This is a genomic window from Allobosea rubneri (assembly GCF_032464875.1).
In the GTDB taxonomy this organism is placed as follows: domain Bacteria; phylum Pseudomonadota; class Alphaproteobacteria; order Rhizobiales; family Beijerinckiaceae; genus Allobosea; species Allobosea rubneri.
In genome coordinates this window covers 1-56489 of the sequence record NZ_JAWDID010000022.1, presented here as the reverse complement: position 1 = coordinate 56489, position 56489 = coordinate 1, and the positions used below count along the sequence as shown (strand labels likewise).

Genomic DNA, 56489 nt, shown 5'->3' with positions numbered 1-56489 from the left:
TTGTCCTCGAGCGTCGTCGCCGAGGTGATCGTCGAATGCGTGCCGTAGGCGGCGATGAAGTTGATCAGCGACGCCGGATTCTTCATCGACAGGGCGAAGTCGAACCAGCTCTCATAGGGCTTGACCCGGCTGTCCTGGCTGTCCTCGTAGAACTGCCGGCGCGCTTCGTTGAGCGACGGCACGCCCGTCTCTCGGGCGCGGGCGATGTTGATGGTGCCGAGATCGAGCGGCAGGCCGACGAGGTTGTTGCGCAACGCATCGGTGAGGTGCTCGTCGATCTCGTTGCCAGTCTGGCGCATCATGCCGCGCAGGATCGCGGCGGAGGCGTCTTCAGCGCTGGTGCCCGCCGCATTGAACGCGATCGGATTGAGGAAGGCCTCGATCAGCCCGATCTCCGAGGCGACGGGGACACCGCCCGGACCGGCCTTGAGGATGTCGACCGTGTCGGTCAGCATCGAATGGCCAAAGCGGTAGACCACATGGGCGAACTCGGCGACGATGGCGCCATCGACGGTGGTCGTGTTCGAGAACAGGAACGGGTCGACGTCCGGTGCGACCGCCCGGCCGAATTCCTCGAAGACGAGATGCTGGTAGACCATCTCGGTCGAGAAGCGGGCGGCCTGAAACACGCGCTCGCCATCCCAGGCGAAGCCGGCATAGAAGGCGTCGATCGCCTGTTCATTCGGCGTCGGGGCATTCTCCAGCGCCAGCAACTGGGCCCTGGCGGTGTTGAACTGCTCCTGGGTCAGGTCGGTCACCAGCCACTCGTTGAGGAACGCGACGCTGGCGTTCTCCGCTGTGAACAGCTCGTGCTTGATCTGCTCCACGCGCAGATTGTGTTCGGCGTGGAAGATCTGGTGCACCGAAGTCAGGCCGATGTTCTCGTTGCCGCGCCCGTCGCCGACGATGAAATGCGCATCGAGCAGTTCGTCGTCGTAGGTCGTGGCGATACCGTACATGTTGGGGGTGATGACGTTGCCGGCGATATTGTCGGCGTCGGGCAGCACCTCGACGGCCGGCGTATCCGGATTGCGGTCATGGTCGACGGGGCCTGACGGCACCGCGCTGTGGGCGATGTCGTTGAGGAAGGCCCGTCCGGCTGAAAATGCCTGCGAAGCCGCGACCGGAGCGCCGAGGACGCCTTCGACGGGACCGGACGCCGTCACGAGTTGCGGCAGGCCGTTCGCGCCGCGGACGAACTCGCCATAGAGGTCGGTCAGCACCGCGGGAACCCGCAGCACGTCCATGTCGGTCAGCTGGATGCCCAGCATCTCGGCTGCCTGGGTCTTGACGTCAGCCCAGGTCGCAGGGCCACCGCTGGCGCCCTCGAGCATGCGGCCGGTCGCGACGGGCTTGCCATCGACCAGTGCGTATTCACGCAGAAAGACCTGATGCGACGGGTTCGAGGTGTAGACCTGGTTCAGGTCGATCCAGGGCGTCGTCTCGTTGTTGTGGTCGCGCGTGTCGTCCGCGGTCCCGAGCTGACCATCAGCGCCGGCCCCCATGACGGGCGTCGCGCGGGTCAGCACCATAAAGTTGGTGGCGCTGCCCGGCACGTAGAGCGGATCGTCGGGCTGGAGCGGGATGTAGACCGTGCCGGCGCCGCCCTTGCTGACGAGGTCGAGGCCATGGTCGAAGAACTGGCCGAACAGCGTGAAGAAGCCATTGAACGGAGCCGTGTCGCCGAGATCGGGCGCGACGTTCGGAATCAGGACCGAGTCGCCCTCCATGGTCACGCCGAGCGTCGCCTCGAGAGCCGCGTAGGCGTCGTCCTTGGCGTCGGTGGCGGTGTCGAGCACGGCTTCGGCGGCCTGGATCACGGCCTGCATCGCGGCAACCGTCGCGGCGGCGGGTGGCGGACCGTAGTAGAGGTTCGCCAGCGCCTGCTTCGCCGTCGCCACGCCCTTCTCGGCCGCCGCATAGGTCTCGTAGGCCGACACCGCCCCGTCATAGACCGCCTTGTTCGCTGCGATCGCGAGGAAGGCGTAAGGGTCCTCATGACCGAGATTCATCAGCGCGGAGATGATCGTCGCCGGATTGGCAAGGGTCTGGTCGGAGATCAGGTTCGAGATCAGGCGCGGCTGGGAATCGTAGACGTTTCCGGAGGTCTGCTCGTAGCTGGTCTGTGTGGCTCCCGCGGGCGATCCCGGACCATGGAGGCCGGCAGGGGCTGTCTCAGCGTCATGGAAGACCGGGTCGAGCAACCGCGGCATGATCTGGTCGGATGAGCCAACCCATTCGCGCCCGGGGGTGAGGTTGTTCCACGAGCCATCGACCGTCCGCAGGCCATAGGGAACGAGCGGGTTGTCGACGAGATCTGTGAGCGAGGCCCCATCGGTATGAGCTTCGGAGATCTTGATCTGCTTCAGGATGAATTGCAGGTCATGCGTGTTGAGTTTCATCACACCCTCGCTCACGAAGACAAATCGAATATGGAATAAGTTCACCGACGTCGGCACGACGGCGGCAGATTAATCCTTCGTTAGCGAGATAGTGCGGTAACTAAACAGAGCTGGTGAGAGAAATAGGTCCGATCAATTTCGAGACCAAATCTGGTGGCAAGAAAACGACTTAAGAACACTGCCAAATCTGAACCGTGGTCCAGTGGCGTTTCTGGTCTTTGGACCAGTTTGGCGCGAAGCGCTCCGGGCGTGGCCGCAAGACGGAGGATGAGGTGAGACCAGGTTTTCGCGGTGGTCTGGGCCGCGGCCGAGCTACTCCGGAAAAGCGTCCACTCGGCAGCTTGTCCGCCCAGTTCCTGGTCGCAGGCGGTCTGCTGCTCTTGGTAGCGATGCTGTTTGCCGGCTACGTGATCAGCACTCTCGTCGCGCGCAGCACGATCAATCACAAAGCGGCCGCCACGGCGCTTTTCATGCAGAGCCTGGTTGCCCCCTTTACCGATGAACTCGCGAGTGCCGGTCACCTGTCGCCGGCATCATCCGCCAGGCTCGATGCCCTTCTGTCGAGTGAGCAGTTGAAGGATCGCTTCCCCTATTTCGAGATCTGGAAGCCCGACGGAACCGTCGCCTATTCGAACTCGACCCAGATCATCGGGCAGCGCTTTCCGCGATCCGCCGGACTTTCGCGCGCGCTGAAGGGCGAGGTCGTCGCCGACTATGCGGATCTGCGCGCCGGCGAGCACCGCGTCCGGGACATCGACACGCCCTTTCTCGAAATCTACAGCCCAATACGCTCCGGCGTCGAAGGGCATATTCTGGGTGTCGCTGAAATCCATGAGTTCACCCAGCCGCTGCAGCAGGACCTCGCCAATGTGCGCTGGGGCAGCTGGCTGGTCGTGGCAGGAAGCACACTTGCGATCATGCTCGGCCTTTACGGCATCGTCCGTCGCGGAAGCCGCACCATTGAAGCGCAGCACACCGCCCTGGAAGCGCGTATCGCCGAGGCGGAGCGCCTGGCGATGTTGAACCAGAGCCTGCGAGAGCGCCTGCAGCGCGCCTCCGCCCGTGTCGCGGAGCTCAACGAGCAGTTCATCCGCACCGTCGGCGCCGAATTGCACGACGGCCCGGCCCAGCTCGTCGGCTTCTCGAAGCTCAAGCTGGACGAGATCTCGGCCGCTTCCAATTCCGCGACGCGTGGCCGCCTGGTCCAGCACTTGGGCACAGTGCTCTCGCAAGCCCTGCACGAGATCAGGACGATCGCAAAGGGGCTCCTCTTGCCCGATCTTGCAGGCCTGCCCTTGCAGGACGTCGTTACGCGCGCAGTGAGCGCCCATGAGGCGCGGACCAACGTGCAGGTGGCGCTGGCAATCGACGCCGTCGACATCGAGGTGTCGGATGCAGTGAGAGCTTGCGTGTTCCGCTTCGTTCAGGAAGGCTTGAACAACGCCTTCCGACACGCCGCCGGTGCCAGCCAGTACGTCAGCAGTACGCTTAGCGGAACGCTGCTCTCGGTCGCGGTCGCGAATGATGCCGCCGCCGTCCAGCACGATGCCGTGGAGCGGGACCGAGACCGCCTCGGCTTGCAGGGGCTGCGGCATCGCATCGAGAGCCTCGGCGGAGCCTTCGCCGCTGAGTTCCGGCAATCGGGGGAGACGCGGATTTCGATGAGCCTGGAACTGGTCGGAGGACTGCTTGAGCACTGACAGACGATCGATCGTCGTCGTCGATGATCACTCGCTCTTTCGAAGCGGCGTGGTTCAGGCCTTTCGCGAGGTCGACGATTTCAGCGTCGTCGGCGAAGGGGCGTGTGCCGCCGACGCGATCGATCTGGTCGAGCGCCTCGCGCCCGATATCGCACTGGCGGATGTCTCGATGCCCGGAGGCGGTCTCGACGCAGCTCAGACAATCTGTAAGCGCTGGCCAAGAGTGAAGGTCATCATGCTGACGGTTTCCGAAGATCAGGAAACCATCTTGAAAGCGCTCGATGCCGGCTCGGTCGGATATGTTCTCAAGGGCGTGTCTGCGTCGGATTTGGTCAACATCGTGCGCTCGATCGCAGATGGCGAGCGCTACGTCCCCCCCAGCATGGCGGTCCAGCTTCTGACGGCAATGCGCAAGCCTCAGGCGGTCGATCCGGTGCAGGCCAGGCTTGCCCTGCTGTCTCGCGCCGAGGCGCGCGTCCTGCGCCTCCTCGCTCACGGCCTGAGCAACCGGGAAATCGCGCAGGCGACCGGCGTCCAGGTCAAGACAGTGAAGTTCCATGTCTCGAACATCCTCTCGAAAGGAGGGTTCAAGAACCGCACCGAAGCCGCCGTCGTGGCCCAGAAGTACGTTCCGGCAGACGATTGACCGTCATCGAGCGACGCGCCGGGACCTCATCAGAGCAGACAGATCGCAAGCTGAAGAAAAAACTATCCGACAAATATAAGCTTTGAACTCTAAATTCTTGAAATCGATCATTGCCCCGAATGAGCAAACACGGGACATTCATCGCGAGTGCAGTTTCTTAGCCAACGCCAGGCGCTCGATTAACATTAAATTTACCACCTTGTTTACATTGCCTCTAAACCACGCAATAGCTCTCCTGGCTCACTACGCAACAAGAGCAGAGCGGAGACACGAGGTGATCTCGGTCGGCATCGTCGATGAACATCCGCTTATGGCGGAGGGGATCAAGTCCGTTCTTCGACGGAGAACGGGTTCTGCCGTCACGGTAACGGGAGCAAGCGTCGAAGAAATCTTGGCGTCTCCGTCGAATTGGCAAGTCGATGTGTTAATCATCGGCCTCAATACGCCAGATGCAGATTTCCAGGCGATGACGAAACTCCGCAAGGAGCGGCCTGACACGAAGATCATTGCCTTCGTTTCCCTTGCGGACGCGGACCATGCAATGCGCACTCTCGATTCCGGCGCGGATGCGTACTTGCTGAAAAGCGGCCGTGCCGACGAACTCTTCGAGGCGATTGAAGCGGTGCGGCGGGGTGAAATCTACGTCACGCCATCCTTCGCGACCAAGGTCATCGGGGCGCTGCAGAGCAAGGCACTGGAGAAGCGCACGGCCGAGAGTACGCGGTTGAGCATCAGGGAAGAGCAGATCGTACACCTGCTCCTTTGCGGCAAGCGCAACAGAGAAATCGCTCGGACGCTGGCGCTGAGCGAGAAGACGGTCAAGGGCTACATGACCGGCCTCATGACCAAACTCCGCGCGCGCAACAGGCTGGAAGTGGTCATTGCAGCGCAAAGGCTGAACAGCGCGCCGCGCCGGCACGAGCTAAACGACGGTACCAGAGCTTGAGAGGCAAGGAACGTTTGCGTCGACCAGCTCTGGCACATTGAAGCGCCGCAATAAGCTGAGCTACGAAGCTCGGCCGCTAGTCTGGACGCACTGCGCCATGAGCAGACGTTGCCATCTTGGCTGAAAGGGGACGCGGCGGTCAGTATCCCCAGTGTACAGGCGGAATGCCTGCGACCGGCAACCTGACGACGCCGATCGCGTCGCCCAGCAGGCAGCCGAGATAGGCCGTGCGCAGGTCGGGACCGCCGAAGGCGATGCTGGAGAGGTTGCGCAGCTTGGTCGACGGATTGGTATCCATGTGCGGGCGGCCGAGCGCGTTGGCCGCATAAGCCTTCTCGACCCAGTCGACATGGGCGGCATCGGACTCGCTCAACATGATTTCGCAGCGACCGTTCTCCGGGTCCAGCCGCATCAACTGGTTAGAGATGACGCCGGCGATCCAGATCCGCCCCTCCTCGTCGAAAGCCAGCCCGTCCGGAAACTGGCCCTCGCCAAACTCGTAGATCACTTCCTTGGGCCCGAGGCTCGCATCGTCGCGCAACGCAAATCGGCTGAGCCGTCTGCCATAGGTCTCGTTGACATAGAGCCAGCGCCGGTCCGGCGAGACCTGGCATTCATTGGTGAAGCCTAGCCCATCGGCGACGATGCGCCCGCCCTTCTCGTCCATGACGGCGATGAAGCCGCTGCGTGCCTCGCGGCGATAGTCGAGCGAGCGTGGCACCAGGGTCGTCGAAACCGTCAGCCAGAGCCGCCCGAGATGGTCCCGCACCAGATAATTCGACGGCGCGATCGGCACGCCGTCGATCTGCGTCCAGAAGGCCGAGACCTGGCCGTCCCGCGTCAGGCGCCAGATCCCGCCCGTCTCGCTGCCGAGATTGGCGAGCAGGAATGAGCCGTCGGGCTCGAGCGCGATGCCGTTCGGACGTAGCCCCTCCGGCAGGTCGGCCGTCGTGCCTGCATAGAGCGTCTGCGAACCGTCCGGCTTGAGATGGGCGACGCCGCCGCGCCAGTCGGCGGTGTAGAGATCTCCTTTCGCCGTGGCGAGGACGCATTCCGGCCGGCTGAGTCCGGAACCGAGCAGGGAAACATCGGCGAGGGAGAGTTTCATCCGCGCATGAACCAGACCAGAGCCATCGGAATCGCCTCGACATAGGTCACGAGGAAGAGGACGCAGAGCGCGAGCAAGAACATCGGGATCAGCTCGCGCGAGATCGCGACCATGCCGACGCGCGCGATCTTTGCGGCGACGAAGAGCGTACCGCCGACCGGCGGCGTGTAGAGCCCGATCACTAGGTTGAACACCATGATCAGGCCGAGATGCACCGGATCGATGCCGAACGCCTTGGCGGTCGGGATGAACAGCGGGGCCGTCAGCATCAGCGAAGGCAGCGGCTCGAGGAAGATACCGACCAGGATCAGGGCGAGGTTCAGGAGGAACAGGAAGACGTACTTGTTCTCGGCGATGTCGAGGATCGCCTGCGCCAGATTGGCGGGGATCTGCTCGACTGTAATCAGCCAGGAGAGCGCCCCGGTCGCGCCGACGACGAGCATGACCACGGCGCTGGTGCGGAAGCTCTGCAGCAGCATTCCGGGCACCTGCGCCGGCTTGACCTCGCGATAGACGAACAGAGCCAGGATCAACCCATAGAACACTGCGACGGAGGCCGCCTCGGTCGGCGTGAACACGCCGGAGAGGATGCCGCCGAGGATGACGACCGGCATGCCCGAGGCGGGCAGGATGGCGACGAAGCTCCTCCAGATGTCGGCGCGGCTCGGCATCGCACCGCCGAGATCGCAGCCGAGCGTGCGCCCCTTCCAGACACAGAGCAGGATCAGCACGAAGGCGAGCGTGAAGGCCGGGAAAACGCCGGAGACCAGCAGCTCGCGGATCGAGACATTGCCGACGAAGCCGTAGACCAGCAGCGGGATCGACAGCGGCATCAGCACGCCGATCGTTCCCGCGACGGCGATCAAGGCGGCGGCGAAGGCGCGCGGATAGCCGCGCTCGGCCATGCGCGGCACCATAATCGAGCCGATCGCCGCCGAGTCGGCGACGGCCGAGCCCGAGACCGAGCCGAACATGGTACAGGCGGAGACCGTCACGACCCCGAGTCCACCGGGCATAAAGGCCAGGAGCGAGCGCGCGAAGTCGATCAGCCGCCGCCCTACGCCGCCATGAGTGATGAGCTCGCCGGTGAAGATGAAGAGCGGGATCGCCGCGAGATGCAGCGGCTCGACGCTGGAGATGTAGGACAGGAAGATCGCCTCGAGCGGGTATCCCTGACCGAAAATCCCGATCGTCGCGACTGTCGTGAGCAGCAGCGCCCAGACCAGCGGCATGCCGAGCAGGGCGAGCGCGAAGAAGACCGCGCAGATGACTGCGAGCACCATGGCGTCAATCCTGAAAGGCTTCTTGCGGGATCGGCTTGCCGCGGGCGAGCAGGATCGTCTCGTAGATGACGAAGACGAGCGCCAGCGCCGAACCGACCGGCATGGCGAGGTATTGCAGTCCCATCGGGACATGCATCACGGTCAGCTCCTGGCCCATTGTGCGCTCGGTGATGCTGAGGCCGTAGCCGATGAGCAGGCAAAGCAGCCCGATGACGCCGAGGCGCGTCGCGATCTCGACGACCTGCTGCAGCCTCGGCGGCATCTTCTCTGTGAACTCGGTGATGCGCATATGGGCGCCGCGTCGGGCCGCGGACGCCCCGCCGAGGAAGGTCGCCCAGAGCAGCACGAACTCGCCGAACTCGGTGTTCCAGGCGAGATCGCTGTTCAACGCGACGCGCGCGGCGACATTCGCGAACATCACGACGAGCAGCATCGCGGCCAGCAACGTCACGGCGAGATCGACCAGGTCGCCGAGCCAGCGCAGCGGCGCCGGCTCGGGAAGGTCGGGACGATAGAGGAAACGCATGCCGGCCTCCGCCCCGCAGCCCGGGTCAGCTCATGCTCTTGCGGATCTCGGCGGCCTCGCCGAGCATCTGGTCGACCGCCGCCGCGCCGAACTCCTTGCGTGCCCGCTCATAGGCGCCCTCGCTCGCCTTGCGCCAGAGGGCGAGATCGGGCTTGGCGATGGTTGCGCCCTTGGCGGTCATCTCGGCCAGCAGCCTGTCGTCATTGGCGCGCACTTCGCGGCGGTTCCAGTCGCCCGCTTCCTTCGCGGCCTTCAGCACGCCCTCCTGATCGGCCGGGCTCAGCCCCTTGAAGGTCCGCTCGGCCATGGCGAGCCAGCGCGGCGAGTAGACATGCTGCGACAGGGTGACGTGCTTCGCCACCTCGTAGAAGCGCTGCGAGAAGATCGTGTCGATCGGGTTCTCCTGGCCCGACACGGTATTCTGCTGGATCGCGAGATAGACCTCGGTCACTGGCATGACGACCGGCGAGAAGCCGATCGATTCCATGATCCAGCGGATCATCTCGACGGGCGCGATGCGCAGCTTCCTGCCCTTGGCATCGGCCGGACTGTTGAGGGGGAAATTGGTGGTGAAGCTGCGGAAACCGGCCTCCCAGTTGCCGATGATCCGCATGCCCTTGGCCGGCAGCAGATCGGCCTGCTGCTTGATGAATTTCGAGGTGTCGTAGAGCTTCCAGCCCTGCTCGTAGTTCTCGGCGAGATAGGGCAGCGCGATCAGCGAGAGGTCCTTCACATGCGGCGTGAAGGTCACAACGCCGGTCAGGGCGAAGTCGAGGCCGCCGAGCTGGAGCTGGTCTAGGGATTTGGCGTCGTTCGCGAGCTGGCCGGAATGAAAGACCTGCACCTTGCAGCGGCCGGAGGTGTATTTCTCGACTGCCTCCGCGAAGCGCGTCGCGGCGTCATGTGCCGCACCGACCGAGGTGTCGGTGTGGCTGAAGCGCAAGATGCGTGCGCTCTGCGCTCTGGCGATGAAGGGAAATCCGGAGACCGCGCCGCCGGCCAGCACGGCCGAGGCTTTCAGGAGATTGCGCCTGTTCTGCATGATGTCCTCCCTGGATTGATCTTTCCTGCCCAGCCGGGTGGCTCCGATCGCCGCCTTCTCGTGGTTCAGATCGTGATGAAGCGTCCTTCCTCAGCGGAGCGGTAGACCGCCTCCTCGATCGCGAGATTGCGCAGATAGGCGCGGCCCCCATTGACCAGCGGAGCGCCCGAGATCAGGTGCTCGACGACATGGCGGGTCTGGCCGTAGACGCAGTCGCCGCCATAGCCGCGGTCCTGCCAGCTGTAGGGGTGCTCGCGCTCCTCGCCGCGCAGCTTGCGCAGGAACAGCCGCCCATAGCCGTCGAGGCGCAGCACGCCGCCATCGCCCTCGACGAGCAGCACACCATTGGTCATCCGGGTATCGTCCGAGGGATGGTCGACATGGCGATTGCCGTCGAACAGCCCGGCCGCCCCATTGGCGAAGTCGAAGACGACGAGCCCGGCATCCTCGCCCTTGATCACCGGATTGATCCGCCGCAAGCGGGCAAAGACGCCGGTGACCTCCCCGATGAGGTAGCGGAACACGTCGATCAGATGGATGCCGGTCTCGTGGATCAGGAACCGCGGCATCGTCTGGAAATAAGGCTGGCGCGAGAGATAAGCCTTGGGCCCCTGGCCGTCGCCGGGCCGCAGGCGAAACGTGATGTTAAGCGGCCGGCCGATTGCGCCGTCCTGGATCAGCCGATGCGTTTCGACGAACCACGGCATGAAGCGGAAGTTCTCGTGCACCGCCAGCATCACGCCGGCCTGCTCGGCGATGTCGACGATGGTCTCAGCCTCGTCATAGGTCGGGGCCAGCGGCTTCTGGCAGATCATCCTGACACCGCGGCTCGCCGCAGCCTCGACCAGGGCACGATGCGTCCCGGGCGGCGTGACGATGTCGATCAGGTCGGGACGCAATGCGTCCAGCATCGTCTCGGCATCGTCGAAGGCCCGCGCGCCAACGAACAGGGCCGCCGCCGCATCGCGCTTCCCGACATCGCGATCCGCGACGCCGACGACTTGGACATCCTCCATCCGGCCCCACGCATCCTGGTGGAACCGGCTGAAATAGCCGCAGCCCGCGATGGCGACCCTCAGTGTCATTGCGGATCGGCAGCCCCGGTGCTGATCAGCTCGGCGATGGCGCTGCCGATATCACGCGTGCCATGGCGGCCGCCGATATCGTAGGTCCGCAGGTTCATCTTGCCGAAAGCGTGGTCGACGCTGAGTTCGATCGCGCGAGCGGCATCGCGGGCTGCGCTGCTGCCATGGCGATCACCGAGCCAGTCCAGCATCATCGCCGTGGAGAGGATCATCGCGGTCGGGTTCGCGATACCCTTGCCGGCGATGTCGGGCGCAGTGCCGTGGCTCGGCTGGAACATGCCGTGCGCCTCGCCGATATCGGCGGAGGGAGCAAAGCCCATGCCGCCGATCAGGCCGGCGCCGAGATCGGAAAGGATGTCGCCGAACAGGTTCTCTGTCGGCAGAACGTCGAAATCCCAGGGCCTGCGGACCAGATCGAGCGCCATCGCGTCGATGTAATGGTGCCGCGCCTCGATGTCCTCGTGCCTGGCCGCCGTTTCGTAGAAGACCTTGCGCATGAAGGCGAAGGACCGGAAGACATTCGCCTTGTCGACCAGCGTCACGCGCCCGGGCGTGCCGCGCGCCTCGCGGCGCCGCCGTGCCAGCCCGCAGCAGAAATCGGTCAGCTGCTCGGTGACCTTGCGGGTGATGACCTGGGTGTCCCGGGCCTCCTTGTCGTCGATGATCTCGCCCTTGCCGCGCGAGGCGAACATGCCCTCGGTCGACTCGCGCACGATGACGAAATCGATGTCCTTCCAGCGCGCATCGGACAGGACCGGAGGCGTGCCGGGAATGGCGCGGATCGGCCGGACGCCGGCATAGAGATCGAAGGCCACGCGCAGGTCGAGCTGCGGGGCGATCTCGGTGCCGTCGGGGAAGCGGATATCGGGCCAGCCCATGGCGCCGAAGAGGATCGCGTCGGCCCTGCCGGCGCGCTCCATGCCGTCCTTCGGCAGGATGGCACCCGTTTCCTTGTAGTGATGCGCGCCGCCCGGAATGTGCTCCTGCCGAAAGGACAGGTCGAAGCGCTTCTCGACCGCGCCGAGAACGGCACCTGCGGCCTCCATGACTTCGATACCGATGCCCTCGCCGGGCATCATTGCAAGATGGAAGGAGTTGGACGTCATAGCCTTTGAATTCCGTGTCTTTCGATGATGGTGGTGAGTTCGTTGCCGCCGCGCTTGCGATGCGCGTGGTAGATCGAGCGGGCACGCTCGACATCCCCGGCCAGGATGGCCTCGACCACGGCGCGGTGCTCCTCCGTCGAGCGCACGGGCAGCGGCCGCAGCGACAGCGTGAACATCCGGGCGCGATGGGCCTGGTCCCAGACCTGCATGATCATCGCCGCCAGGCGCTTGTTGCCGCAGAGCCGCGCGAGATTGAGATGGAACGCCTCGTCCGCTGCAGCCCAGGCCTGCAGATCGGGCTCGCCGGCCAGCGCCGCCTCCATCGCGTCGCAAGAGGCGATCAGACTCTCGAGCTCGGCCCGGTCGGGTCGGCGCGCCGCCAGCAGCTCGACCGCCGTCGGCTCCAGCGACATCAGGACCTCGTAGATCTCCCGCATGTCGTCGGGAGACAGCGCCGAGATGCGCACGCCGTGGCGCGGCACGATCTCGAGCAGCCCCTCCTGCTGCAGCCGCACGAAGGCTTCGCGGACAGGAGTACGCGAGGCGTCGAGTTCGGCTGCCACCTCGCTCTCGAGGATTTGGGCACCCGGGGGATAGCGATTGTCGAGGATGTGCTGCTTTAGCCGCGCATAGACGGTGTCGGTCGAGCGCGGCGCCCGGCTAGCCATCGTCGCGAGAGGCTGGTTCGGATCCATCGCATCCAATAACGTATACGTTAATCGATGCACATAGGCTTAGGGCAGATTTCGCGCCTTGGCAAGACGGGTCAGCGCTGGAAAATGCGGCGGCCCGCGGCGCAAGGCGCGAGCCACCGTCGCGGCGTCAGGCCGCCTGGAGCGCGATGCCGTATTTCGCGCCGAGCTCGTTGAGTTCGTCGAAGACCGCGGCATTGAGCGGAATGCCGTCGCGGCGGCGCTCGACCAGAGCGAGGTGCTCGCGCTCCCCCGGCAAATGGATGCGCTCGACGCCGGGCGCCTTCCTCGTCCCCTGAATGTCGGCGATCACCTTCGACATCCGCGTGTAATAGCGATCGAGATCCTCGAAGGCCGAGATCGGCAGCACCCCGAACAGGTGCCCGACATTCTGCGGCGTCGTCGTCTGCTCGTACATGTGGGTCACCTCGGAACCGAAATAGGCACCCGACAGCATGGTGCTGAGCAGGCCGATACCGAGCGTCAGCGCATAGCCTTTCGGTCCGCCGACCGGCAGGACGAAGCCTTTGAGTGCCTCGACGGGATCGGTCGTCGGCGCGCCGTCCGGGCCGCTTGCCCAGTCGGCCGGGATCGGAGTGCCGTCCTTGGCGGCGACGATGATCTTGCCGCGCGCAGCAACGCTGCAGGCCATGTCGAGCACGACGGGGAAGCCATCCCGCGTCGGGAAGGCGAAGGCGAACGGGTTGTTGCCGAGAATGGCCTCGGCCCCGCCCCAGGGCGTCATGTGATTGATGCCGCCAATGGTGAAGCTCAGCCCGATCATGTCGGCCTTCGCCGCCATCTCGGCGTAATGCGAGGCGGCGCCATAGTGGTTGCTGTTGCAGACGGAGACGAAGGCGCAATCTCCGTCGCCGGCCTTCTCGATCGCGATCTCCATGGCGCGGACCCCGACGATCTGGCCCATGCCGTTATCGCCGTCGAGCACGGCCGTCGTCCGCGTCTGGCGGATGATCTTCGGCTGCGGGCGCGGATTGGAGCCGCCATCCTCGATGCGCTGAATGTAGATGGGCAGGCGGACCACCCCGTGCGAGGCGACGTTGCGCAAGTCCGCCTCGACGAGATTGTCGACGATCAGGATGGCCTCGTCCTCCGGCACGCCGACCTTCGTGAACATCGCCCGGCAGAAGTCTTTCAGCCCCGTTTCGGTGACGATGACGGTCTTCTCGCTATCCATGGCTTTCCTGTCCCAGCTTCCGGCATCTCCTGCGGACGCCTTGGCCAGCGGTTTGACACATCTGGTATGACAGGTCTACACGTAGACCAGTAGACAAGCTGCGACCACCTTGAGCGAGCGCGCGGCAGGCGAGGAAGATCGAGGAGAAGGGCGTGACATTGTCAGCCATTGCGCAACCGCGGCCGGTGCATGGCCTTTCCGGCGCTGCAGGCGGCCAGGCTCCGCCTCGGGAGGCGGCCCCGATCTTGCCCAGGCTGCTCGAAGTCGAGGGGCTGACGCTGCAGTACAAGACGCCGAACCATTTGGTGACGGCGACCTATCGCGTCGATTGCGCGGTACATGAGCAGGACCGCTATGTGATCCTGGGGCCGTCCGGCTGCGGCAAATCCACCATGCTGAAGGCGGTCGGCGGCTTCATGACGCCCGAGGAAGGGCACATTCGGCTGCGCGGCCGCGAGGTATCCGGGCCGGGGCCCGACCGGATGATGGTCTTCCAGGAATTCGAGCAGCTGATGCCGTGGAAGACGGTGCTCGAGAATGTGCTGTTTCCGATGCGCATCTCGGGCCGCTTCAAGGGCAAGGACGCGATGGATCGCGCCCTGTCGATCATCGACAAGGTGAAGCTCACCAAGTTCCGCGACGTCTATCCGCACATGCTGTCCGGCGGCATGAAGATGCGCGTCGCGATCGCCCGCGCCATGGCGATGGAACCGGACATCCTCCTGATGGACGAGCCCTTCGCCGCGCTCGATGCGCTGACGCGCCGCAAGATGCAGGACGAATTGCTGCAGCTCTGGGAGCAGGTGCGCTTCACCCTGATGTTCGTCACCCACTCGATCGAGGAGGCGATCATCGTAGGCTCGCGCATCCTGGTGCTGTCGCCGCATCCCGGCCGCGTCAGAGCCGAGCTCGACGCCTCCCAGCTCGGCTTCGACACCGTGGGGACGCCTGCCTTCGGCGCATTGTCGGACAAAATCCACAACCTGCTCTTCGAGCATGAACTCGGCCCGCAGCGGCAGGAAGAGGACGCCCAGGCATGAGCATGGCGACGTTGGGACGCAATGAGGGGACGGCGCTGGCGCGCCGCCCCGAATTCGAGATCGAGCCGATCGACGCGAGCGGCATCGGCGAGGTGGCACGGCCGCTTTCCGCCATGGAACGCATCGTCAACAACGATGCCCTGCGCAAGGTGGCGATCCTGATCGCGCTCGCCATAGTCTGGGAACTCTACGCCCGCTGGCTCAACAATCCCCTTCTCTTCCCTTCCTTCGCGGAAACGGTCGCAACCTTCGTCGGCGATCTCTCAAGCGGCACGCTGATCGACCGTGTCGCGACCTCGATGCGCTCGCTCATCTACGGGTACGGCACGGGCCTCGCGCTGGCGGCGGTCCTGACGACGGTGGCCGTCTCGACCCGTTTCGGCACGGACATCCTCAACACGCTGACCGCGATGTTCAATCCGCTGCCGGCGATCGCCCTGCTGCCGCTCGCGCTGATCTGGTTCGGCCTCGGCATCGGCTCGCTGATCTTCGTCATCGTCCATTCGGTGCTTTGGGCGGTCTCGCTCAACACGCTGACCGGTTTCCGCGCCGTGCCGGAAGTGCTGCGCATGAGCGGGCGCAATTACGGCCTGAAGGGCCTGCGCTACGTGATCCACATCCTGATCCCGGCCGGCTTCCCAGCGATTCTGGCCGGCCTCAAGATCGGCTGGGCGTTCGCATGGCGCACCTTGATCGCAGCCGAGCTCGTCTTCGGCGTGTCGTCCCGCTCCGGCGGGCTGGGCTGGTACATCTTCGAGGCGCGTTCGGAACTCGATACCGCCCGGGTCTTTTCCGGCCTGCTCGCCGTCATCCTGATCGGCCTCTTCGTCGAGTCCGTGATTTTCCGCGCGATCGAGAAGCGCACGGTGCAGCGCTGGGGCATGCAGCATTGATCAGCCCCGACAAGGGCAACTGCTATCACTATGGGAGAAGCGCTGTGAAACGCATTATCGGTTTGGCCGCCGCGGCCGGCCTGGCACTGCTGGCGACGAGCCAGGCGCATGCGGAGGTCAAGGAGATCAAGGCGGCTCAGCAATACGGGCTGAGCAGCCTGCCGCTGATGATCATGGAGGACGGCAAGCTCGTAGAGAAGCAGGCCAAGGCGCTCGGCCTGCCCGAGCTTGTCGTGACCTGGGTGAAGCTCGGCAATCCCGGCGCAATCACCGAAGGGCTCGTCTCGGGCGGGCTGGATTTCGGCAGCGGCGGCGTGCCCTCGCTGCTGACGCTCTGGTCGCGCACTCAGGGCACGGCGATGGAGGTCAAGGGCGCCGGTGCCATCGTCAACATGCCGATGGAGCTGCTGACCACCAGTCCCAAGGTCAAGTCGATCCGCGACTTCACTGAGCAGGACCGCATCGCCGTTACGACCGTGCGCGTCTCCAACCAGGCACTGCTGCTGCAAATGGCGGCCGCCAAGGAGTTCGGCTCCGAGAACTACGCCAAGCTCGACCCGCTGACGGTCTCGCTGCCACATCCGGAAGCGACCTCGACCCTCCTCTCGGGCTCCGGCGTGATCTCGGCGCATTTCTCCGCCCTGCCCTTCCAGCACCAGCAGAAGCGCGACCAGCGGGTCCACAAGGTGCTCAGCAGCTATGACGTGCTCGGCGGCCCCGCGACCAACACCGCCATCTACTCCACGAAGCGCTTCCGCGACGCCAATCCCAAGGCCTATCAGGCCTTCGTCGCTGGCCTGCAGGAAGCAATCGAGCAGATCAACAAGGACAAGCGCGCCGCCGCGGCCACCTACCAGCGCATGACCGGCACCAAGGAGAGCGTCGACGACATTTACGCGATGATCGCAGCGCCGGAAGTCGAGATGACCTTCACACCGCACCAGACGATGAAGATGGCCGGCTTCATGGCCGAGACCGGCCGCTTGAAGAAGGCTCCCAAGGATTGGAAAGAGCTCTTCTTCGACAACGTCCACGCCTTGCCAGGAAGCTGATTCCGGGCAAGTCGGGCCGGCAGAACCCCGGTGAAGGATTCCACCATGATCTCTGGCGCAAGCATTCCGGACCAACGGCCGATCCGGCGGCGCAAGCTCTACGAGGAAGTCGTCGACCGACTGGAGGCCGCCATCAATGACGGCCACTACGCACCCGGCGATCAGCTTCCCGCCGAGCGCGAGCTGATGGAGGCCTATGGCGTGGGTCGCACCGCCATTCGCGAGGCGCTGTTCGCGCTGCAGCGCATGGGGTTGATCGTGATCAGCAGCGGCGAGCGCGCGCGCGTTTCGCAGCCCAGCGCCGGAACGATGATCGACGAGCTCTCGGGCGTGGCGCGCCATCTGCTGGCGCGCCCCGGCGGTGCCCATCACTTCCAGCAGGCCCGTACCATGTTCGAGGTCGGCGTCGCCCGGCTGGCGGCCGAGACGGCGACTCCCGAGGATGTCGCGAAACTGGAGGCGGCGCTCGCCGCCAACAAGGCGGCGCTCGAACAGGGCCGCGGCTTCGAGCGCACCGACGTCGCCTTCCACTTCGTGCTGGCCGAGATCACCCGCAATCCGATCTTCACCGCATTGCATACGGGCCTGACCGAGTGGCTGACCGAGCAGCGCACCACATCGCTCAAGGCACGAGGCGCTGCGCAGGCCGCCTTCACCGCGCATGAACGGATCTGCCGGGCCGTTGCGGCGCGCGATCCGCAGGCGGCGGGTGACGCGATGTACGCCCATCTCGCCGAAGTCGGCGACTTCTACTGGAAAGCTTCCGACGTCTGAGCGTCGCAGCCAAACATCAGGACAATTCATGGCGCAGTTCACCATCCTCGTTCGCTTCCGCATCGCCGATGGGCAGCTGGCGACCTTCCTGCCGCTGATGATCGAAAATGCGCAGGCCTCGCGACGCGAAGAGCCGGGATGCGAGCGCTTCGACGTGCTGCAGCCGGAGGACGAGAAGGATTGCATCCTGCTCTACGAGATCTACCGCGACCGTGCGGCTTTCGACGCGCATTGCGTGAGCCCGCATTTCAAGCGCTTCGATGCAGCGACGAAGAGCATGGTCGCCGAGAAGCAGGTGACGGTCCTCGAGCTCCTGGCGGAGCCTTGAGCGCCCCCTGAACAATCATCCGAGAAGGCGGCTCGAACCGCCCCGCAGCAATCTGGGACGAAATGCGCCCGGCGGCCATCGGTCGTCGTGGTGACGACAGGGAGAAGAAAGAATGAAGCAATTGCTTATGGCCGCGACGGCGGCGCTCGCGCTGTTCGGCACGGCAACCTCGGCATTGGCCGAAGCCAAGACGCTGCGCGTCGCGAAGCAATACGGCCTCGGCTACATCCAACTGATGCTGATGGAGGATCAGAAGCTCGTCGAGAAGCACGCCAAGGCCGCCGGGCTCGGCGACGTCACGGTCGACTGGTCGACCTTCCGCTCCAGTGACGTGATGAACGATGCGCTGATTTCCGGCAATCTGGACTTCGCGAGCCTCGGTCCGACCGGCATCATCACGATCTGGTCGCGCACCCGCAACAATGTCGATGTCCGCGCCGCCAGCGGCCTCAACGCGATGGCCTGGACGCTCAACGTGCGTGATCCCGCCATCAAGTCGCTGAAGGATTTCACCGCGCAGCACCGCATCGCCGTTCCGGCCGTGAAGGTCTCCGGGCAGGCGACGGCGCTGCAGATCGCCGCCGCAAAGGAATGGGGCGACAAGGAGTTCGAGAAGCTCGACTCCCTCACCGTCTCGCTCTCGCATCCGGACGCCACGGCGATGATGCTGGGCGGCAAGTCCGAGATCGTCGCGAACTTCTCCTCGCCGCCCTTCTCGAACGTCCAGCTCAAGGATCAGAAGATCCGGGCGCTGATGAACTCCGACGACATTCTCGGCGGCCCGATCTCGTTCAATGTGATCGCGACGACCGGCAAGTTCCGTAACGATAATCCGAAGCTCTACGGCGCCTTCCTCGCCGCCCTCAAGGAAGCGACCGATATCGTCAGCAAGGACAAGGGCGCGGCCGCGGAAGCCTATCTGCGCCTGACGAAGGATCGCTCCTCGAAGGAGGAACTCGTGGCGATCCTGGACGACAAGACGACGCACATCACCACGGACGTCCTCAACCTCGGCTCTTTCACCGATTTCATGGGTAAGGTCGGCCGTCTGAAGAACGCCCCGGCCGATTGGAAGAAGGAGATGCTGTTCCCGGAGGCGACGGCCCGATAAGGCCCGCAACGACGAAAGGAGGCCAGGCGAAACGAACGCCTGGCCTCTCAAAACACACAAGATGCGGCCGGTCGGAGCCGTCGGCACCCCGCGCGCTCCTGTCATAGGCGGGCTTTGGACTCTGAGCGTTGGTTGAGCCTGCCGACCAAGGAAGATCGGGCAAGTTCCGTCTGTAAGGTTCATGTCAGCTGCCGCGACCTATCCTTGTTTCATCAGGAAGCGGACGGGGTGTTCCCGGGATCGGCTTCCAGCATCGAACGAAGGACATCGTCATGACCACCGGTTTCAACATGGCCTCCTCCCACGTCTCCGAGCGCGGCGCGCAGCTGAGCGACGACGTCCTCGACACCGTCAGCGGCGGTGGGTTGATCACGGGCGCTGTGGATCTCGTAGCCTCGGGGGTGAAGGCGGGCATCCACTACGCTGCAAAGGGAGTCGGGATGTTCATGGACGCCGATCAGGTCGGTGGCCGCTCCATGCACAACTTCCAGGACAGCGTTCCCGCCTTCGTCGACAAGATCGTCGACAAGATCATCTGAGGCCGCTCTCGAGAGCCCGCTCCGAACGCTCGCCTGAAACGACAAATGGCCCCCCGGTGCAAACCAGCGGGGCCATTAATACGCGGGAGTGCTCAAATCTGCTTCCTTGCTTGCTCCGGCGCCCCACGCATTTGAGCTCGGACGCTGGCTCGGCGCGTCCAGCTCCCCAAATCTGCGCGATTCAATTCGGCTCGATGCGTCTGACCTTCGTCATGCACCAACTCCCGGACATCGGGCCATCGCCAAGCAGCGGAGGACATGATCCGCCATGTCTCGGCCGAGTTCACTCATGCCGGCGCCGGCAAGGCCATTGGCGCCCATCTCTATCGCTTCCCGAACATCAACGGGATCGGCACGCGGCGAAGAGTGATCGATCTCGGTGATGAGATCGTCGTCCGTCCGACTGCCTGCGCTGTGCCCGATCAGAAGCTCCACCATCATGACGTCGCCCTCTGCCCAAGGACGACGGAATCGGCGTTTCACTCTCGCAGCAACGCCGATTCTATCAACGTAATTGGCTCAAGCTGACGCGTTGAACGTCGCCTTGCCGGCAAACTAGGCCGCCGCGGGGTCAATGCTGGCCGAGATAGAGCTCCGCCGCCTTCGGGTCGTCGAGGAGGCTCTTCGCCGCCCCTGCGAGCGCCACCTTGCCACCGTCGAGGATGCAGCCATTATCCGAGATCGCGAGCGCCTGGCGCGCGCGCTGCTCGACGACAAGAACCGAAACGCCGAGTTCGGGCAGGCGCCGGATCAGATCGAAAGCTTCGGCGACCTTGGCGGGGGCAAGGGCCGCCGTGGGCTCGTCGAGGATCATCAGGCCGGGGCGTGTCATCAGGGCGCGGGCGAAGGCGAGCTGCTGGCGTTCACCGCCGGAGAGCGAGCCGGCGCGGGCACGCTTGCGCTCGCCCAGCAGCGGGAAGGCCTCGAAGAGCTCGCGGATGCGCTGTGCCTGGTCGCGCACGCCGACGACGACCTGAAGGTTCTCCAGGATGCTCATCGAGCCGAAGACGTTCGCGACCTGCGGAACGTAGCCGATGCCGGCTGCGATGCGGTCTTCCGTTACGAGCGGCAAGAGATCGCGTCCCTCGAACAGGATGCCGCCAGAAACGCGGGGCAACAGGCCGACGATCGCTTTCGCGAGCGTCGACTTGCCGGCGCCGTTGGTGCCGGCAACCGTCAGGATCTCGCCCTTCTTGAGCGACAGCGAGATGCCGTTGAGGATGTTGACCTCGCCGTAACCGCCGCGGACGTCCTTGATGTCGAGCAAGGTCACGACACGCCTCCAAGATAAGCTTCGCGCACGACCGGATCCTCGAGGACTGCGGCGGGGGCGCCCTCCGCCAGGACCTTGCCGCGATCCATGACCGCAAGGCGCGGCACCAGGCGGGTCAGCGCCTCCAGATCGTGCTCGATGATGACGAAGCCGATGCCGCGCGCATTCAGCTCCTTGATCCGCTCCATGATTTCGCCGATCAGCACCGGATTGACGCCGGCGAAAGGCTCGTCGAGCAGGATCAGCTTGGGCTGGACCATCAGGGCACGGCCGAGCTCCAGCAGCTTCTTCTGGCCGCCCGAGAGCTTGCCGGAGGGCACATCGGCGACCTTGTCGAGCTTGAGGAAGGCCATGGTGCGCTCGACTGTCTCGGCGATGGCAGCTTCCTCCGTGCGGACCTTGCCCGGACGGAGGAACAGGCCAAGCAGGCTCTCCCCGGTCTGGTCGGGGGCGGACGCCATCAGGTTCTCGCGCACCGTCAGATGCGAGAACTCCCGCGGCACCTGGAAGGTGCGCAGCATGCCGGCACGCGCGCGCTGTGGCGGCGAGAGGGCGTCGATCCGATTGCCGTTCAGTCGAACCTCGCCGGCATCAGCGGCGACGAAGCCGGAGATGACAGAGAACAAGGTCGACTTGCCGGCGCCATTCGGGCCGATGATCCCGAACAGGGCATCCGTCTCGATGGTCAGACGTACGCCGTCCAGGGCCTGAAAGCCGCCGAAGGACTTGGTGATGTCGCGGATTTCAAGGCTCATCGCTTGGTGTAATCCCCCATGAGCCCCTGGGGCCGATAGATGATGAACAGGATCAGCAGCAGGCCGACGAGGCCGATCCGGACCGAGGCCATGTCGACCTCGGAAATCCAGGGAATGACGTCGCGGATGAAGCGCGAGCCCTCGAGAAAGGCCATCAGGATGACGGAGCCGATCACTGCTCCGGAGACGCGGCCGACGCCGCCCATGATGATTGCCATCCAGACATAGAAGGTGACGAGCGGGATGTACTGCTCGGGCACGATGTAGGTGATGTAGTGGGCGTAGAAGGCACCGGCGATGCCGGCGAGCGCGGCGCCGACCACGAGCACCTGGATCTTGAAGCGCGGCGGATCCTTGCCCAAGGCCTGCACGGCTTCCTCGTTGTCGCGGATCGCCTCGATGATCCGTCCGAAGGGCGAGCCCGCGATCCGGCGGATCATCCAGGCGGCCGCAACCGTGACGGCGAGGATGGTGGCGAAGGTCGCGATCTGACCTGCCGCACCGCCGAGTTCCGAATAGAGCCGCGGAATGCCGGGGATGCCCTGCACGCCATTGGTCAGCCAGCGCTCGCTGGTCAGGACGATCCGCACGACCTCCGAGAAGCCGAGCGTCACGATGGCGAAGTAGTCGTCGCGCAGGCGCAGCGAGACCAGGCCGATCGGCCAGGCCGCGATGCCGGCGAGGAGCGCGGCGCCGGCGAAGCCGACGATGAAAGGCGCGCCGTTCATCACGAGCAGCGCGCTGGTATAGGCGCCGATCGCGAAGAAGCCGACATGGCCGAAGTTGATCAGGCCGGTGAGGCCGTATTGCAGCGTCAGCCCGAGGCTGAGCAGGACGTAGATCAGCGCGATGATGCCGATCGCGACGAGATAGGCTTCCATCAGCGCACTCCCTCGACGCGGCCGAACAATCCGCGCGGCCTGACCAGCAGGACGGCGAGCATGATTAGGAAAGCAATGGCGATCTTGTAGGTGAACCCGACGAAGGGCGTGGAGAACTCCTGCATCGCGCCGAGGATGAGCCCGGCGACGACAGCGCCGACCGGCGAGCCGATGCCGCCGAGGATTGCCGCGGTGAAGGCCGGCAGCAGCATCTCCCAGCCGAATTCCGGCGTCACGATTGTCTTCATGCCGAGCATCATCCCGGCGATGCCGGCGACTGCGCCAGCAAGCAGCCAGAGCGCGACCATGACGCGGCCGGGACGGATGCCGGAAACGCGGGCAAGGTCGCGATTGTCGGCGACGGCGCGCATCTGCCGCCCGATGGCGGTGAGATAAAGCAGGCCGAAGACCGCGATCAGCGTGACCAGGGCGACGAGCGCCATCTGCAGGTCGAGCGGCAGAATGCGAAGCCCTCCGAAGATGTAGGGGCGTGCAAGCGGTATCTGGAACACCTGCTGGCCGTGGCCGAAGGCGACGCCGAGCGCCGCCCGCAGCAGGAAGGCGATGCCGATGGAGGCGACGAGAAGCGCGACGACGGAGCGGCCGGCGAGCTTCCGGAACACGCTCCAATAGGCGAGGAGCAGCACGATACCGGTCGCGCTGGCGGCGCCGAGGCCGGCGACGATGAAGGAGCCGCTGGCCTTGTGAGCCGCCAGCGCCGCATAGGCGCCGAGCGTCATGGAGTCACCGGTCGCGGCATTCGGGAAGCGCGCGATCCCGAAGACGAGCGTGATCGAGAGCGCCGCCAGGCCGATGACGAGGCCCTGGAACAGCCCGTTTACGAAAAGCTGAGCGTAAAACATGAAACAACCTGGTCGGGCATCGCGGCGCCTGGAGCCGGCAGCCCCTGCAGGCAATGGCCTGCAGGGGCGATGCGTCAGATGTTGACGACGTAGCGGCGGTTGAGCTTGCCGCCCTCGATGAAGAAGACGCCGAAGGACGGGGAGACATCGCCATACTGGTCGAAGTCGAGCACCGAGGAGGCGCCCTCGAAATTGATCTTGCCCTTCTTCAGCGCTTCCTTGCCCTCGGCGTAGCTGTAGACCTTCGTGCCGTCGGGGTTCGAGACTTCACGGATCTTCGCGTTGATCGCCGCCGTTTCGGTGGAGCCGGCCGCCTCGATCGCCAGAGCGAGCGAATGGACCATGTCCCAGGTCATGGCGCTGAAGATGTTCGACTGGCCGGACTGCCCGGTCGCCTTCTCGTAGACCTCGGCATAGGCCTTGAACGACGGCGCCGTCTCGTTCGAGATCGAGTCGACCGAGATCACGCCTTCGACCACCTCCGGACCGGTCGCCTTGACCAGATCGGGGTTGGCGGCCCAGCCGGGGATGATCCACTTGACCGGCTGCCCGCTCTGGAACCACTCGCGCATGATGATCGTGGTGTCCGACAGATAGGAGCCGGTGACGATCACGTCCGGGTTGGCGGCGAGGACCTTCTGCAGCTCGGAGCGGTAGGACGGCTGGTTCGGCTCGTAGACGACGTTCGCGACGACCTTGTTGCCCTTGGCTTCCCAGGCCTTCCGGAAACCCTCGGTGTTGCCGATGCCGGAGGCGTTGTTGAAGGCCATGGTGGCCGGGCGCTTGAAGCCCTCCTTGGCGCAGATCTCGGCGAAGGCCCTGCCGAAGCGGTCATTGGTCGCCTGGAACCGGTAGGACAGCCCCTTGGCGTTGGCCGGCGGCACCGAGAGCGCAGGCGCGCCCGAGGTGTTCATCAGGATGATGTTGGCGTCGTTCGTCAGCGGCACGACGGCGAGCGAAACGCCGGAAGACCAGGTGCCGAGAATGGCCTGGACCTTGTTGACGTCGATCAGCTTCTTGGCGGCGAGAACGCCGGCCTGCGGGCTGGTCTGCGTATCCTCCGAGACGACCTCGATCTTGCGGCCGGCGGCGCCGCCGGCGGCGTTCACGATCTCGGCCGCGGCGGTGATCATCTTCTGCATGCCGGAGCCGTAGGGCGCGCCGGCGCCCGTCACCGGGCAGAGCGCGCCGATGCGGAAGACGCCCTGCGGCTGGGCCCGCAGGACGGAAGGCGCCGCGATGAGGGCCGAAGCCGCTCCGAGCGTGCCGATGAACTGACGACGGTTGGTGGTCATGGCCTGTTCCCTTTTAGGTTAGTTCAGCTCGTTCTTGATGAAGTCGCCGCTCTTCATGATGATCGGCAGGTGCCCCCCCTGCCCCGTCAGCAGCGAGAGATCGGCCAGCGGATCGCCGTCGACCACGATGAGGTCGGCATAGGCATCGGGCGCGATCACGCCGATCTTGCCGGGCATGCCGATCAGTTCTGCTGCGTTGACCGTTGCCGAGCGGATGACCTCGATCGCGGGAAGCACGCGCCCGCGGATGACGAACTCTTCCGACTGGTGCCGGTGCATGGCGCCGAGCAGATCCGTACCATAGGCCATTTTCACACCGGCCTGGCGCATGATCTCGAGAGATTCGAGGCCGCGCAGACGGACATCGTCGATCTTGGCGACCGATGAAGGCGGCAGGCCGTAGGAAGCCCCTTCATTGTTCAGCGCCTCATAGGTGACGAGCGTCGGGCAGGCGATCGCGCCCCGCTCATGCATGAGGCGGGCCGTCGCCGCCTGAATGAGGTTGGCATGCTCGACCGAGCGCACACCGAGCTTCACGGCGCGCGCAATGCCCTCATCCGTATAGAGATGCGCGGCGACGTAGGTCTGGGCGTTGTGGGCCTCCTCGACGATCGCGGTGATCTCGGCATCGCTGAAACCGAGGAAAGCGATCGGATCGGTCGGTGACGCGATGCCGCCATTCGCCATGATCTTCACGAACTGGGCGCCCTGGCGGATTTCGTCGCGCGCGGCGGCACGGCAGGCGTCGACGCCGTCGCAGACACGGCCGAGCGAGCCGAGCTGATGGGTCTGGTAGTCGGGCCGGCGGTTGTCGTAGCGGCCACGGAAATCGGCATGGCCGCCCGTCTGCGACAGGGCCTTGCCGCAAATGACGAGGCGCGGCCCGACATAGAGGCCCTGCTCCTGCGCCTCGACGAGGGCATAGGTCGCGCCGCCGACGTCGCGGACGGTGGTGAAGCCGCGCTGCAGCATTTCGCCCATCAGCTTCACCGCCTGCAGGGCGACGAGCGCATCCGGGAGCATCGCGTTCTGGCCGAAATTCGCCGAATTGGCGATGACATGGACATGGCAGTCGATCAGGCCCGGCATCAGCGTCCGGCCCTTGAGATCGATGCGCCGCGCGCCGCCATCGGCGATCGGGCGGTCGGAGACCTCGCGGATCAGCCCGCCCTCGACACGCACGAAGCGGTCGTGCTTGCCTTCGGGGCTGGTGCCGTCGAGCAGCCTCGCATTCTCGAAAATGATAGCCTGTGTCACGGGTGCATGCCTTGCTTGGTCGGATCGGAAATGGCGCCCTCGCCGGCGCGGCTCTGCTGCGAATGCCCGGCCAGGACCGTCTTCCAGAAGCCGAGAAGCCGCGCATAGTAGGCGGGATCGTCGCGCAGGATGGTCTGAAGGCTCATGCCGCGCATCAGGCAGAGCGTGGCGTTGAACGCCGCCTCGACCTCGGGCTTTTGCAGGCCGGTTCCGTCGAAGAAGTCCTGCCAGGTGCCGTCGAGCGCCGCGTGGAACTCGCGCGTCACCGAAACCAGTTGTTCGCGCAGATAGGGATTGTGCCGGGCAGCGGTCACATGCTCGAGCGTCACCAGGAAGAGCCGGCCGGAGAACAGCTCCCACATCCGGTCGACGAAGTCGGAAAGGGACAGACTGCCGGCCTTGACGAGCTCGGCAACCCGCCGGATCTCGCCGATCCAGCCCTGCAGCAGATGACTCACTGACTGGACGATCAGATCGTCCTTGCCGGAAAAGTGATGGTTGAGCGCGCCGCGGGTGACGCCGGCGCGTGCCGCGATCTCGGACGTCGTCGCGAGCGCATAGCCGCGCTCCACCAGCAGATCGAGCGTCGCGTCGATCAGACGCGCCCGCGTTTCCGTCGAGCGTTCCTCTTGCGTCCGGCGCTGCTTGTCGGCTGATGGCGGCATGGGCGGACCTTAGCAGCTAGAAACAAACAGACAAGTATGCATGTTTGTTTTCCCCGATGTTGCGCACGGCGATGCCGGCGGGACACAAAGATGCGGACGCGGATGGAGCGACGACGATGCGGATCATGATCGAAGACGAGGAATTCGAGGTGCGCATCGACGGCCCCGACGCGGCGCCCGCGCTGCTGCTGTCGAACTCGCTCAGTTCGGACATGTCGATGTGGGAAGACCAGATTCCGCTCTGGTCGCAACACTTCCGGGTGATCCGCTACGATCAGCGGGGCCACGGGGGCAGCACCGTTTCCCCGGCTCCCTACTCAATGGAACAGTTGGGCCGGGATGCGCTTTCCGTACTCGATGCGCTCGGCGTGCAGCGCGCGCATTTCTGCGGGCTGTCCATGGGCGGCATGGTCGGCATGTGGCTGCTGACCCATGCGCCGGATCGGGTCGACCGGGCGGTCCTCGCCAATACTGCCGCCTATATGGGCCCGGCAGATCTCTGGAACGGGCGTGTCGCAGCGGCCGAGGCCGGCGGCATGGAAGCGCTTGTCGATTCGACCATAGCGCGCTGGTTCCCGGAGGCTTTCCGGGCCGCCGCACCTGAAACGATCGAACGGATGCGGGCCATGATCCTGAGGACTCCCGCCGTCGGGTACCAGGGATCGTGCCTGGCGATCCGCGACATGGATCAACGGGAGACGATCAAGGGTATCCGAAATCCGGTGCTCGTGATCATTGGCTCGAAGGATCCGGCGACGACCCCGACCGACGGCGAGGCCATCGTCGCTGCGATTCCCGGCGCGCAGAAGTGCGTTCTGGACGCCGCACACATCTCGAACATCGAGCAGGCCACGGCTTTCGGGGCCGCGGTCGCTGCCTTCCTCCTGGGCGGCGAGCCCGGGCCGGGCAGACGGTTGAGGTGCGCTCTGTCGGGTCATACCCATAGCGCGGCCTAGCCGACGACGGGGGCCGCCGCTCACGGGCGCGATGCTATTCCAGTCATCGCGCCCATGAGCGAGGTCTTGCCGGCAGGAACCCGCGTCCACGCGATCGTCGAGGTCGCCCATGCGCCATAAGCCGACATTGCTCGCTCCCCTCCCCGGGGGAGCAGAAGTTCAAGCCGAACCCCCCGGTGTGCTGGGGATCTCGCTTCAGGTCCTGAGAACGATTTTTGCTGAACCGACACGACCGCCATCGATATCGGCAAAGGCACGATCTCCCTCGCTGAGAGAGCGTTGCTCGATCCAGCCGAGATCGCCGAGACGCCCTTTGGCGAGGGCTTCGACGGTCTGGGCAAAATCGGCGGGTGTATAGCAATAGACACCGGCAAACGTGATCTCTTGCAGGGTGATCTTTCGAACGTCGAGGCCAGCCTGGCCGGGGAGCAGGCCGACATGGACGATCACGCCGCCGGGCCGCACCAGGCGACAGGAAGCAGCACGTGTGGCATCGGCGCCGACTGCGTCGATGACGAGGTCGATGCTATTCTCAGGCGGCTCGTCCTGGCCGGGCTTATAAACGGCGAACCCTTCCGCCAGCAGCGTTTCTCGCCTCAGCGGATTGGTTTCGCCGACTAGAAGATCGCGCGCACCAAACAGGCGTGCGACGAGCCCGGCCGCCAGGCCGATGGCGCCCCCGCCGAGCACGACGACGCGGCAGGCGGAAAGAGGCTGGTGCAGACGCTGCACCCCGGTCCGGATCGCATGCCAGGAAACGGCGACCGGCTCGGCGAGCGCCGCATGGGCGACCGGCATCGTCTCGGGGATCGGCGTCAAATTGCGCAGCGGGATGCGCACCAGTTCGGCGAATGCGCCTGGCCGCGGCGGCATCGAGATGATCTGCCGCGTTGGCGAGAGGTGCCAGCGTCCCTCGATCGCATACGGACAGTTGGGATCGACGACGAGCGGGTTGATGGTCACGCGTTCGCCGGCACGTGGCCCTGTCGCGATCCGCCCCGCCGCTTCGTGGCCGAGGATCAACGGCGGCGGCCGACGCGTGTCGAAACCGTGATAGGCATGCATGTCGGAGCCGCAGATGCCGACGGCCTCGACCCGGACCAGCACCTCGTCGGCCTGCGGCACGGGTTCCGGCTCGTCGCGGAAGACGAGGCTGTTGGGGCCGGTATAGACCAGTGCCTTCATACCACTTCCATCCTCATTTGGCGGTGAAGCCGCCATCGACCGTCAAAGTCTGGCCGGTGACATAGGCCGAAGCTGGAGAGGCGAGGAACACCGTGGCGCCGGCGAGATCCTCCAGCTCGCCATTGCGGCCGATCGCGGTTTGCGCGGCATTGCGGGCCGCCCGTTCGGCGTCATCGAACACCGCTTGCGTCAGCGGCGTCGGGAAGAAGCCAGGCGCGATCGCATTGCAGGTCACGCCTCGGCTGGACCATTCCTGCGCGATCGCCCGCGTCAGTTGCACGACGCCGCCCTTGGCGGCGCCATAGGGCGCGCTGTCGGGAAAGGCCCGGTAGCTTTGCAGCGAGGCGATGTTGATGATCCGGCCGTGGCCGCGCCTTGCCATGGCCGGAGCAAAGGCCTGCGTCAGCAGGAAGGGCGCGCGCAGATGCACCGCCATGTGCAGGTCGAACGCCGCGGCCGTTACCTCGCCGAAGGGCTGGCGCAGATTGAGCCCGGCTGCGTTGACCAGGATGTCGATCTCGCATCCGAGGGTTTCGCAGGTGGTCGCCAGCGCGGTTCCCGCCTCCGGCGCGGCGAGATCGGCCGCGGCGATCTCGGCGGCGATCCCCTCCGTCGCGAGTGCCTGCGCCGCCTTGCGCAGCTCCTCCTCGCGTCGTGCGACGAGGACGAGCCGGGCACCGGCGAGGCCCAGCGCCCGCGCCATGGCGAGCCCGATGCCGCTGTTGCCGCCGGTCACCAGGGCCGTGCGCCCGGAGAGGTCGAACAGTGCCGTGAGGCGGAACACGCTCACGCCTCCACCGGCTGGCCGAGATCGACATTCGAGCCCGGGGCGTATTTCGCCATCCGCGCATCGCTGGTGCGGGCATGGGCTTCCATGCCCTCCAGTCGCGAGATCCGCGCCGAGACCGGGGCGACGCGCTTGCAGGCCTCGCGGTCCATGCGCTGCCAGGTCAGCGGCTTCAGGAACTTATGGACCGAGAGCCCGGCCGAGTAGCGGGCGGCGAACTTGGTCGGGAGGATGTGATTGGGGCCGGAGACCTTGTCGCCGAAGGCGACATTGGTTTCCTCGCCGAGGAACAGCGAGCCGTAATTGGTCAGCTGCGCATGCCACCAGTCGAGATCGGCGCAGTGCACTTCGAGATGTTCCGAGGCATAGCGGTCCGAGACCTCGACCATCTCCTCGCGGCTGTCGCAAAGTACGATCTCGCCATAGTCGCGCCAGGCTGCGCCGGCGGCGTCGCGGGCTGTCGGCGGCAGCGCCGCGATCAACTCGGGCACCAGCCGCGACACCTCCTGCGCGATCCGCCGTGAACTGGTGATCAGCCAGGCCGGGCTCTCATGGCCGTGCTCGGCCTGCCCGACCAGATCGGTCGCGACGAGCAGCGGGTCGGCGCTGTCATCGGCGAGGACTGCGACCTCGGAAGGGCCAGCGAACACGTCGATACCGACCTTCCCGAACAGCATGCGCTTGGCTTCTGCGACGAACTTGTTGCCCGGACCGACGATGATGTCGGCCGGGCGGCCGGTGAACAGGCCGAACGCCATGGCGGCGATCGCCTGCACGCCGCCGAGGCACATGATGATGTCGGCGCCCGCCACCGTCATCGCATAGAGAACATGCGGGTGGATGCCCTGCCCGCGATAGGGCGCCGAGCAGGCGACGACGGTCTTGACGCCCGCTGCCTTGGCAGTGGCGACCGACATGTAGGCCGAGGCGATATGGGCGTAGCGGCCAGTCGGGACGTAGCAGCCGGCCGTGTTCACAGGCACGAGCTTCTGCCCGAGATACAGGCCCGGCGACATCTCCAGCGAGAAATCCCGGCAGGAGGCGTGCTGGGCCTCGGCGAAGCGCCGGACCTGCCCGGCGGCGAAGGAGATGTCGTCCTTCACGTTCTGCGGAATGTCCCGGATGCGCTCGGCAATCGCCGCCTGGTCCAGGACGATCGGCCCGTCCCATTTGTCGAGCCTGGTCGCATAGTCGCGCACGGCCTGCTCGCCCCCGGTCTCGATCGCAGCCAGCATCTCAGTGACGACCGCGCGGGCGGTGTCGGTTTCCGTCTCGGGCGTCTTGGTGGCTGTTTTCAGATGCGTGATCGCCATGGCGCTGTCCGCTTCGGTCAAAAAGGTGGGGAACGCGATGACGGCCCGGAGGGCGCCGCCATCGCCATGCTTGGTCTGATCTCAGGTCACTTCTTGTCGAACTCGGTGGCGAAGGCCTTGAGCTTCGGGTCCGCCGCGACGCGCTTCAGGAAGTCGTCTGTGAGATAGTTCTTGGTGTCCGGGTTCGACGGGATCGTGCCGACCTCGGTGATGAACTTGCCGATCTCGCTGAACCAGCCGTCGACGGTCGAGGCGGCCGTGCCACGCGCCATCAGCTTCAGCTGCTCGTCGAGGCCGAAGGTCGGACGCAGCGCGAACTCCTGGTCCATGGCGCGGGCCGTGACCTCGAGACCGCCCTGCTTGTAGAAGTCCAGCGCGAGCGTGCGCGCCTCGGCCGGGTTGGCCTTGGCCCAGGACCAGCCGCGCAGGAAGACCGCGAGGAACTTCGCGACATCGTCCGGCCGTTCCTTGGCGAACTCGGCGCGCACGATCAGCGCGCCCGGCACGATCGCGTTCGCATCGGCGCCGGAGCAGAGATATTTGGCGTTGGCGCGGTCTTCCAACGTGTAGGTGTTGGGCGCCCAGACACCGGCGACATCGCCATTATTGGAGGTGATCGCCGTGATGATCTGGGCCTGGCCGAGATTGACGAACTGCATGTCGCCATGGGCCAGGCCGAACTTCGTCAGGCATTTGCGCGCCGAATAGTCGACGGTGGAATTCGTCGTCAGCAGCAGCTTCTGGCCCTTCAGTGACTTCGGATCGGCCTTGATCGCGTCGAACTTGTCGCCGCGCACCATCATGGCGTTGGTCTTCGACTCGTCGTTGGTGAGGCCGATCGTCAGGATGTTGAACCGGACTGCGCCGAGCACGGCCGGCACCGAGCCGGTGCCGCCGACATCCCATGACTTGGCGGCCGCCGCCGCGATCTGCGGCGCACCGGCCGGGAAGGTCGAGAAATTGGGGGCGAGGCCGACCTCCTTCCACCAGCCTTTCACCGTGGCGTAGTGGAAGGGCAGCGCCCAGTAGAGCGAAGGCTGATAGCTGATCCCGATCGCTGTCTGGGCCTGCGTGGGCGAAATCACAGCGCAAGCGAACGTGGCGGCGAGGCCCAGTCCGGCAATGATGCGTCTCATCTTCGTCTCTCCCTCTTGTCGTTGATCCGGTCTCAGCTTGTCGCGGCTCGTCCGGTTTTCCCTGTCTCCGTCCGCGTGGAGACGATGGTCTCGATGGCCTCGCGCAGGATCTCGGCTGCGAGGTCGCAATCCTCATCGGTCAGCGAGAGAGGTGTGCGGATGTCGCAGAGACCGGCCAGGATGGCGTGGGTCTGCGACATCGGCCCCTGCTCGCCGGCATAGCGCCAGTGGCGCGGTGCGCTGGTGAAGCCACGCTGCCGGCCGGCGCCGAACCATTTGATCGGCAGGCCGCGGGCGGCACAGCGATCGAGCACTGCGGCAATCTCGCCATCCGTGAAGCCGAGCAGCGAGAACTGGACGGATGTCGCGGAGTATTGCTGCCTCGGCGAACGGGGCGGCAGGCGAACATGCTGAGAGCGTGCATGGCGCTGGCGATCCGGTCATGAATCGCGTTCCAGCGTGCGACCCGGCGCGGCAGATCCCGCAGTTGCGGCCGCAGCAGAGCGGCGGCGAGCGCCGTCATGCGCATGCTGAAGTTCGGCGTCCTTTCCTCCCAGCCGGCGATCACGTCGGAAGCCGGTGCGCTCAGATGCTGCTCGTGCAGCATGTAGCTGCCCGAATGAAGGATGGCGCGTGCGGCGCGATGAGCGTCGTCGAGGACGAGAAAGCCGCCCTCCCCGGCGTTCAGGTGCTTGTAGGTCTGGGCGCTGAAGGCCGCCGCCTCGCCAAAGGTTCCGATTGCCCGGCCGTTCCACGTGGCGCACAGGGCATGCGCACAATCCTCGACGAGCACCAGCCCGAGTTCTTCGCAGGCGCCCATCACCGCATCCATGTCGGCGATATGGCCGCGCATATGCGACAACAGCAGGACGCGCGCGCCCGAAGCCCGTGCCTTGCGCCTCAGATCGTCGCAATCGATGACGTAGTCTGCGCCGATCTCGACCAGAACCGGTCTGGCTCCCGCATGGAGGATGGCGCCAGGGACAGGCGCGAGCGTGAACCCGTTGACCAGCACCGGTTCGCCCGGCTGCACATCCAGCACCTTCAGCGCCAGGCATAGCGCCGCGCCGCCGGAATTGACCGCCACGCAGTAACGCCGAGCAATCAAGGCGGCGAATTCCTGCTCCAGTACCGCGACGTCGTTCTGGTCGGCACCCATTTCGCCATAACGGAACAGCCGACCCGAGCGCATCAGTTCGCAGGCCCGCGCGATGCCGGCCTCCGGTATCGGCTCCGGCTCGGTCAGGTCGCGCTGCAGGCGCGGCAGCAAGGCAAGCTCAAGCCCCATGGGCGCCCTTCTCCTCGCGCAGCGATTTCCAGATCTGGGTGCGCAGATGGACGAAGGATTCGATATCCATGACGTCCTCGATCTTCTGCAGCCGGTCCCAGTTCTCGGCCTCGCGGATCGAGCGGATGTCGAGCACCTCCTTGATGCGGCCCGGGCGCCGCGTCATGATCGCGACCCGGTCGGCGAGATAGACCGCTTCCTCGACCGCATGGGTGATGAACAGGACGGTGCGGGGATTGACCCTTGCCAGCCGGACCAGCTCCTCCTGCATGACGACGCGGGTTTGTGCATCGAGGGCGCCGAAGGGCTCGTCCATCAGCAGTACTTCGGGGTCGAGCACATAGGCGCGGGCGATGGCGACGCGTTGCTGCATGCCGCCGGAGAGCTGATGCGGGAAGGCAGCGGCATGGCTTTCGAGGTTCATCAGCTTCAGCGCGCCGGCGACGAGTTCGTCGCGCTCCGCTTTCGGCAGCTGCTTGTTGCGCAGGCCAAGCTCGATGTTCTCGCGCACAGTCTTCCAGGGGAACAGCGCGAATTGCTGGAATACAACCGCACGGTCCGGCCCGGGCCGGGTCACCGCCTTGCCGTTGACGCTGACCGTGCCCGCGCTCGGAGGCTCGAAGCCCGCGACCATCCTCAGGCAGGTGGTCTTGCCGCAGCCGGAAGGACCGACGATGGCGACGAACTCCTTCTCGCCGATCTCCAGATTGATGTCGTCGAGCGCCTTCACGCCGGAGCCGCGCGGTCCGAAGACCTTGTCGACCTTGTCGAAACGGATCGATCCCATCGTCTAGCCCTTCAAGCCTCGAGGCCGCGGCGGCGGCGCATCCACGCCTCGCCCTGCCGCAGCAGTATGTCGATCAGCATGCCGACGATGCCGATCGCAGCCATGCCGGCCATCACCGTCGGCGTCGCGACATTGGCTTGCGCCTGCACCATCATGAAGCCGACGCCAGCGGCCGCTACGATCAGCTCCGCGCCGACCAGCGACTGCCAGCCGAGCCCGGCCGAGACGCGCAGTCCCGCGACGATCGAGGGCATTGCTGCCGGCAGCAGGACTTCCAGGATCATCCGCAGATGGCCGGTGCCGAGCATGCGCGCCGCCTCGATCAGGCGCGGCTCGACGAAGCGCGCGCCGCGATAGGCGTTGATCAGGCAGGGCGGAAAGGCGCCGGCGAAGATGATCAGGACGGGCCCGCCGATGCCGGTGCCGAACCAGAGCGCGGCGAAGGGCACCCAGGCGATCGGGGCGATGAAGCGCAGCCCGTCGAAGAGCGGCGTGACGATGTCGTCGAGCAGGCGGAACCAGCCCATCAGCAGGCCGAGCGGCACGCCGATGCCGGCGGCGAGCAGCACGCCCAAGGCGTAGCGCTGCAGGCTGGAGGCAAGGTGCTGCGGCAGCGTCGCACCGGCGAAGGGTGTCGAGCTGAGCTGGAGGGTCCGCGTCAGCACGTCGAGTGGCGAAGGCAGGAACTGCCGGGGCACGATCCCCGAGACCGAGAGCAGGGTCCACAGGCCGATGAAGCCGACGAGCCCGAGTAGCCCCCATGCCAGCTTTTCGCCCAATCGCAGTGGTGAGTCGCTCATGGCCTCAGTCTCTCCCCGCCACGTTCCAGGCGAGCGCGCGGCGCTCGGCGAGGCCGAGAAGCAGCGTCGTCGCCCAGCCAAGGACGCCGACGGTGACCATTCCGACGAGGATCATGCCGGGGTAGATGTCCTGCTGCGCCATGTTGAGGACGAAGCCGATGCCGACCAGCGCCCCGACCAGCTCGGCGGCGACCAGCGTCGTCCAGGCCGCCTGAAGCGATAGGCGAAGGCCGGTGAAGATCATCGGCGACGCCGCCGGTGCGATGACCTCGCTTACCAGCCGCCAGCGCGGCGTGCCGAGCATGCGCGCCGCCTCGATGATCGGCCGGTCGATGTTGCGGACGCCGGCGAAGGCATTGATGACCGCGGGGACGAAGGCCGCGAACCAGATCACCATGATCTTGGCGGCGTCGCCGAGGCCGAGCCATAGGATCGCGAGCGGGATCCAGGCCAGCGGCGGGATCGGGCGGATGATCAGGAAGATCGGGTTGATCGCCGCCTCGGCCCGCCGGCTCCAGCCCATCCACAGCCCCAGCGGCACGCCGGTGGCGATCGCGACGAGGAAGCCGAGGATGACGAGCCGGACGCTGTGGAAGGCATGGTTCGCAAGCTCGGCGCCGGCATAGCCGCGCGTCGCGATCTGGTTGAGCGACTGCCAGAATTCGGTGGGCGAAGGAAAGCGGCCGGGCGAAACCAGGCCCGTCGCCGTCGTCAAGACAAACCACAGCAGCAGCGTCGCCGCCACCGAGGCCAGACTGACCCATCCTCGCCGTCCTATCATCGCGCTCCTCGTGCGCCCTTTAATGAAAGCGCTTTCAGTTAAGCTTCCAGATCGCAATCCGGATGTCAACATGCCTTGCGAGATGGATATATCGGGCTTGAGCGCTTGTATCCGACCCGGCTTGGGCGCTAGGTTATGAAAGGATTTTCATCAGGGAAGACCGATGGATGGTCGCCGCATCAAGCTGAGCGATGTCGCCCGCGATGCCGGCGTGTCGCCCGCTACCGTGTCGCGCGCGATCGCGCAGCCGGAGCTGGTCTCGCCCGAGACGCTGGCCAAGGTCATGGCCAGCGCCCAGCGCCTCGGCTATCTGCCGGATGGCGCGGCGCGCGCGCTCGCCTCGGGCCGCTCGATGACGATCGGCGCGATTGTCCCCACACTGGACAGCGCCATCTTCGCCCGCGCGCTCCAGGCGATGCAGGCGACATTGGCGCAGTCCGGTTATCTGCTGCTGGTCGCCTCGCACGAGGCCAGCCCAGCGGCTGAGACACAGGCGGTCCGGGCCCTGCTCGGACGCGGCGTCGACGGGCTGATGCTGGTTGGAGCTGAGCGTGCGCCGGAAACGACCGCGTTGCTCAGGGCTTCGGGCGTTCCCGTCGTCCTGACTTGGTGCGGAGACGGCCATTTCGCTTCGGTCGCGATCGACAACGTGCTGGCCGGAAGGCTGGCCGCCGAGCACCTGATCGCACTCGGCCACCGGCGCATCGGCATGATCACCGGCCCGCTCCACTTCAACGACCGGCAGACGGCGCGCCTCGCCGGGGCAAGGCAGGCACTGGCGGAGGCGGGACTGTCGCTCCCAGACCAGCTGGTCACAGAACAGGCGTTGACGCTGGCCGGCGGCCGCGCCGGCTGCGCCACCCTTCTCGAACTCGATGACAAGCCGACAGCGCTGATCGGCGGCGTCGACCTGCTGGCTATCGGCTGCATCGAGGAGGCCCATGCGCGCGGCATGAACGTGCCCGGTGACCTCGCGGTCGTCGGCATCGACGGGCTCGACATGTCCGCTCACATCTCGCCTTCGCTGACGACCGTGCATCTGCCGACCGGCAGGATCGGTCAGTTTGCGGCGATGAAGCTGATGGCGCTTGTCCGGCGCGAAGCGATTGAGCAGCATACTGTTTTGCCGGTCGAGCTGATTGTCAGGCGTTCGGCTGCCGGCGCAAGCTGAGTCCGCGAAGGTTAGGAAGCATCCCGTCCAGCCCTCCCACAGGCGCGGTTGGCGCGGCCTATGTCCGTGGCGTCCGGCCCGCGGTCAGTCCGCCGCCTCCGGTCGGAGCTATCGGATCGCAGAATTGCCGAGCATTGCCGCGGACCCCGCCATTTGCCCGGCAAAGCCGACCACGCATCGGGCTCGGCTGGGCCACTCTGGCGGGGTGGCGGCTTCCGGAGTCAATGCTCGTTCACCCCCCTTGGCTCACTGGACATGCTCGCGGCCGGCAGGTTCAACCGCGCTGGCGGCCTCTCGAAGCTCAGGCGCCCGCGCTTGAAGCCCATGACCGGTTCGGCGATTTCCGCCAGCGCGTCGCCCGGCGTCCGGGCATCCAGGATGACAAGGTCGGCGGGATTGCCGACGGCGATGCCGTAATCGGCGAGGCGCATCAGCCGTGCCGGCGCGGTGGTCACAAGGTCGAGGCACTGCTCGAATTCGTGCGGGCCGCATTGCGCGACATTGGCGTAGAGATTGCCCATGCGCAGGAGCGAGGCGTCGCCGAAGGGCGTGAAGGGATTGAGCACATTGTTCGTTGCGACCGAGCAGGTCACGCCTTGAGCCGCCAGCAGATGCGCCGGCGTGAGCCCGCGCGGCCTCGCATGGGTCTCCTGCCGGCCCATGAGGTAGAGGTCGGTGGCCGGTAGCACGGTCAGGGCGATGCCGGTATCGGCGAGCCTTCGCCCGATCGTCGCCAGGGCATCGGGAGGAATCATCGAGAGCTTGGTCACGTGGCCGATCGCCACGCGCCCGCCCCAGCCATGCAGCTGGGCCTGCCGGCAGACCTCGTCGAGATGCATCCAGCTCGGATCGAGGTCGAAATCGAGGTGGAAATCGAGATCGACATCGAAGCGCCGCGCCAGTGCGAAGAGCCGCTCGATCTGCGCCGCCGGATCGGTGTCTGTATAGGGGCAGCCACCGAGGAGGTCGGCCCCGTCCTCGAGTGCGGTGACGAGCAGTTCCTCGGTGCCGAGATCGTTGGTCAGGCCCTCCTGCGGAAAGACGCAGATCGAGAGGTCGAGCCCCCAGGCATAGTCGGCCTTCAGCGCCTTGATCGCCGCAAAACTGCGCAGTCCGGCGCGTGGGTCGACCTCGACATGGGTGCGCATCCGGGTGGTACCCTTGCCGATCGCCTTTTCGATGACCCTGGCGCCGCGCTCGTAGACATCGGCCTCGGTGAAGTTGCGCTTCATTGCGGCGACGGACGCGATGGCGCCGGCGAGTCCACCATGGTCGTGGCCGCAGCGGCTGAGCAGGCAGGCCTTGTCGAGATGGATATGGCTGTCGACGAAGCCCGGCAGCGCCAGCCGGCCGCCGACCTCGACCTCCGGCGCATCACAACGCAGCCCCGCGCCTATGGCCGCGATCCTCCCGGCCCTGACGCCGATATCCTGCGGTTGGTCATGGCCGCGGATGGTCGCTCGGCGAAAGACGAGATCGAGAGAAGGGGCGGTCGGCATGGCTCTGCTTGTCGTTTGGTATTCAGTTGCGCAGAAAACATGCATGCACTTTATGTGCCGAGACGCTAAACACTAGGTTCAGGATGACCCCGTGACAGTGGACCAGACCATGTTGAACCGCGTGGAGCCGCTCTCGGACGCCGAGATCGTGCGAGCCTATCTCGAAGCCTCGATGGTGCCGGATCCGGACGGCGCGGCGCGGTACATGGCGCCGGGGACGCCGATCACCTTTACCGGGGGGCGCCTGTTCGACCATCCGAGCGGACCGTCGGGCTTCAACGCCATGCGTTATCGCTGGGTGAAGAAGCGCATGGAGCGTTTCGATGTCTGCCCAGCCGAGGGCGAGACGATCGTCTACAGCGTCGGCACGCTCTATGGCGAATGGCCAGACGGCACCGCCTTCGAAGGCAATCGCTATGTCGATCGTTTCGTCGTGCGCGATGGGCTGATCGTCAAGATGGACGTCTGGAACGACAGCGCCGAGCGCATCCTGCAGCAGCGCGGCATCGTTGCCTGAAACGGCTATTCGGCCGCGCTCAGCCGGCGCTTGCGCCCGGAAGGCGGGGCGGCGGGCGCCGTCTCGGCATAGGGCGCCAGAATATCCATGATGTCGCGCCCACGCGGTTTCGCGTGCGCGACCAAGGCGCGTTCCGCAACCGAATCGAGGTGATGGTGCATCAGGCTTGCCACAGCCTCTGCATCCCCCGCCTCGAGCGCATCGATCAGCTGCCTGTGCTCGTTTATCCCGCACTCGGATGAATGCGGCCGGCTGAACAGGGATAGCGTCAGGCAGCAGCGATAGGCGATCTCGCTGACATAGCGGATCAGGATCGGGCTCTCCGTCATCGTCGCCAGCAGGATGTGGAACTCGGTCGCGAGCCGGATCGAGACTGCGTCCGGCCCGCTGCGTGCGGCATCCTCGGCATCGACATGGGCGCGCAACGTCGCGACCTGGCTCTTGCTCAGCCGGCCGGCGAGCTGGCGCACGACGAGGCGCTCGAGCTCGATGCGGATGTCGAACGTGTCGCGCGCCTCCTGCCAGCTCGGGGTTGCGACCACGGCAATGCGGTTGCGGCGCAGCTCGACCAGCCCCTCGGCGGCCAGCTGACCGAGAGCATGGCGCGCAATTGTGCGACTGACACCGAAACGTTCACCAAGCGCATCCTCGGGCAGTTTCTCGCCCGGCTCGAGCGCCTGCTCGATGATCGCGCGGCGCAGGGCCCGGCATATCTGTCCGACCTTGTCCGAGGGGCCGCTGCCCCCACCACCGTCACGCGCCATCGTCATCGTCCACCCTGTGCCAGCCGTCTTAGCGCCGTCCCGGGGGACCGCGCAATGCATGCAGTGCGCCAGGAACCCTGCGAACAGCCGCGGTAGCGGTCGTGCCTTCGCCGCTCCATGAACGGCGAGCGGCCACAGAGCATCCAATGCAGTTTGGCATTCCTATTGCATGCACTTTCTCATGAGCCAGACCAGCCCCCTTCTCGCCACCGCGGTGGCGCCGGAACCCGAAATGCAGGCCGCCGCGCAGCCACGGCTCGCAGCGGAACTCTCGCAGGCCTCCGTCACGTTCGGACGCGGGGCGAACGCCGTCCCTGCCCTCTCCGAAACGACGCTGCGCATTCCGGATGGCGAGTTCCTCGCGTTGGTCGGCCCTTCCGGCTGCGGCAAGTCGACCATCCTGCGCCTGGTCAGCGGCCTCGTGCAACCGAGCTCGGGCGCCGTCATCGTGGGCGGGCGCGAGGTCGCGGCCAAGGCGCTGCGGCTCGGCATGGCCTTCCAGAACCCGACCATGCTGCCCTGGATGACGATCGAGCAGAACGTCATGCTGCCGCTCAAGATCGTCGAGCCATTCCGCTCGCAGTTCCGCAAGGAGAAACGCGGCAGCTTCCGCGACAGGGCGCATGCGCTGCTCGCGCAGGTGGGCTTGCAGGGCTTTGCCGGCAAATATCCCTGGCAGCTGTCCGGCGGCATGCTCCAGCGCGCCAATCTCTGCCGCGCCCTGATCCATGAGCCGCGGATGCTGCTGCTCGACGAGCCGTTCGGCGCGCTCGACCAGTTCACCCGCGAGGAACTCTGGGCGATCCTGCAGGAGCTCTGGCTGACCCATCGGCCGACCGTCCTGCTGGTGACGCACGATCTGCGCGAGGCCGGCTTCCTGGCGAGCCGCATCTGCGTGATGAGCGCCCGGCCCGGCCGGATCATCGACGACAGCCCCGTCGCATTCGCGCGGCCGCGCAGCATCGCCATGACCTTCGAGCCCGGTTTCGTGGCGCTGAACCAGCGCCTGCGCGAGCTGATCGTCGATGCCCGTTCGGCCCAGGCAATAGCGGGGAGCCACTGACATGTCCGAGAATCTCAAGCGCAAATTCTGGGCGGCCGCGCTGATCCTGCTGTTCTTCGCCGGCTGGGAGGTGTTCTGCATCGCGTCCGGCATGTCGGACCTGATCCTGCCGCGGCCGAGCCAGGTCTTCGCCACGCTGGTGCAGCGCTTCCCGATCCTCTGGCCGCATATCCTGCAGACGCTGGCGACGACGATGCTGGGCTTCGGGCTCGGCGTGGCGCTCGGGGTCGTGCTCGGCGCGATCATCGGCGTCTCGCGCACCGCCTACGACACGGCCTATCCTCTGCTGATCGGGTTCTCGTCGATCCCCAAGGTCGCCGTGGTGCCGATCTTCGTGCTCTGGTTCGGCTCGGGCACGGTCCCGGCGGTGCTGACCTCGCTCGCAATCTGCTTCTTCCCGATCGTCGTCAATATCGCGACCGGCCTCGCCACCACCGAGCCAGAGATGGAGGACGTGCTGAAGGCGCTCGGCGCCAGCAAGCTCGACATCCTCTGGAATGTCGGCCTGCCGCGGACGATGCCGTTCTTCTTCGCCTCGCTGAAGGTCGCCGTCACCTATGCCTTCGTCGGCACCGTGCTGGCCGAGACCGTCGCCTCAAATCGCGGCATCGGCAACGTGATGATGACGGCCTCCTCCAACTTCAACGTGCCGCTGGTGTTCGCTGGGCTCTTCATCCTCGCCGGGCTCGGCGTGGCCCTCTACGTCGCCTTCTCGCTGATCGAGATGCGCGTCACCGGCTGGGCCAACCGCAAGAACGATTTCGCCGCCGCCTGATCTCAATCCGCGCAAAACAAGAGGGGAAAGACCATGCTCAAGACACTGACTGCGGCCCTGCTCGCGAGCTTCGCGCTGGCCGGCTCCGCACTGGCGCAGGAGACGACCATCAAGTTCACCCTGGGCTGGAAGACCCAAGGATCGGACGCCGCCTTCTTCGTCGCCCGCGACAAGGGCTACTACAAGGCCGAAGGGCTGAACGTCGTGATCGACCAGGGAGAGGGCTCGGGCGCGACGGTGACCCGCATCATGGGCGGCGCCTATGATGCCGGCTTCGGCGACGTCAATGCGATCATCCAGAACGCTGCGGCCAAGCCCGGCGAAAACCCGGTCATGGTCTACATGATCTGGAACCGCCCTCCCTTCGCGATCTCCAGCAAGAAGACGACCGGCATCGCCAAGCCGAAGGATCTGGAAGGCAAGACGCTCGGCGGCTCGCAGGGCACGCCGACGACGCGCCTGCTCGAGGTCTTCGCGCGCAAGAACGGCGTCGACATGTCCAAGATCAAGCTATCGAACATGGCGCCGAACCTGCAGGAGCCGCTGCTGATCAAGGGCGAGATCGACGGCGCGCTGATCTTCAACATCACCAGCTATTTCAATCTGCTGCTGAACCGGCAGGACCCGCAGAAGGACTTCAACTGGCTGATGTTCGGCGACTACGGCCTCGACCTCTATTCCAATGGGCTGATGGTCTCGCAGAAGCTGCTCAAGGAGAACCCGAAGGCCGTCGCCGGGCTGGTCCGCGCCACCAACAAGGCCATGCTCGAGATCGGCAAGGACCAGAATCTCGGCATGAAGGGCGTGATGAACTTCGACAACCTCGTCGACGAGAAGATCGAGAAACAGCGCCTGCAATACTCTTTCAGCGAGCTGATCGTCTCGCCCGAGATGAAGGAGATCGGCGTCGGCGACACGAAGGACGACCGCATGGCCCGCGCCATCGGCATCATCGTCGAGGGCTACCAGCTTGCCCGCACGCCGAAGCCGGAGGAGATCTTCTCGCGCCAGTTCCTGCCGCCGAAGGGCGAGCGCGAGCTTGTCTACACGCCGAACTGAGCGCCAAGGCTTGTCATGAGCAAGACGGTATTCGCGACGGCATCGCCCAGCACGTCGTCGCGAATGCCGCGCTTCGATATGAGGGCAACGTCGTCCGCGCCGCAGTTGCCGACCCGGCCAGTACACGGACCTGGATTATGCGCCCAGCGTTCGGCACTTCTATCTGCGGGTGGCCGAACTGGTCCGTAGACCACTATCGGAGCGAATGCCGAGCGCGAGCGCGTAATCCTGTGGCCTGAAGCGGCAGGCCAGGACAGCGACGAGGCCCATGGCGCCGGCATGGACGAGCCAACCGAATGAAAGACCGCCGGCTCGCTCACCCAGGGCGGCGACGATCCACGGAAAGCTGCCCGCGATCAGGAAACCGCCGCCCTGCATGAAGGCGGAAAGAGCGCCTGCTTCGATCGGGTTCTCCAGGTGATCCAGGGCTACGACCATGAACAGCGAGAACGCTCCCCCCATTCCGATGCCGATCACGACCGCCCAGAGGGTGGGGTGGAATTCGGGAGCGAATGCGAGCCCGCAGAAGCCGACGAGCTGCTGGCCGAGAGATAGGAGGATCCAGGGGCGCCGGTCCAGGCCCTTGGAAGCCAGCACGGGAAGCGCGAGCGCGGCGATAGCCTGGCTCGTCGCCAGCACGGCGAGAAGGCTGCCGCTGTCCGTACTGGACCAGCCCATCCGCTGATAATAGGGCGCGAGCCACGCGACGATCGAGGCATAGCTGCCGTTGACGATTCCGAAGCCGACCATCAGCAGCCAGGCTCGCGGCCTGGACATCAGGTCCCGAAGTCCCAGCGTGCCGCTCGGCCCCGCGCTGTTGGACGGCAGATGAAAGAAGGAAACGGCAGCGGCCAGGACGGCGAACGGCGCCATCCAGCCGAGACCGAGTCGCCAGTTGCCGCTCGCTTCGGCGATCAGCGGCGATAATTGGGCGCCGATGGCGCCACCGCCCATCAGGCACGCCGAGAACAGCCCCATGGCGAAGGGCGTCCTGTCGAGGAAATGCGCCTTGATGCGCCGCGGAAAAACCGCCTGGAGGAGCCCCACGGCCAGGGCGCAAAGCGTCGTGGTGGCGATCAGAACGCTGCCGCTATCGGTCGCCATCCTCCAGCCGGAGAACAGGCCGAGCGCGGTCAGCGCCCCGACGATGACCCAGCGGTCCTCGACGATTTTTCTCTGAATGGCGGGGCCGAGGAAGGCGCACAGTCCCATCGCCGCCATGGACAGGCTCGCGAACAGGGACATGCCCTGATCGCTGAGCCCCGTCGCCGCGTGGATATCCGAAGCCAGGGGAGCCACGCCGGTGAGGAAAGGCCTGAGATTCAGGCCGATCAGCACGACCGCGAGATACATTGCAGCTCCTGGGGCACGCATGCGATCGCCGGAAAGACAGCGATCGCATGGTTCGCACCGGTGGATTACCAGGCCGGAAGCGGGCGGTAGCGCCGGTCGGCCACGACATCGCGCACGAACCGCGCGCCGGCCGTGGCTTCCTCCCGCAGCCGCTCGATATCAATGGTCGGGAACTCCCCGTCCGAATAGAGAACCTTGCCTGCGACGATCGTCGATTTGACCTCGGCCCGCGAAGCGTAGCGCAGCAGCTCGCTTGAGAGATGCTGCGAGGACATCATGTGCGGCCCGCTGCCGTCGAGCACGACCATGTCTGCGGCCTTGCCGGGCTCCAGCGAACCGACCAGATCGTCGCATCGCAGCACCGAGGCGGCCTCGATGGTCGCCATGTCGATGATCTCGCCGGCGGACAGAAATTCGGCGTCGTAGCTCGACACGCCCCATTTGGCGCCATGGATGAGCCAGGCGGCCCGCATGTTCACGAAGATGTCGTTGGCCTGGTTGTCGCAGCCGAGCGCCACGCGGATGCCCGAAGCGCGGAAGCGCGGCAGGTTGGGAATGGCATTGAGATTGGCGACACATTCCACCGGCGAGTGGGCGAGGCCCGCCCCGCCGCGGGCCAGGAGCTCGATCTCCTTCTCGCTCGCCAACACGGCATGGACCGCGACGAGATGCTCGTCGATGACGCCGAGATCGGCGAGCCGCTCGATCGGGCGGCGCCCGAAGGCGGCGAGGCAGAACTCGACCTCCTCGCGATCCCTGCCGATATGGACCTGGATCGTCGCGTCATGCCGGCGCGCGAGCTCGGCTCCGCCCTTGAAGTAGGCCTCGGAGAAATTCATCAGCGCGGAGACATTGACCGCCCCCCGGATCAGGCCCTCCCCGCGCGCCGGGTGCCGCTTCAGGAAATCCTCGGTCGCGAGAAGCTCCTTCTCGGCCTGCCCTTCCCGCGCCTTGTACCAGGAGCGATCGGTGATCTGGCTGTAGAGCGCCGCGTGGTGGAAATCCTGGTCCGCCGCGCCCCGCGCCATCACGCAGCGGATTCCGGTCTCCTCGATCGCCTCGACGATTGCCGGCTCATGCGCAGGGTTCAGGGTTCCCTCGCACATCGTCGTGATGCCGGACCGCAGCAGTTGCGCGGCGATGAGCCTGACGGTCGTGGCGGCCTGCTCGGCGTTCAAAGAGCGCTGGGCCGGGCTGTAGATGCGCGGGATCATCGGCAGCTCGCCGCTGGTCAGCGAGCGGACGAAGCACTGGGTGCAATGCGTATGGGCGTCGATGAAGCCCGGCATGATGATGGAGTGGGCGTCACCTAGGACCTGGTCGCAGCGGAAGCGCGACGCGATCTCCGCGCGCGGGCCGACGGCCAGGATCCGGCCGGCCCGGGAGACGGCCATGCCGTCGTCGATGACGGTCCGGTCCTTGTCCATGGTAACGATGCGACCGCGCACCGCGAGGTCAACGCTCTCTAGCTCCACTGTCTCAGCCCTCTCGACACTAGACGATAAACGGTTCACCCTGCCGCAGGGTCTCGTAGGTCTGCGCGACCGTTTCCATGTGGGACATCACCGCCTGCCAGGCGGCATGCGCATCGCGCCGGGCGATCGCTTCGACGATCTCGCGGTGCTGCTCGCTGAAGAACGCCCTGCGATCGGGGCGGAGCACCGCGCGGCGCATGGCCCCCCAGACGATCTTCTTGCGTGCCTGGTTGACGGTCTCGAACAGCTCCGTTGCGAGCGGGTTGCCGCTGCCCTGCGCGATGGCCCGATGAAAGGCTTCGTCGAAGACTTCGTAGTCATCCATGTTCCTCGCCGCGGCGCAGCGCCGGCAGGTGGCCTGGATCTCGGCGATCTGCGAGGGTGTGGCGTTCACGGCTGCGAGCGACGCAAGCGATGGCTCGACCATCCGGCGGGCATCCAGAATGTGCCGCGGGCTGCAGAAGTCCGTGACGTCGGCCGCGAGCGGCTCAGCCTCGCTGCGGCGGCCGCGGAAGGTGCCGCGGCCGACATGTCGCCAGAGCGAGCCCTTCGCCTCGAGCCGCTCCAGGGCCTGTCTTATGGCGTGCCGGGTCACCTGAAAGCGCTCGGCGAGCTCCCGTTCCGTGGGCAACTTCGCCCCCGTTCGATCTGCCGCAGCCGCCATCATCGCCTCGATGCCCTCTTCCAGAGCCGATCTAATCTCGTTCGTGATCCGCTGGCGAGTCATAATTGCAACCAATGATTTGCTTTGGTTGAAACCAAATGCTCAAGCCTTGCTCACGAAGTCAAGATTTTTCAGCACGATTCAGAGTTGACAGCGGCCAAAACAGATATTCAAGTAAGCGCCAACAATCTGGATGCGAGCCAAATCGCAACCAAAAATGCAACCAATCCAACGGGGAACGGAGGTTGTCGCCATGGCAAACCGCAGCATGCTCGGCCTGAGCATGGCGCTGGTCGCACTGATCGCGCCGCAAATCGCATCCGCAGATTCGATCACGGTCGCCAATAACGGCGGCGCCGCCGGGGCCGGCTATCGCGAGGCCTATTACAAGCCCTTCACCGCGAAGACCGGGCACACGATCGTCGACGATCAGTTCAGCCAGGAGCTCGCGAAGATCCGCTCGCAGGTCGAGACGGGTAATCTCGTTTGGGACGTGGTCAGCGTGACGGCGATCAACGAGGCCACGGCCTGCGACGAAGGCCTGCTTGAGCGCATCGACTGGTCTAAGCACCTCGACCCGAAGGATTTCGCCGATGTCGGCGGCTTCGGCCAATGCGGCCTGCCCAACAATTTCGTCTCCGGCGGCCTCGTCTACGATTCGAAGAGCTACGAAGGCGGCGAAGCGCCGAAGAGCTGGGCCGATTTCTGGGATGTGAAGAAGTTTCCCGGCAAGCGCGGCCTGCTCTATCGCGCCGAGCAGACGCTGGAGGTCGCGCTCATGGCCGACGGCGTGCCCCCGGCCGACGTCATGAAGGTCCTCTCTGCGCCCGGCGGCGTCGACCGTGCCTTCAAGAAGCTCGCGGAGCTCAAGCCGCACATCAAATGGTGGAAGAGCGGCGACGAGTCCATGCAGGCCATCCTGACCGGCGAGGTCGTCATGACCTTCGCCTGGAACGGCCGGGTCGGCATGGCGAACCGCGCCAACAACCGCCAGCTCAAGATCGAATTCGGCGCCGGCCACGTTTCCGGTAGCCAGATGATCGCGGTGATGAAGGGGACCAAGAAGAAGGACGTCGCGGTCGACTTCATCAAGCTCGCATCGTCGCCGGAGCCACAGGCGAACTTCGCGCGCGCCATCGACTATGCGCCGGTGAATGCCAAGGCCTACGCCTTCCTGACCGAAGCCGAGCGCGCGACGCTGCCCGCGGGGCACATGAAGCTGGCGTCGCTGCAGAGCGGGACGGTCTATCTCGACTTCTGGCTCAACAACGGCGACGCGCTGCTCCAGCGCTTCATCACCTTCGCCGCGCAATAGCACTCGGATCCAGGGAGACTACCGATGCGGCCGGTTCATGCTGCGATCGCGACCGCGATCGCCCTTACCTTCTCACAAGCGCAGGCTCTCGGCGCCGAAACGCTGACGATCGTCACCCAGGGCGGCCAGCCGGGCGATGTCCAGAAGAAGACGGTCTTCGAGCCCTTCACGGCCGAAACCGGGATCCAGATCAGGGTCGACACGTTCAATCAGGAGCTGGCGCGGCTGCGCACGCAGGTCGAGACGGGCAACCTCGTCTGGGACGCGGTGAGCCTCAACCCGATCAACGAGGTCGCCGGCTGCGAGGAAGGCCTGCTCGAAAAGATCGACTGGTCGAAACACGCCAGGCCTGAAGCCTTCGAAGCCGTAGGCGGCTTCGGCGAATGCGGAGCGCCCTACCTCGCCTCGCCCGGCGCTCTCGTCATCGACTCCGACAAGCTGAAGGGCGACGCGGCGCCGAAGAGCTGGGCCGATTTCTGGAACGTCGCCAAGTTCCCCGGCAAGCGCTCCCTGATGTACCAGCCGGACCAGACGCTCGAGATCGCGCTCATGGCGGACGGCGTCGCGCCGTCCGATGTCGTCAACGTCCTCACGGGACCAGGTGGCGTCGACCGCGCCTTCAGGAAGCTCGCCGAGCTCAAGCCGCACATCAAATGGTGGAAGAGCGGCGACGAGTCGATGCAGCTCCTGCTCACCGGCGAGGTCTCGATGGGCTATGGCTGGCTCGGCCGCGTCAACGCCGCCAACAGCTCCAACAACCGCAAGCTGCGCATCGTCTGGGATGCCGGCTACACCAACGCCCTGATCTTCCTGGGCGTCATGAAGGGCTCGCCGCGCAAGGAGGCGGCGATCCGCCTGATCGCCTACCAGCTCTCGGCGCCCGTCCAGGCCCGGCACATGGAGGCGCTCGGCAATCCCCCGGCCAATGCCGACGCGAACCCGCTGCTCAGCGAGGCGCGCCGCGCCAGCCTGCCGGACCCGAAATCGCGCAACGGCATGATGCAGGCGGGCTCCCGCTACATCAACTTCTGGCTCGATAATGGCGACGCCATCCGTCAACGCTTTGCGACCTTCGTAGCTCAATGACAGTCATGGCATCGATGTCATCCCAATCTGTGCCGGTCGCGACTGTCGAGAGTTCGCGGCTGGCGGCTCAGGTCAGCGCTTCCGAGCGGAAGCATCTGATCAAGATGCTGGCGCTGCTTGCCCCGAGCGTGATCTTCACCGCCCTGTTCTTCGTGCTTCCGCTCGCACTCTTCATGTTCAGGAGTGTCGACAACCCCGAGATCCAGACCTACCTGCCGCGCACTGCCGAGGTCATGCGAAGCTGGTCGGGCAAGGGTGAGCCGGATGAAGCGGCCTTCGCGGCCATCGCGGCGGATCTGAATGCCATTCGCGGGCAGCCTTCGCTCGGGCTGATCGGGCGGCGGCTCAACTATGCCATGCCTGGCGCTCGCGGCCTTCTCACCAAGACGGCAAGGCGCATGCCGATCGCCGAAGGCGCGTCCGCGCGGGACGCGCTGATCGCGATCGACCCGCAATGGGCAGAGCCGGCGCTATGGGGCGTGCTGCACCAGCAATCCGGACGCCTGACGGACTTCTATCTCCTCACGGCGCTCGATCTCCAGAAATCCCCCGAGGGTGAGCTTCAACGCGTCGCGCCGGACCAGCGCATCTTCATCGACCTCTATGGCCGGACCCTGTCCGTGAGCCTGACCGTCACAGCCCTGTGCCTGCTCATCGGCTTTCTGGTCGCCGCCGTGATGGCGAGGGCCGGCAAGCGCGCAGCCAGCTGGATGCTGATGCTCGTCCTGGTGCCGTTCTGGACATCGCTGCTGGTGCGCAGCACCGCCTGGGTGATCCTTCTCCAGAACGAGGGCCTCGTGAACAAGGCGCTGATGGCGCTCGGCATCATCAACTCGCCCCTGCCGCTGGTGTTCAACCGGGCCGGCGTGCTGATCGCCATGGTCCACGTCCTGCTGCCCTATGCGATCCTGCCGATCTACAGCGTGATGAAGGGCATATCCGGCAACCATCTGCGCGCGGCCGCATCGCTCGGCGCTTCGCCGCTGCGTGTCTTCCGGACGGTCTATCTCCCCCTGACGCTGCCGGGGGTGGCCGCCGGCGGAACGCTGGTCTTCGTCCTGTCGGTCGGCTTCTACGTCACGCCGGCGCTCGTCGGCGGCCCGGGCGACCAGATGATCGGCTACTTCATCGCCTACTTCACCAATTCGGCGGTGAACTGGGGCCTCGCCTCGGCGCTCGGCGCCTTCCTGCTGATCGTCGTCGCAGCGATCTATCTGGCGCTGGGCAAGCTCGTCGGCTTCAACCGTCTGCGGGTGCGCTGACATGCGATCGACCTCTTCCACCACACTCACCGAACGGCTCGCGCTCGGCGGTGCCCGCGTATTCGCCTTCGCGGTTCTCGCCTTCCTGGTCGCGCCGATCTTCGTCGTGTTTCCGCTGTCCTTCACGGCCGGCCAGCTCCTGGTGTTCCCGCTGCCGGGCTGGTCGCTGCAATGGTATCGCGAGTTCTTCACGAGCCCGCTCTGGACCGGAGCGCTGCTCAACAGCCTGTTCGTCGGCATAGTGACGACGATCGCTGCGACGGTGCTCGGGACGATGGCCGCGCTCGGGCTGCACGGCGCGCGATTCCGGCTGAAGCCCTTCATCATGGCCCTGCTGGTCACGCCGATCGCCGTGCCCGTGGTCATCATCGCGGTCTCGGCCTTCTACTTCTTCGCCGCGGTCAACCTCGTCGGCACCTATATCGGCCTGATCCTGGCCCATATCGCGCTGGCCCTGCCATTCGTGGTGATCACCGTCTCGGCGACGCTGCAGGGCTTCGACCCGAACCTTCCCCGGGCCGCCGCCAGCCTGGGCGCCTCGCCCCTGCGCACGCTGCGGACCGTCACCCTGCCGATCATCGCACCCGGCGTGGCATCAGGCAGCGTCTTTGCCTTCGTCACCTCGTTCGACGAACTCGTCATCGCCCTCTTCATCACCAGCCCGCAGCAGCGCACCTTGCCGCGACAGATCTTCAGCGGCGTGAGCGAGAACATTTCGCCCACGATCACCGCGGCCGCCGTCGTGCTGCTGATGGTCTCCGTCGTCCTGATGCTGGTGATGGAGTGGCTTCGCGCACGGTCGGAGCGGATGCGCCGGCCCGGAGGTACAGATCAATGACTGAGCAGATCGCCGACCTCGTCATCTCCGGAGGCCTGGTCGTCGCCTTCGACGGCGAGCAGCATCGCTATCTCGAAAGCGGCGCGATCGCCATCGCCGGCGACAAGATCCTCTCCGTCGGCAGGGACTTCCCGGGACCGGCCAAGCGCAGGATCGATGCCCGCGGGCAGATCGCCATACCCGGCCAGATCAGTACGCACGCCCATATCGGCGCGCATGAAGGGCCGCGACTGCTGGTCGACGGCGGGCGCAGGGAGTTCGTCAGATCGAGCTTCCTGCACTTCCTTCCCCAGAACCGCGTCGGCCGCCCCGGCTTTCTCGCGCCTCAGGATGCGCGGGCCTCGCTGCGCTACGGCTTCGCCTCGCTGCTGCGCAACGGCGTGACGACCGTGGTCGCCTTCGCCCCGGCCGGTCCGCGCGACGGCGAATTGATGCTGGAGACCGCCCGGGAATTCGGCATCCGGCTGGTCTGGAGCCCTGTCGTGACGGGCGGGCGCTACTGGCTGGAAGAGGATGGCAAGGTATCGAGCGAGCTCGATACGAAAGCCGGTTTCCAGTCGCTCGAAGCCACCGCCCGTTTCATCGAGCGCCTGCCGAAAACGGCGGACGCGCGCGTCTCGGGGCTTGTCGCGCTCGATGAATATTACCTCTCGACGCCGGAGCTGCGGAAGGAAGCCAAGAAGGTCGCCGACGCCCTCGGCGTTCCCTTCACCCTGCATTTCGTGGAGCAACACCGCGAGTTCTACGAGACCATGGGCCAAACCGGCCTGACGCCGGTGCAATGCCTTGCGCAGGAGGGCGTTCTCGACGCCGGCACGATCCTCGCGCACTGCGTCTACATCTCGACCCATAGCGCCATCGGCTACCCCGTCGAGGACGACATCGCGATCCTCGGCGCGACGGGCGTCAATGTCGCGCATTCGCCGGTTGCTTTCGCGCGCCGCGGCATCGCGCTCGAGAGCTTCGACCGCTTCCGCCGCGCCGGCGTGAACGTCGCGCTCGCGACCGACACCTACCCGCTCGACATGTTCGCGGAGATGCGGATGGCGTCGCTGATGAACAAGCTCGCCGATGGAAACTTCGAGGCGGGCGCCGCCGCCGATGTCTTCCGGGCCAGCAACCTCGCCGGCGCTTCGGCGCTCGCCCGCCCCGATCTCGGCCGCCTGCAGCCGGGCGCGAAAGCCGACATCGTCCTGGTCGATCCCCGATCCCTGTCGTTCGGGGCCAATCCGGACCCGATCAGGGCGCTGGTCCATCTGGCCGGGCCCGATCGCGTCAGCAGCGTCATCGTGGACGGAAAGGTCCTGGTCGAAGGCGGGCGCCTCCTCGTCGCGGACGAGGAGGAGATCCTCGCCGAGGTCACCGCATCGAGCCAAGCGGTCTGGGACGCCCATCCCAGCCACGACATCCTCGGCCGGACCGTGACCGAACGCTTCCCCCCTTCCTTGCCCCTCTGGGCGGAGTAACTCATGAGCATCCAAGCCATGGCGACCGACGCCGCGCCGGCCAGCGAGCCGCTGGTTCGCTTCTCGCATGTCCAGAAGAGCTATGACGGACAGTCGCTCGTCGTGAAGGACCTCAATCTCGACATCGCCCGCGGCGAGTTCCTGACGCTGCTCGGACCGTCCGGATCGGGAAAGACCACGAGCCTGATGATGCTCGCCGGCTTCGAGGCCCCGACCAATGGCCGGATCACCTTGCAAGGACGCGAGATCACTGCCTTGCCTCCCTATAAGCGGGGCATCGGCATGGTCTTCCAGAACTATGCGCTCTTTCCGCACATGACGGTCTCCGACAACGTCGCCTATCCGCTACGCGCGCGGAAGATGCCCGAAACAGAGATCGCGCAGCGGGTCACGGCAGCGCTCGACATGGTCAAGCTCGGCCCGTTCGGCGCGAGGATGCCGGCCCAGCTTTCAGGCGGCCAGCAGCAGCGCGTCGCACTGGCGCGCGCCCTCGTCTTCGAGCCGGAGCTGATCCTGCTCGACGAGCCCCTCGGCGCGCTCGATAAGCAGCTGCGGGAGCGCATGCAATACGAGCTCAAGCAGATCCACGAGCGCCTCGGCGTGACCATGGTCTATGTCACGCATGATCAGGAAGAGGCCCTGACCATGTCCGACCGGATCGCCGTTTTCGACCAGGGCCGGATCCAGCAGCTCGCTCCTCCAGAGGAACTTTACGAAAGCCCTGCCAACGCCTTCGTCGCCGGCTTCATCGGCGAGAACAACACGCTCGAAGGCGAAGTCGTAGGGAGCGCGCAACGCACGGTCACGGTTCGCCTGGCCCCGGACATCCTCGTGACCGCGACCGCCATCGATCCGCTCGCGGTCGGCGACCGTGCTGTGCTCTGCCTGCGCCCCGAACGCATCAGCCTGGCCCCCGAGGTGGCCGACAACGTCTTTACCCTCCAGGTCGAGCGGCAGGTCTATCTCGGCGAAGCGACGCGCGTCGTCTTCAGCCTCGGCGGCCAGGAACTGATCGCGAAGGGCGACCCGATGAAGGTGCCGGTCAGCATCGCCCGCGACGCTTCGGTGAAGGTGGGCTGGCGCACCGCCGATTGCCGGGCCTTCCGCAAGGAATGACGACGGTGCCATTGCGAGAATTGGCCGACAGCGCTCACCCGGTGATCGTGCGCGGACGGCATATCCTGTGCGGTATCGACGGCGATGACCGGGCGGAACTGCATGCGGGCGGCGCGCTGCTGGTCTCAGGCGGCCGCATTGCCGAGTTCGGCTCGTTCGAACAGCTGTCGATGGCCCATCCCGGAGCCGAGGTCCTCGGATCTGCCGGCGACATCGTCATGCCCGGGCTGGTGAACGCTCACCACCACACCGGGCTCACCCCGCTTCAGCACGGCACGCCGTTCCTGCCGCTCGAGCTCTGGCTGCCCCGCTTTATCGGCTGGCGAACGGTCGATCCGTATCTCGACACGCTCTACTCGGCCATGGAGATGGTGGAATCGGGCGTCACCACCGTCCAGCACATCCATGGCGGGCCGACAGGGCCGCGCGAGGGTTGGCTCGCCGCGCCGGACGCGATCATGCGCGCCTATCGCGACATCGGCATGCGCGCCTCCTACTCCTTCATGTGGCGCGACCGGAACAGGTTCGTCTACGGTGCGCAGGAGGCCTTCCTGGCGTCGCTGCCATCAGAGCTTCGCGCGCCTCTCGAGGGCATGATTTCCACGACACCCAGCTCGGTCGAGGACCTCACTGCGCATTTCGAGGCCCTGCATGACCGGTTCGGCGCCGCCGACGATGGGCTGAGCTGCGTGCAGCTCGCGCCGGCGAACCTGCAATGGTGCACGGCCGAAAGCCTGCTCGCGCAGCGCAAGCTGGCGGAGCGTTATGATGTCGGCCTGCACATGCACCTGCTGGAGACGCCCTATCAGCGGCATTTCGCTCAAGCTGATACCGGCGGCAGCGCGGTCCGGCACCTGTCCGATCTCGGCCTGCTCGGCCCGAAGATGACGATCGGCCACGGCATCTGGTGCACCGAAGCCGATATTGATCTGCTCGCGAAGACCGGGACCTGCGTCTGCCACAACGCCAGTTCCGGCCTCCGCCTTCGCAGCGGTGTCGCGCCGGTGAAGGAGTTCCAGCAGGCCGGCATCACGGTGGCGCTGGGTATCGACCAGGCGGGCGTCAACGACGACCGTGACATGCTGCAGGAAATGCGTGTCGCATGGAATCTCCAGCGCTCGCCCGGCCATGATTTCGAGCCGCTCTCCGAACGCCAGATCTTCCGGATGGCGACCGAGAACGGCGCCACGACCACCGGGTTCGGCCGGCTGATCGGCCGTCTGGAGGTCGGCCGGGCCGCGGACATCGTCGTCGTCGACGGCGCCTTGCTGTCGAGGCCCTATCTCGACGGCGACACCGACATTGTCTCGGCGCTCGTCCAGAGAGCAAAGTGCGGCATGATCCGCGATGTCCTGATCGACGGCCGGCCGGTGCTGAGCGACGGCAAGATCACCGCCGTCGACAAGGAGGCGGTGCTCGCCGAGCTCGGGAGGTCGCTGCAGCGCCCACCGACCGAGGCGGAAGCCGCCCGGCGCAGCCTGGCGACGGCGCTTCATCCCTATCTGCGGCGGTTCTATCAGGACTGGCCGATGCCCGCGCCCGAAACGGGCTTCCGCAGCTTCAATGCGAGATATTGATGACCGCGACCTTCGATCTGACCCTCGACAATGCCCGGCTCGCCGATGGCCGGCTGGTTTCCATCGAAATCTCCGGCGGCAGGATTGTCGCCATACGTTCCGCAGGTGATCCGGTGCAGCGTGGCCAGGAACTCGACCTGAGCGGCCAGCTCGTCCTGCCCGGCCTGACCGACGGCCATGTCCATCTCGACAAGACCCTGCTGGCCCTGCCCTGGCGCCCGCATCGCTCCGCGCCGTCGATCCGGGCGCGCATCGACGACGAGAAGGCGCACCGCCGCGCCAATCCGGCCTCCCTTGTGGAGCGCGGCGCCGAGAAGCTGCTCGAGACCGCGCTGCGCCTCGGCACGACCAGCCTTCGGACCCATGTCGACATCGACGAGGTCTCGAAGCTCGATACGCTGAAGGAGGTGCTTGAGCTGCGCGCGCGCTGGGCGGACCGGGTTCAGATCCAGATCGTCGCCTTTCCACAGAGCGGCGTCGTGACCTGCCCGGTCGCCGCCGAGTATCTGGAGGAGGCCCTGCGCATGGGCGCCGATTTCATCGGCGGGCTCGACCCCCTCGGCATCGATGGCGACCAGAAGGGCCAGCTCGACGTCATCTTCGGCCTCGCCGAGCGCTATGGGCGCGGGCTCGACATCCATCTCCATGATGGCGGCGAGACCGGCCTCGCCGAGATCGACGATATCGCGGCCCGCACGCGCGCCGCCGGCCTGGAAGGACGCACGACGATCAGCCACGCCTTCGCCCTCGCCGATGCCGCGCCCGCCCGCCTGGAGGCGACCGCGACGGCCTTGCGCGAGGCGAAGGTCTCGATCCTGTCGAGCATCCCGGGCGGTGACCGCTGCCCGCCTATTCCAAAGCTGCGCGAACTGGGCGTCGACGTCTTCTTCGGTTCCGACAATATCCGCGACTGCTGGAACCCCTCCTCCGTCATCGGCATGATCGACCGGATGATGCTCGCGACCTATCGCTTCGGGCTGCGGCGCGACGAGGACATCGCGGCGCTGCTCGACCATGCCACGACGATCCCGGCACGCGTCGCGGGGCTGGGAGACGGCGAGATCAAGGTTGGCGCACGCGCCGACCTGATCGCCTTCGAGGCGCTTCACCTGCCGCAGGTCGTCGTCGAGCGTCAAATCCCGAGCATGGTGATCGCAGACGGAACGATCGTTCACGGATGATCTGCGCGGCGGTTGGCCGGCAACGGCGACGGATCGCAGGACAGCATAGCCGCGCTCGGCCATGAGCAGCCGCGCGCCCGCCTCGAAAGCAGTTCCAGTTTTCCAGGCCTTAGACCGCTGCCTGCTCCTTCCTGCCCAAGAGCGTGAAAAGAACGGCCGGCGGCAGGAAGGTCGGCAGGCTCAGCACCGTGCCGCGCGCCGATGCGATGGCCAGATTGTCGTTAAAGACCTCGTTGAAGTTCTCGATCGCGACCGCAGTCGTCGCTCCCAACTGCAGGTTCAGCGTCGCGCGCGCGGATCGTGTTCGACCAGTTGGGAACAAGCCTGACAGGATCGCCCGGGCCAGCTCATCTGCAAGTGAATGGCTGGCAAATTCCGACGATGCCCGAATCTGCCGATCGATCTGCCGATGTCATGATGCCATGGTCAGATGCAACCTCACCTCCCTGGTCACCCAGGGCATCAGCTCGCCGAACATCGGCATGTAGACATCGCGGAAGATGGCTCGCGAGACGTCGGCGACCTTGGCGGGTAATGGGCCGAGCTCGCCTGCGCGGGCCACGATCGAGATCGGCCGGCTGAAGGCCGGGCCGGGAAAGCGGCGCAGCTCGGTCGCCGAAAGATGGCTGATGCTGCGTGCGATCGAGGTCGCGGGCAGGAGGGCCCAGCCGCCCGCATGTGTTTCGGCGTGCAAGTTTGCCCCCGTGAGGCGGAGGACCGGCGTCCAACCTTGACCCCCTTGAGCCGGTTTCGGTGAGACTGCCCATCCTGGTTTCGGATGGGCAGTCTCACCGAAACCGGCTCAAGGGGGTCAAGGT

56 protein-coding genes (1 of these 56 running past the window's edge) are annotated in these 56489 nt (G+C 65.8%); 25 read left to right on the top strand and 31 right to left on the bottom strand.

The genetic code is table 11. From position 1 onward, the window contains the following. Positions 1-2402 carry the beginning of a peroxidase family protein gene (locus RKE40_RS15575; protein ID WP_316019146.1) on the bottom strand. Its footprint begins 4861 nt before the window's first position, so the window shows 2402 of its 7263 coding nt (coding positions 1-2402); its start codon is at positions 2400-2402; its stop codon lies off the left edge, out of view. A gap of 341 nt (positions 2403-2743) precedes the next feature. Here RKE40_RS15575 and RKE40_RS15570 point away from each other — a divergent pair, with 341 nt between their 5' ends. The 3 genes from RKE40_RS15570 (at position 2744) to RKE40_RS15560 (ending at position 5694) form a co-directional block, all read left to right on the top strand. Further along, positions 2744-4102 (top strand): sensor histidine kinase, encoded by a 1359-nt coding sequence (locus RKE40_RS15570; protein WP_316019145.1) that lies wholly within the window; start codon positions 2744-2746, stop codon positions 4100-4102. Then, positions 4092-4748: a response regulator gene (locus RKE40_RS15565; RefSeq protein WP_316019144.1), complete on the top strand. Its 657-nt coding sequence runs from the start codon at positions 4092-4094 to the stop codon at positions 4746-4748. The genes RKE40_RS15570 and RKE40_RS15565 overlap by 11 nt, the downstream gene beginning before the upstream one ends. A 274-nt stretch (positions 4749-5022) precedes the next feature. Then, positions 5023-5694 (top strand): LuxR C-terminal-related transcriptional regulator, encoded by a 672-nt coding sequence (locus tag RKE40_RS15560; RefSeq protein ID WP_316019143.1) that lies wholly within the window; start codon positions 5023-5025, stop codon positions 5692-5694. A 139-nt stretch (positions 5695-5833) separates the two neighbouring features. On the opposite strand, the gene RKE40_RS15555 is transcribed toward RKE40_RS15560, so the two are convergent. The 8 genes from RKE40_RS15555 to RKE40_RS15520 form a co-directional block, all read right to left on the bottom strand. Beyond that, complete coding sequence (locus RKE40_RS15555; RefSeq protein ID WP_316019142.1) at positions 5834-6802, bottom strand: SMP-30/gluconolactonase/LRE family protein; 969 nt, start codon at positions 6800-6802, stop codon at positions 5834-5836. Then, positions 6799-8085: a TRAP transporter large permease gene (locus RKE40_RS15550; protein WP_316019141.1), complete on the bottom strand. Its 1287-nt coding sequence runs from the start codon at positions 8083-8085 to the stop codon at positions 6799-6801. Before RKE40_RS15550 ends, RKE40_RS15555 begins: the two co-directional genes overlap by 4 nt. Positions 8086-8089: 4 nt before the next feature. Further along, positions 8090-8611 carry a TRAP transporter small permease gene (locus RKE40_RS15545; protein WP_316019140.1) on the bottom strand — a complete coding sequence of 174 codons (522 nt, stop codon included), beginning with the start codon at positions 8609-8611 and terminating at the stop codon, positions 8090-8092. Between the two features lie 25 nt (positions 8612-8636). Beyond that, positions 8637-9653, bottom strand: a complete 1017-nt coding sequence (locus RKE40_RS15540) for a TRAP transporter substrate-binding protein (protein ID WP_316019139.1) — start codon at positions 9651-9653, stop codon at positions 8637-8639. Between the two features lie 65 nt (positions 9654-9718). Next, positions 9719-10738 (bottom strand): Gfo/Idh/MocA family protein, encoded by a 1020-nt coding sequence (locus RKE40_RS15535; protein WP_316019138.1) that lies wholly within the window; start codon positions 10736-10738, stop codon positions 9719-9721. Next, positions 10735-11844, bottom strand: a complete 1110-nt coding sequence (locus RKE40_RS15530; protein ID WP_316019137.1) for an isocitrate/isopropylmalate dehydrogenase family protein — start codon at positions 11842-11844, stop codon at positions 10735-10737. Before RKE40_RS15530 ends, RKE40_RS15535 begins: the two co-directional genes overlap by 4 nt. Then, positions 11841-12539, bottom strand: a complete 699-nt coding sequence (locus RKE40_RS15525) for a GntR family transcriptional regulator (RefSeq protein ID WP_316019136.1) — start codon at positions 12537-12539, stop codon at positions 11841-11843. Before RKE40_RS15525 ends, RKE40_RS15530 begins: the two co-directional genes overlap by 4 nt. Before the next feature lie 127 nt (positions 12540-12666). After that, a complete protein-coding gene (locus RKE40_RS15520) occupies positions 12667-13731 on the bottom strand; it encodes an Ldh family oxidoreductase (protein WP_316019135.1) in 1065 nt (354 codons plus the stop codon). A gap of 242 nt (positions 13732-13973) precedes the next feature. Between RKE40_RS15520 and RKE40_RS15515 the strand changes: the two genes are divergently transcribed. The 8 genes from RKE40_RS15515 (at position 13974) to RKE40_RS15480 (ending at position 19996) form a co-directional block, all read left to right on the top strand. Continuing rightward, positions 13974-14771: an ABC transporter ATP-binding protein gene (locus RKE40_RS15515; RefSeq protein ID WP_390893385.1), complete on the top strand. Its 798-nt coding sequence runs from the start codon at positions 13974-13976 to the stop codon at positions 14769-14771. A 2-nt stretch (positions 14772-14773) separates the two neighbouring features. Next, entirely contained in the window at positions 14774-15664 is an 891-nt protein-coding gene (locus RKE40_RS15510; RefSeq protein ID WP_390893383.1) for an ABC transporter permease, read from the top strand. A gap of 44 nt (positions 15665-15708) precedes the next feature. Beyond that, positions 15709-16716 carry an ABC transporter substrate-binding protein gene (locus RKE40_RS15505; RefSeq protein ID WP_316019132.1) on the top strand — a complete coding sequence of 336 codons (1008 nt, stop codon included), beginning with the start codon at positions 15709-15711 and terminating at the stop codon, positions 16714-16716. A 45-nt stretch (positions 16717-16761) separates the two neighbouring features. Then, positions 16762-17490 carry a transcriptional regulator NanR gene (gene nanR, locus RKE40_RS15500; RefSeq protein ID WP_316019131.1) on the top strand — a complete coding sequence of 243 codons (729 nt, stop codon included), beginning with the start codon at positions 16762-16764 and terminating at the stop codon, positions 17488-17490. 28 nt (positions 17491-17518) lie between these two features. Then, positions 17519-17818 (top strand): putative quinol monooxygenase, encoded by a 300-nt coding sequence (locus RKE40_RS15495; protein ID WP_316019130.1) that lies wholly within the window; start codon positions 17519-17521, stop codon positions 17816-17818. Positions 17819-17930: 112 nt separating this feature from the next. Next, positions 17931-18929, top strand: a complete 999-nt coding sequence (locus RKE40_RS15490) for an ABC transporter substrate-binding protein (RefSeq protein WP_316019129.1) — start codon at positions 17931-17933, stop codon at positions 18927-18929. Positions 18930-19201: 272 nt separating this feature from the next. Then, positions 19202-19468, top strand: a complete 267-nt coding sequence (locus tag RKE40_RS15485) for a hypothetical protein (RefSeq protein WP_316019128.1) — start codon at positions 19202-19204, stop codon at positions 19466-19468. Positions 19469-19726: 258 nt separating this feature from the next. After that, on the top strand, positions 19727-19996 hold the full coding sequence (locus RKE40_RS15480) for a hypothetical protein (RefSeq protein WP_316019127.1): 270 nt from the start codon (positions 19727-19729) through the stop codon (positions 19994-19996). Between the two features lie 43 nt (positions 19997-20039). Here RKE40_RS15480 and RKE40_RS15475 read toward each other — a convergent pair whose 3' ends face one another. The 7 genes from RKE40_RS15475 to RKE40_RS15445 all read right to left on the bottom strand — a co-directional run bounded on the left by RKE40_RS15475 (position 20040) and on the right by RKE40_RS15445 (position 26457). Beyond that, positions 20040-20741 carry an ABC transporter ATP-binding protein gene (locus RKE40_RS15475; RefSeq protein ID WP_316019126.1) on the bottom strand — a complete coding sequence of 234 codons (702 nt, stop codon included), beginning with the start codon at positions 20739-20741 and terminating at the stop codon, positions 20040-20042. Continuing rightward, the gene (locus RKE40_RS15470) at positions 20738-21496 is read right to left on the bottom strand and encodes an ABC transporter ATP-binding protein (protein ID WP_316019125.1); all 759 of its coding nucleotides are present in this window, start codon (positions 21494-21496) and stop codon (positions 20738-20740) included. The genes RKE40_RS15475 and RKE40_RS15470 overlap by 4 nt, the downstream gene beginning before the upstream one ends. Next, positions 21493-22377 carry a branched-chain amino acid ABC transporter permease gene (locus tag RKE40_RS15465; protein WP_316019124.1) on the bottom strand — a complete coding sequence of 295 codons (885 nt, stop codon included), beginning with the start codon at positions 22375-22377 and terminating at the stop codon, positions 21493-21495. Before RKE40_RS15465 ends, RKE40_RS15470 begins: the two co-directional genes overlap by 4 nt. Further along, positions 22377-23240: a branched-chain amino acid ABC transporter permease gene (locus RKE40_RS15460; RefSeq protein WP_316019123.1), complete on the bottom strand. Its 864-nt coding sequence runs from the start codon at positions 23238-23240 to the stop codon at positions 22377-22379. Before RKE40_RS15460 ends, RKE40_RS15465 begins: the two co-directional genes overlap by 1 nt. Positions 23241-23314: 74 nt before the next feature. Then, positions 23315-24535 (bottom strand): ABC transporter substrate-binding protein, encoded by a 1221-nt coding sequence (locus tag RKE40_RS15455; RefSeq protein WP_316019122.1) that lies wholly within the window; start codon positions 24533-24535, stop codon positions 23315-23317. 18 nt (positions 24536-24553) lie between these two features. Then, positions 24554-25792 carry a metal-dependent hydrolase family protein gene (locus RKE40_RS15450; RefSeq protein ID WP_316019121.1) on the bottom strand — a complete coding sequence of 413 codons (1239 nt, stop codon included), beginning with the start codon at positions 25790-25792 and terminating at the stop codon, positions 24554-24556. Continuing rightward, a complete protein-coding gene (locus RKE40_RS15445; RefSeq protein ID WP_316019120.1) occupies positions 25789-26457 on the bottom strand; it encodes a TetR/AcrR family transcriptional regulator in 669 nt (222 codons plus the stop codon). The genes RKE40_RS15450 and RKE40_RS15445 overlap by 4 nt, the downstream gene beginning before the upstream one ends. A gap of 116 nt (positions 26458-26573) precedes the next feature. On the opposite strand from RKE40_RS15445, the gene pcaD reads away from it, so the two are divergent. Further along, positions 26574-27413 carry a 3-oxoadipate enol-lactonase gene (pcaD, locus tag RKE40_RS15440; RefSeq protein ID WP_316019119.1) on the top strand — a complete coding sequence of 280 codons (840 nt, stop codon included), beginning with the start codon at positions 26574-26576 and terminating at the stop codon, positions 27411-27413. A 195-nt stretch (positions 27414-27608) separates the two neighbouring features. Here the strand turns inward: pcaD and RKE40_RS15435 are convergent, their stop codons facing one another. From RKE40_RS15435 to RKE40_RS15400, 8 genes are all read right to left on the bottom strand, one after another. Next, the gene (locus RKE40_RS15435; RefSeq protein WP_316019118.1) at positions 27609-28598 is read right to left on the bottom strand and encodes an alcohol dehydrogenase catalytic domain-containing protein; all 990 of its coding nucleotides are present in this window, start codon (positions 28596-28598) and stop codon (positions 27609-27611) included. Positions 28599-28611: 13 nt separating this feature from the next. After that, positions 28612-29382 (bottom strand): SDR family NAD(P)-dependent oxidoreductase, encoded by a 771-nt coding sequence (locus RKE40_RS15430; RefSeq protein ID WP_316019117.1) that lies wholly within the window; start codon positions 29380-29382, stop codon positions 28612-28614. Between the two features lie 2 nt (positions 29383-29384). Then, a complete protein-coding gene (gene hpsN, locus RKE40_RS15425; protein WP_316019116.1) occupies positions 29385-30698 on the bottom strand; it encodes a sulfopropanediol 3-dehydrogenase in 1314 nt (437 codons plus the stop codon). Between the two features lie 86 nt (positions 30699-30784). After that, positions 30785-31834: an ABC transporter substrate-binding protein gene (locus RKE40_RS15420; protein WP_316019115.1), complete on the bottom strand. Its 1050-nt coding sequence runs from the start codon at positions 31832-31834 to the stop codon at positions 30785-30787. Positions 31835-31973: 139 nt separating this feature from the next. Beyond that, positions 31974-33122 carry a DegT/DnrJ/EryC1/StrS family aminotransferase gene (locus RKE40_RS15415; protein ID WP_316019114.1) on the bottom strand — a complete coding sequence of 383 codons (1149 nt, stop codon included), beginning with the start codon at positions 33120-33122 and terminating at the stop codon, positions 31974-31976. Beyond that, entirely contained in the window at positions 33112-33909 is a 798-nt protein-coding gene (locus tag RKE40_RS15410; RefSeq protein ID WP_316019113.1) for an ABC transporter ATP-binding protein, read from the bottom strand. The genes RKE40_RS15415 and RKE40_RS15410 overlap by 11 nt, the downstream gene beginning before the upstream one ends. Positions 33910-33920: 11 nt before the next feature. Next, positions 33921-34709, bottom strand: a complete 789-nt coding sequence (locus tag RKE40_RS15405; protein ID WP_316019112.1) for an ABC transporter permease — start codon at positions 34707-34709, stop codon at positions 33921-33923. A 4-nt stretch (positions 34710-34713) separates the two neighbouring features. Next, positions 34714-35424 carry an ABC transporter permease gene (locus tag RKE40_RS15400; protein WP_316019111.1) on the bottom strand — a complete coding sequence of 237 codons (711 nt, stop codon included), beginning with the start codon at positions 35422-35424 and terminating at the stop codon, positions 34714-34716. Between the two features lie 229 nt (positions 35425-35653). Between RKE40_RS15400 and RKE40_RS15395 the strand changes: the two genes are divergently transcribed. Further along, positions 35654-36661, top strand: coding sequence for a LacI family DNA-binding transcriptional regulator (locus RKE40_RS15395; RefSeq protein WP_316019110.1), 1008 nt, complete (start codon positions 35654-35656; stop codon positions 36659-36661). Positions 36662-36882: 221 nt separating this feature from the next. Here the strand turns inward: RKE40_RS15395 and RKE40_RS15390 are convergent, their stop codons facing one another. Beyond that, a complete protein-coding gene (locus tag RKE40_RS15390) occupies positions 36883-38160 on the bottom strand; it encodes an amidohydrolase family protein (RefSeq protein ID WP_316019109.1) in 1278 nt (425 codons plus the stop codon). A gap of 109 nt (positions 38161-38269) precedes the next feature. On the opposite strand from RKE40_RS15390, the gene RKE40_RS15385 reads away from it, so the two are divergent. Then, positions 38270-38677 (top strand): nuclear transport factor 2 family protein, encoded by a 408-nt coding sequence (locus RKE40_RS15385; protein WP_316019108.1) that lies wholly within the window; start codon positions 38270-38272, stop codon positions 38675-38677. 5 nt (positions 38678-38682) lie between these two features. On the opposite strand, the gene RKE40_RS15380 is transcribed toward RKE40_RS15385, so the two are convergent. Further along, entirely contained in the window at positions 38683-39441 is a 759-nt protein-coding gene (locus RKE40_RS15380) for a GntR family transcriptional regulator (RefSeq protein ID WP_316019171.1), read from the bottom strand. A gap of 232 nt (positions 39442-39673) precedes the next feature. On the opposite strand from RKE40_RS15380, the gene RKE40_RS15375 reads away from it, so the two are divergent. The 3 genes from RKE40_RS15375 to RKE40_RS15365 are packed head-to-tail and all read left to right on the top strand — an operon-like array spanning position 39674 to position 42338. Next, positions 39674-40504: an ABC transporter ATP-binding protein gene (locus RKE40_RS15375; RefSeq protein WP_316019170.1), complete on the top strand. Its 831-nt coding sequence runs from the start codon at positions 39674-39676 to the stop codon at positions 40502-40504. A 1-nt stretch (position 40505) separates the two neighbouring features. Further along, the gene (locus RKE40_RS15370; protein WP_316019107.1) at positions 40506-41279 is read left to right on the top strand and encodes an ABC transporter permease; all 774 of its coding nucleotides are present in this window, start codon (positions 40506-40508) and stop codon (positions 41277-41279) included. A 33-nt stretch (positions 41280-41312) separates the two neighbouring features. Continuing rightward, on the top strand, positions 41313-42338 hold the full coding sequence (locus RKE40_RS15365) for an ABC transporter substrate-binding protein (protein ID WP_316019106.1): 1026 nt from the start codon (positions 41313-41315) through the stop codon (positions 42336-42338). Between the two features lie 159 nt (positions 42339-42497). Here RKE40_RS15365 and RKE40_RS15360 read toward each other — a convergent pair whose 3' ends face one another. The 3 genes from RKE40_RS15360 to RKE40_RS15350 form a co-directional block, all read right to left on the bottom strand. Continuing rightward, complete coding sequence (locus tag RKE40_RS15360) at positions 42498-43691, bottom strand: cyanate transporter (RefSeq protein ID WP_316019105.1); 1194 nt, start codon at positions 43689-43691, stop codon at positions 42498-42500. Positions 43692-43756: 65 nt separating this feature from the next. After that, positions 43757-45139, bottom strand: coding sequence for an amidohydrolase family protein (locus tag RKE40_RS15355; RefSeq protein WP_316019104.1), 1383 nt, complete (start codon positions 45137-45139; stop codon positions 43757-43759). A 46-nt stretch (positions 45140-45185) separates the two neighbouring features. Continuing rightward, positions 45186-45893, bottom strand: coding sequence for a FadR/GntR family transcriptional regulator (locus tag RKE40_RS15350; RefSeq protein ID WP_316019103.1), 708 nt, complete (start codon positions 45891-45893; stop codon positions 45186-45188). A 190-nt stretch (positions 45894-46083) separates the two neighbouring features. Between RKE40_RS15350 and RKE40_RS15345 the strand changes: the two genes are divergently transcribed. Genes RKE40_RS15345 through RKE40_RS15310 form a run of 8 tightly spaced genes read left to right on the top strand, consistent with a single transcriptional unit; the run spans position 46084 to position 55671 of the window. After that, the gene (locus tag RKE40_RS15345) at positions 46084-47145 is read left to right on the top strand and encodes an ABC transporter substrate-binding protein (protein ID WP_316019102.1); all 1062 of its coding nucleotides are present in this window, start codon (positions 46084-46086) and stop codon (positions 47143-47145) included. A gap of 24 nt (positions 47146-47169) precedes the next feature. Continuing rightward, complete coding sequence (locus RKE40_RS15340) at positions 47170-48231, top strand: ABC transporter substrate-binding protein (protein ID WP_316019101.1); 1062 nt, start codon at positions 47170-47172, stop codon at positions 48229-48231. A gap of 14 nt (positions 48232-48245) precedes the next feature. Continuing rightward, entirely contained in the window at positions 48246-49493 is a 1248-nt protein-coding gene (locus RKE40_RS15335; protein WP_316019100.1) for an ABC transporter permease, read from the top strand. A gap of 1 nt (position 49494) precedes the next feature. After that, positions 49495-50331 carry an ABC transporter permease gene (locus tag RKE40_RS15330; protein WP_316019099.1) on the top strand — a complete coding sequence of 279 codons (837 nt, stop codon included), beginning with the start codon at positions 49495-49497 and terminating at the stop codon, positions 50329-50331. After that, on the top strand, positions 50328-51797 hold the full coding sequence (locus tag RKE40_RS15325) for an amidohydrolase family protein (protein WP_316019098.1): 1470 nt from the start codon (positions 50328-50330) through the stop codon (positions 51795-51797). Before RKE40_RS15330 ends, RKE40_RS15325 begins: the two co-directional genes overlap by 4 nt. A 3-nt stretch (positions 51798-51800) precedes the next feature. Then, complete coding sequence (locus RKE40_RS15320) at positions 51801-52913, top strand: ABC transporter ATP-binding protein (RefSeq protein ID WP_316019097.1); 1113 nt, start codon at positions 51801-51803, stop codon at positions 52911-52913. 5 nt (positions 52914-52918) lie between these two features. Next, positions 52919-54490: an amidohydrolase family protein gene (locus tag RKE40_RS15315; protein WP_316019096.1), complete on the top strand. Its 1572-nt coding sequence runs from the start codon at positions 52919-52921 to the stop codon at positions 54488-54490. Further along, positions 54490-55671, top strand: coding sequence for an amidohydrolase (locus tag RKE40_RS15310; protein ID WP_316019095.1), 1182 nt, complete (start codon positions 54490-54492; stop codon positions 55669-55671). Before RKE40_RS15315 ends, RKE40_RS15310 begins: the two co-directional genes overlap by 1 nt. A 109-nt stretch (positions 55672-55780) precedes the next feature. Here the strand turns inward: RKE40_RS15310 and RKE40_RS15305 are convergent, their stop codons facing one another. After that, positions 55781-55993 carry a hypothetical protein gene (locus RKE40_RS15305; RefSeq protein ID WP_316019094.1) on the bottom strand — a complete coding sequence of 71 codons (213 nt, stop codon included), beginning with the start codon at positions 55991-55993 and terminating at the stop codon, positions 55781-55783. Between the two features lie 90 nt (positions 55994-56083). Continuing rightward, on the bottom strand, positions 56084-56365 hold the full coding sequence (locus tag RKE40_RS15300) for a hypothetical protein (RefSeq protein ID WP_316019093.1): 282 nt from the start codon (positions 56363-56365) through the stop codon (positions 56084-56086). Between the last annotated feature and the right edge of the window lie 124 nt (positions 56366-56489).

Bases quoted from the DNA above. Each gene is read 5' to 3' on its own strand.
- RKE40_RS15555 (WP_316019142.1), bottom strand. From the start codon at position 6,802: ATGAAACTCTCCCTCGCCGATGTTTCCCTGCTCGGTTCCGGACTCAGC.
- RKE40_RS15550 (WP_316019141.1), bottom strand. From the start codon at position 8,085: ATGGTGCTCGCAGTCATCTGCGCGGTCTTCTTCGCGCTCGCCCTGCTC.
- RKE40_RS15545 (WP_316019140.1), bottom strand. From the start codon at position 8,611: ATGCGTTTCCTCTATCGTCCCGACCTTCCCGAGCCGGCGCCGCTGCGC.
- RKE40_RS15540 (WP_316019139.1), bottom strand. From the start codon at position 9,653: ATGCAGAACAGGCGCAATCTCCTGAAAGCCTCGGCCGTGCTGGCCGGC.
- RKE40_RS15535 (WP_316019138.1), bottom strand. From the start codon at position 10,738: ATGACACTGAGGGTCGCCATCGCGGGCTGCGGCTATTTCAGCCGGTTC.
- RKE40_RS15530 (WP_316019137.1), bottom strand. From the start codon at position 11,844: ATGACGTCCAACTCCTTCCATCTTGCAATGATGCCCGGCGAGGGCATC.
- RKE40_RS15525 (WP_316019136.1), bottom strand. From the start codon at position 12,539: ATGGATCCGAACCAGCCTCTCGCGACGATGGCTAGCCGGGCGCCGCGC.
- RKE40_RS15520 (WP_316019135.1), bottom strand. From the start codon at position 13,731: ATGGATAGCGAGAAGACCGTCATCGTCACCGAAACGGGGCTGAAAGAC.
- RKE40_RS15510 (WP_390893383.1), top strand. From the start codon at position 14,774: ATGGCGACGTTGGGACGCAATGAGGGGACGGCGCTGGCGCGCCGCCCC.
- nanR (WP_316019131.1), top strand. From the start codon at position 16,762: ATGATCTCTGGCGCAAGCATTCCGGACCAACGGCCGATCCGGCGGCGC.
- RKE40_RS15495 (WP_316019130.1), top strand. From the start codon at position 17,519: ATGGCGCAGTTCACCATCCTCGTTCGCTTCCGCATCGCCGATGGGCAG.
- RKE40_RS15490 (WP_316019129.1), top strand. From the start codon at position 17,931: ATGAAGCAATTGCTTATGGCCGCGACGGCGGCGCTCGCGCTGTTCGGC.
- RKE40_RS15485 (WP_316019128.1), top strand. From the start codon at position 19,202: ATGACCACCGGTTTCAACATGGCCTCCTCCCACGTCTCCGAGCGCGGC.
- RKE40_RS15480 (WP_316019127.1), top strand. From the start codon at position 19,727: ATGATCCGCCATGTCTCGGCCGAGTTCACTCATGCCGGCGCCGGCAAG.
- RKE40_RS15470 (WP_316019125.1), bottom strand. From the start codon at position 21,496: ATGAGCCTTGAAATCCGCGACATCACCAAGTCCTTCGGCGGCTTTCAG.
- RKE40_RS15465 (WP_316019124.1), bottom strand. From the start codon at position 22,377: ATGGAAGCCTATCTCGTCGCGATCGGCATCATCGCGCTGATCTACGTC.
- RKE40_RS15460 (WP_316019123.1), bottom strand. From the start codon at position 23,240: ATGTTTTACGCTCAGCTTTTCGTAAACGGGCTGTTCCAGGGCCTCGTC.
- RKE40_RS15455 (WP_316019122.1), bottom strand. From the start codon at position 24,535: ATGACCACCAACCGTCGTCAGTTCATCGGCACGCTCGGAGCGGCTTCG.
- RKE40_RS15445 (WP_316019120.1), bottom strand. From the start codon at position 26,457: ATGCCGCCATCAGCCGACAAGCAGCGCCGGACGCAAGAGGAACGCTCG.
- pcaD (WP_316019119.1), top strand. From the start codon at position 26,574: ATGCGGATCATGATCGAAGACGAGGAATTCGAGGTGCGCATCGACGGC.
- RKE40_RS15435 (WP_316019118.1), bottom strand. From the start codon at position 28,598: ATGAAGGCACTGGTCTATACCGGCCCCAACAGCCTCGTCTTCCGCGAC.
- hpsN (WP_316019116.1), bottom strand. From the start codon at position 30,698: ATGGCGATCACGCATCTGAAAACAGCCACCAAGACGCCCGAGACGGAA.
- RKE40_RS15420 (WP_316019115.1), bottom strand. From the start codon at position 31,834: ATGAGACGCATCATTGCCGGACTGGGCCTCGCCGCCACGTTCGCTTGC.
- RKE40_RS15415 (WP_316019114.1), bottom strand. From the start codon at position 33,122: ATGGGGCTTGAGCTTGCCTTGCTGCCGCGCCTGCAGCGCGACCTGACC.
- RKE40_RS15410 (WP_316019113.1), bottom strand. From the start codon at position 33,909: ATGGGATCGATCCGTTTCGACAAGGTCGACAAGGTCTTCGGACCGCGC.
- RKE40_RS15405 (WP_316019112.1), bottom strand. From the start codon at position 34,709: ATGAGCGACTCACCACTGCGATTGGGCGAAAAGCTGGCATGGGGGCTA.
- RKE40_RS15395 (WP_316019110.1), top strand. From the start codon at position 35,654: ATGGATGGTCGCCGCATCAAGCTGAGCGATGTCGCCCGCGATGCCGGC.
- RKE40_RS15390 (WP_316019109.1), bottom strand. From the start codon at position 38,160: ATGCCGACCGCCCCTTCTCTCGATCTCGTCTTTCGCCGAGCGACCATC.
- RKE40_RS15385 (WP_316019108.1), top strand. From the start codon at position 38,270: ATGTTGAACCGCGTGGAGCCGCTCTCGGACGCCGAGATCGTGCGAGCC.
- RKE40_RS15380 (WP_316019171.1), bottom strand. From the start codon at position 39,441: ATGGCGCGTGACGGTGGTGGGGGCAGCGGCCCCTCGGACAAGGTCGGA.
- RKE40_RS15375 (WP_316019170.1), top strand. From the start codon at position 39,674: ATGCAGGCCGCCGCGCAGCCACGGCTCGCAGCGGAACTCTCGCAGGCC.
- RKE40_RS15370 (WP_316019107.1), top strand. From the start codon at position 40,506: ATGTCCGAGAATCTCAAGCGCAAATTCTGGGCGGCCGCGCTGATCCTG.
- RKE40_RS15365 (WP_316019106.1), top strand. From the start codon at position 41,313: ATGCTCAAGACACTGACTGCGGCCCTGCTCGCGAGCTTCGCGCTGGCC.
- RKE40_RS15360 (WP_316019105.1), bottom strand. From the start codon at position 43,691: ATGTATCTCGCGGTCGTGCTGATCGGCCTGAATCTCAGGCCTTTCCTC.
- RKE40_RS15350 (WP_316019103.1), bottom strand. From the start codon at position 45,893: ATGACTCGCCAGCGGATCACGAACGAGATTAGATCGGCTCTGGAAGAG.
- RKE40_RS15345 (WP_316019102.1), top strand. From the start codon at position 46,084: ATGGCAAACCGCAGCATGCTCGGCCTGAGCATGGCGCTGGTCGCACTG.
- RKE40_RS15340 (WP_316019101.1), top strand. From the start codon at position 47,170: ATGCGGCCGGTTCATGCTGCGATCGCGACCGCGATCGCCCTTACCTTC.
- RKE40_RS15335 (WP_316019100.1), top strand. From the start codon at position 48,246: ATGTCATCCCAATCTGTGCCGGTCGCGACTGTCGAGAGTTCGCGGCTG.
- RKE40_RS15330 (WP_316019099.1), top strand. From the start codon at position 49,495: ATGCGATCGACCTCTTCCACCACACTCACCGAACGGCTCGCGCTCGGC.
- RKE40_RS15325 (WP_316019098.1), top strand. From the start codon at position 50,328: ATGACTGAGCAGATCGCCGACCTCGTCATCTCCGGAGGCCTGGTCGTC.
- RKE40_RS15320 (WP_316019097.1), top strand. From the start codon at position 51,801: ATGAGCATCCAAGCCATGGCGACCGACGCCGCGCCGGCCAGCGAGCCG.
- RKE40_RS15310 (WP_316019095.1), top strand. From the start codon at position 54,490: ATGACCGCGACCTTCGATCTGACCCTCGACAATGCCCGGCTCGCCGAT.